The sequence below is a fragment of the Amycolatopsis sp. NPDC051061 genome (genome assembly GCF_040682935.1).
Taxonomy (GTDB): Bacteria; Actinomycetota; Actinomycetes; order Mycobacteriales; family Pseudonocardiaceae; genus Amycolatopsis.
Map to the genome: position 1 here is coordinate 57,672 of NZ_JBFBBZ010000035.1, position 47,607 is coordinate 105,278.

General features: G+C 70.3%; 41 protein-coding genes and 3 pseudogenes (1 of these 44 cut by a window edge). 11 read left to right on the forward strand and 33 right to left on the reverse strand.

All coding sequences use genetic code 11. The annotated features are described in order from the left end of the window. From AB0N03_RS36505 to AB0N03_RS36515, 3 genes are all read right to left on the reverse strand, one after another. On the reverse strand, positions 1–516 hold the beginning of the coding sequence (locus tag AB0N03_RS36505; RefSeq protein WP_364381778.1) for a hypothetical protein. Its footprint begins 2,247 nt before the window's first position; the window shows 516 of its 2,763 coding nt (coding positions 1–516); its start codon is at positions 514–516; its stop codon lies off the left edge, out of view. A 167-nt stretch (positions 517–683) separates the two neighbouring features. Further along, complete coding sequence (locus AB0N03_RS36510; RefSeq protein WP_364381781.1) at positions 684–1,031, reverse strand: SsgA family sporulation/cell division regulator; 348 nt, start codon at positions 1,029–1,031, stop codon at positions 684–686. A 286-nt stretch (positions 1,032–1,317) separates the two neighbouring features. After that, on the reverse strand, positions 1,318–3,954 hold the full coding sequence (locus AB0N03_RS36515; RefSeq protein ID WP_364381784.1) for a LuxR C-terminal-related transcriptional regulator: 2,637 nt from the start codon (positions 3,952–3,954) through the stop codon (positions 1,318–1,320). 253 nt (positions 3,955–4,207) lie between these two features. On the opposite strand from AB0N03_RS36515, the gene AB0N03_RS36520 reads away from it, so the two are divergent. Continuing rightward, on the forward strand, positions 4,208–4,366 hold the full coding sequence (locus AB0N03_RS36520; protein ID WP_364381786.1) for a hypothetical protein: 159 nt from the start codon (positions 4,208–4,210) through the stop codon (positions 4,364–4,366). Here AB0N03_RS36520 and AB0N03_RS36525 read toward each other — a convergent pair. Both AB0N03_RS36525 and AB0N03_RS36530 read right to left on the reverse strand, forming a co-directional pair. Beyond that, positions 4,339–4,959, reverse strand: coding sequence for a LuxR C-terminal-related transcriptional regulator (locus AB0N03_RS36525; protein WP_364381789.1), 621 nt, complete (start codon positions 4,957–4,959; stop codon positions 4,339–4,341). The genes AB0N03_RS36520 and AB0N03_RS36525 overlap by 28 nt on opposite strands. A 75-nt stretch (positions 4,960–5,034) precedes the next feature. Continuing rightward, positions 5,035–5,667: a LuxR C-terminal-related transcriptional regulator gene (locus AB0N03_RS36530; protein ID WP_364381792.1), complete on the reverse strand. Its 633-nt coding sequence runs from the start codon at positions 5,665–5,667 to the stop codon at positions 5,035–5,037. Between the two features lie 199 nt (positions 5,668–5,866). On the opposite strand from AB0N03_RS36530, the pseudogene AB0N03_RS36535 reads away from it, so the two are divergent. Continuing rightward, positions 5,867–6,893, forward strand: a pseudogene (locus AB0N03_RS36535) (cation transporter); the annotation flags it as partial. 729 nt (positions 6,894–7,622) lie between these two features. Here the strand turns inward: AB0N03_RS36535 and AB0N03_RS36540 are convergent. The 19 genes and pseudogenes from AB0N03_RS36540 to AB0N03_RS36630 all read right to left on the reverse strand — a co-directional run. Continuing rightward, positions 7,623–8,078 (reverse strand): annotated as a pseudogene (locus tag AB0N03_RS36540) (peroxiredoxin); the annotation flags it as partial. Between the two features lie 32 nt (positions 8,079–8,110). Further along, positions 8,111–8,494: a thioredoxin family protein gene (locus AB0N03_RS36545; protein ID WP_364381794.1), complete on the reverse strand. Its 384-nt coding sequence runs from the start codon at positions 8,492–8,494 to the stop codon at positions 8,111–8,113. A 54-nt stretch (positions 8,495–8,548) separates the two neighbouring features. Next, complete coding sequence (locus tag AB0N03_RS36550) at positions 8,549–9,109, reverse strand: ATP/GTP-binding protein (RefSeq protein WP_364381878.1); 561 nt, start codon at positions 9,107–9,109, stop codon at positions 8,549–8,551. Positions 9,110–9,185: 76 nt separating this feature from the next. Next, positions 9,186–9,629, reverse strand: a complete 444-nt coding sequence (locus tag AB0N03_RS36555) for a roadblock/LC7 domain-containing protein (RefSeq protein ID WP_364381797.1) — start codon at positions 9,627–9,629, stop codon at positions 9,186–9,188. Positions 9,630–9,655: 26 nt separating this feature from the next. Next, positions 9,656–11,485, reverse strand: a complete 1,830-nt coding sequence (locus AB0N03_RS36560) for an ATP-binding protein (RefSeq protein WP_364381800.1) — start codon at positions 11,483–11,485, stop codon at positions 9,656–9,658. A gap of 22 nt (positions 11,486–11,507) precedes the next feature. Beyond that, positions 11,508–12,191: a DUF742 domain-containing protein gene (locus AB0N03_RS36565; RefSeq protein ID WP_364381803.1), complete on the reverse strand. Its 684-nt coding sequence runs from the start codon at positions 12,189–12,191 to the stop codon at positions 11,508–11,510. Continuing rightward, complete coding sequence (locus AB0N03_RS36570) at positions 12,191–12,607, reverse strand: hypothetical protein (protein WP_364381806.1); 417 nt, start codon at positions 12,605–12,607, stop codon at positions 12,191–12,193. Before AB0N03_RS36570 ends, AB0N03_RS36565 begins: the two co-directional genes overlap by 1 nt. 33 nt (positions 12,608–12,640) lie before the next feature. Then, positions 12,641–13,927 (reverse strand): FAD/NAD(P)-binding oxidoreductase, encoded by a 1,287-nt coding sequence (locus tag AB0N03_RS36575; RefSeq protein ID WP_364381809.1) that lies wholly within the window; start codon positions 13,925–13,927, stop codon positions 12,641–12,643. After that, entirely contained in the window at positions 13,920–14,771 is an 852-nt protein-coding gene (locus AB0N03_RS36580) for a ferredoxin (protein WP_364381812.1), read from the reverse strand. Before AB0N03_RS36580 ends, AB0N03_RS36575 begins: the two co-directional genes overlap by 8 nt. After that, positions 14,768–15,550, reverse strand: a complete 783-nt coding sequence (locus AB0N03_RS36585) for a DUF4142 domain-containing protein (protein ID WP_364381815.1) — start codon at positions 15,548–15,550, stop codon at positions 14,768–14,770. The genes AB0N03_RS36580 and AB0N03_RS36585 overlap by 4 nt, the downstream gene beginning before the upstream one ends. A gap of 374 nt (positions 15,551–15,924) precedes the next feature. After that, positions 15,925–17,352 (reverse strand): ATP/GTP-binding protein, encoded by a 1,428-nt coding sequence (locus tag AB0N03_RS36590; protein ID WP_364381818.1) that lies wholly within the window; start codon positions 17,350–17,352, stop codon positions 15,925–15,927. Further along, complete coding sequence (locus AB0N03_RS36595; protein WP_364381820.1) at positions 17,349–18,824, reverse strand: SCO6880 family protein; 1,476 nt, start codon at positions 18,822–18,824, stop codon at positions 17,349–17,351. The genes AB0N03_RS36590 and AB0N03_RS36595 overlap by 4 nt, the downstream gene beginning before the upstream one ends. After that, positions 18,824–19,954 (reverse strand): hypothetical protein, encoded by a 1,131-nt coding sequence (locus tag AB0N03_RS36600; protein WP_364381822.1) that lies wholly within the window; start codon positions 19,952–19,954, stop codon positions 18,824–18,826. The genes AB0N03_RS36595 and AB0N03_RS36600 overlap by 1 nt, the downstream gene beginning before the upstream one ends. Before the next feature lie 7 nt (positions 19,955–19,961). Then, positions 19,962–20,264: a hypothetical protein gene (locus AB0N03_RS36605; RefSeq protein ID WP_364381823.1), complete on the reverse strand. Its 303-nt coding sequence runs from the start codon at positions 20,262–20,264 to the stop codon at positions 19,962–19,964. Further along, complete coding sequence (locus AB0N03_RS36610) at positions 20,264–21,040, reverse strand: hypothetical protein (protein ID WP_364381825.1); 777 nt, start codon at positions 21,038–21,040, stop codon at positions 20,264–20,266. Before AB0N03_RS36610 ends, AB0N03_RS36605 begins: the two co-directional genes overlap by 1 nt. Continuing rightward, positions 21,033–22,145: an NlpC/P60 family protein gene (locus AB0N03_RS36615; protein ID WP_364381827.1), complete on the reverse strand. Its 1,113-nt coding sequence runs from the start codon at positions 22,143–22,145 to the stop codon at positions 21,033–21,035. The genes AB0N03_RS36610 and AB0N03_RS36615 overlap by 8 nt, the downstream gene beginning before the upstream one ends. Continuing rightward, on the reverse strand, positions 22,145–22,765 hold the full coding sequence (locus AB0N03_RS36620) for a hypothetical protein (protein WP_364381829.1): 621 nt from the start codon (positions 22,763–22,765) through the stop codon (positions 22,145–22,147). Before AB0N03_RS36620 ends, AB0N03_RS36615 begins: the two co-directional genes overlap by 1 nt. Positions 22,766–22,971: 206 nt before the next feature. Continuing rightward, positions 22,972–23,520, reverse strand: coding sequence for a hypothetical protein (locus tag AB0N03_RS36625; protein ID WP_364381831.1), 549 nt, complete (start codon positions 23,518–23,520; stop codon positions 22,972–22,974). Positions 23,521–23,644: 124 nt separating this feature from the next. Beyond that, on the reverse strand, positions 23,645–24,877 hold the full coding sequence (locus AB0N03_RS36630; protein WP_364381832.1) for a helix-turn-helix transcriptional regulator: 1,233 nt from the start codon (positions 24,875–24,877) through the stop codon (positions 23,645–23,647). 596 nt (positions 24,878–25,473) lie between these two features. On the opposite strand from AB0N03_RS36630, the gene AB0N03_RS36635 reads away from it, so the two are divergent. Further along, complete coding sequence (locus AB0N03_RS36635; RefSeq protein WP_364381834.1) at positions 25,474–28,590, forward strand: BTAD domain-containing putative transcriptional regulator; 3,117 nt, start codon at positions 25,474–25,476, stop codon at positions 28,588–28,590. After that, positions 28,587–32,231, forward strand: coding sequence for a BTAD domain-containing putative transcriptional regulator (locus AB0N03_RS36640; protein ID WP_364381836.1), 3,645 nt, complete (start codon positions 28,587–28,589; stop codon positions 32,229–32,231). Before AB0N03_RS36635 ends, AB0N03_RS36640 begins: the two co-directional genes overlap by 4 nt. A 63-nt stretch (positions 32,232–32,294) precedes the next feature. On the opposite strand, the gene AB0N03_RS36645 is transcribed toward AB0N03_RS36640, so the two are convergent. The 3 genes from AB0N03_RS36645 to AB0N03_RS36655 all read right to left on the reverse strand — a co-directional run bounded on the left by AB0N03_RS36645 (position 32,295) and on the right by AB0N03_RS36655 (position 35,015). Further along, entirely contained in the window at positions 32,295–32,909 is a 615-nt protein-coding gene (locus AB0N03_RS36645; RefSeq protein WP_364381838.1) for a response regulator transcription factor, read from the reverse strand. 116 nt (positions 32,910–33,025) lie between these two features. Next, entirely contained in the window at positions 33,026–34,096 is a 1,071-nt protein-coding gene (locus AB0N03_RS36650) for a zinc-binding dehydrogenase (RefSeq protein WP_364381840.1), read from the reverse strand. Positions 34,097–34,211: 115 nt separating this feature from the next. Further along, positions 34,212–35,015 (reverse strand): acetoacetate decarboxylase family protein, encoded by an 804-nt coding sequence (locus tag AB0N03_RS36655; RefSeq protein WP_364381842.1) that lies wholly within the window; start codon positions 35,013–35,015, stop codon positions 34,212–34,214. 287 nt (positions 35,016–35,302) lie between these two features. Here AB0N03_RS36655 and AB0N03_RS36660 point away from each other — a divergent pair, with 287 nt between their 5' ends. Continuing rightward, positions 35,303–35,560, forward strand: coding sequence for a hypothetical protein (locus AB0N03_RS36660; RefSeq protein WP_364381844.1), 258 nt, complete (start codon positions 35,303–35,305; stop codon positions 35,558–35,560). A 171-nt stretch (positions 35,561–35,731) separates the two neighbouring features. On the opposite strand, the gene AB0N03_RS36665 is transcribed toward AB0N03_RS36660, so the two are convergent. Further along, positions 35,732–36,160, reverse strand: a complete 429-nt coding sequence (locus tag AB0N03_RS36665; protein WP_364381846.1) for a hypothetical protein — start codon at positions 36,158–36,160, stop codon at positions 35,732–35,734. A gap of 40 nt (positions 36,161–36,200) precedes the next feature. On the opposite strand from AB0N03_RS36665, the gene AB0N03_RS36670 reads away from it, so the two are divergent. Further along, positions 36,201–36,608: a hypothetical protein gene (locus tag AB0N03_RS36670; protein ID WP_364381849.1), complete on the forward strand. Its 408-nt coding sequence runs from the start codon at positions 36,201–36,203 to the stop codon at positions 36,606–36,608. 198 nt (positions 36,609–36,806) lie between these two features. On the opposite strand, the gene AB0N03_RS36675 is transcribed toward AB0N03_RS36670, so the two are convergent. Beyond that, a complete protein-coding gene (locus AB0N03_RS36675) occupies positions 36,807–37,877 on the reverse strand; it encodes a zinc-binding dehydrogenase (RefSeq protein ID WP_364381852.1) in 1,071 nt (356 codons plus the stop codon). A 302-nt stretch (positions 37,878–38,179) separates the two neighbouring features. Between AB0N03_RS36675 and AB0N03_RS36680 the strand changes: the two genes are divergently transcribed. Together AB0N03_RS36680 and AB0N03_RS36685 are read left to right on the forward strand one after the other, a co-directional pair. After that, on the forward strand, positions 38,180–38,677 hold the full coding sequence (locus AB0N03_RS36680; RefSeq protein WP_364381855.1) for an SsgA family sporulation/cell division regulator: 498 nt from the start codon (positions 38,180–38,182) through the stop codon (positions 38,675–38,677). Between the two features lie 310 nt (positions 38,678–38,987). Next, positions 38,988–39,473, forward strand: a complete 486-nt coding sequence (locus AB0N03_RS36685) for a hypothetical protein (protein WP_364381858.1) — start codon at positions 38,988–38,990, stop codon at positions 39,471–39,473. Here AB0N03_RS36685 and AB0N03_RS36690 read toward each other — a convergent pair. Beyond that, entirely contained in the window at positions 39,442–39,999 is a 558-nt protein-coding gene (locus tag AB0N03_RS36690) for a DUF6879 family protein (protein ID WP_364381861.1), read from the reverse strand. The two genes, AB0N03_RS36685 and AB0N03_RS36690, sit on opposite strands and share 32 nt — an antisense overlap. A gap of 265 nt (positions 40,000–40,264) precedes the next feature. Between AB0N03_RS36690 and AB0N03_RS36695 the strand changes: the two genes are divergently transcribed. Beyond that, the gene (locus tag AB0N03_RS36695; protein ID WP_364381864.1) at positions 40,265–40,939 is read left to right on the forward strand and encodes a GntR family transcriptional regulator; all 675 of its coding nucleotides are present in this window, start codon (positions 40,265–40,267) and stop codon (positions 40,937–40,939) included. 18 nt (positions 40,940–40,957) lie between these two features. On the opposite strand, the gene AB0N03_RS36700 is transcribed toward AB0N03_RS36695, so the two are convergent. Beyond that, positions 40,958–43,864: a BTAD domain-containing putative transcriptional regulator gene (locus tag AB0N03_RS36700; RefSeq protein ID WP_364381867.1), complete on the reverse strand. Its 2,907-nt coding sequence runs from the start codon at positions 43,862–43,864 to the stop codon at positions 40,958–40,960. Positions 43,865–44,007: 143 nt separating this feature from the next. Next, positions 44,008–45,087 (reverse strand): hypothetical protein, encoded by a 1,080-nt coding sequence (locus AB0N03_RS36705; protein WP_364381869.1) that lies wholly within the window; start codon positions 45,085–45,087, stop codon positions 44,008–44,010. Positions 45,088–45,164: 77 nt separating this feature from the next. Between AB0N03_RS36705 and AB0N03_RS36710 the strand changes: the two genes are divergently transcribed. Both AB0N03_RS36710 and AB0N03_RS36715 read left to right on the forward strand, forming a co-directional pair. After that, positions 45,165–46,079, forward strand: coding sequence for a hypothetical protein (locus tag AB0N03_RS36710; RefSeq protein ID WP_364381872.1), 915 nt, complete (start codon positions 45,165–45,167; stop codon positions 46,077–46,079). Then, on the forward strand, positions 46,076–47,005 hold the full coding sequence (locus AB0N03_RS36715) for a glycoside hydrolase family 16 protein (protein WP_364381875.1): 930 nt from the start codon (positions 46,076–46,078) through the stop codon (positions 47,003–47,005). The genes AB0N03_RS36710 and AB0N03_RS36715 overlap by 4 nt, the downstream gene beginning before the upstream one ends. Positions 47,006–47,103: 98 nt before the next feature. Here the strand turns inward: AB0N03_RS36715 and AB0N03_RS36720 are convergent. Beyond that, positions 47,104–47,607 (reverse strand): annotated as a pseudogene (locus AB0N03_RS36720) (hypothetical protein); the annotation flags it as partial.

The window sequence follows — 47,607 nt, forward strand, 5'->3', positions numbered from 1 at the left end:
CTCGGCAGTCGTGGACCGACCCAGCCGGTGGACGCTCGAGTTGGCGGGCTCTTCCCAGTCCGGGACCGGGAATCGACGGCCCTGCCAGATGGGCGCCTGGCCCGGCGCACACACCATCCACCCCTTGCTCGCGTGCGGGGGCAAGAAAAGCAGGCCGGTCGAGCCGGCTAGCAGCACGCCGTCGGGGTAACGCACCGGACGGCCGAGCCGGTCGGCGAGCCACTGCGCGGCCGGGAGGGTGATCTCACCGGCCTCCGTGACCGGCAGCAGTTGGACCGCTCGCTCGTCCTCGGCGACGGCGGCCGCGATGGCCTCCCACCCGGTCAGCGATCCGTCGGCGGCCGGGAAGTCCACCACGACGAGGACGCAGTCCGGGGCGCCGCGCAACGACGACGCCAGCAGGCCAGCTGGCTCCGTCATCCCGCCGGGCCCGTGCACGACCACCGCTTCCCCGACCCGGCGGCAGGAAACGCCCGCCTTGCGCCGGCTGAACCGCGGTACCTTGGGCAGGGACATGGTTTTCGCCTTCCGATGACAACGAAGGACCCGCCAGGGGGTGCGGACCCGTCTCCGGCGGGGCACCGCCCTCCGGACTTGTACTGTGCCGTGCCGGCGGGCCTTCCGGACCACCGAGTGTTGGTGCGCGGCGGTTCCGGCGGACATCCCTCACGAACTGCCGCCGGCTACGGGTTTCCCCCGAGCACCTGCGCGATCACCGCGTCGATGTCCATCCGCTCCGCCTCTCTCCCGCAAGGCACCAGATCGGCGCTGCAGTCCAAAAACTCGCCCAGCTGCCGGCGGTCGGCGCTGAAGTCCGCGTGTACCGAAGGGGATTCCAGGTGGAGCAGAACGAGATCAGGGTCCAGCACCGACGGGCGGATGCGGACATCACCTTCGCCAGCAGGAGCGGCCATGCCTTCGAACAGAAGTTCCCGCGAGAGCGCCCAATCGCTCCAGACACCGATGAGGTGGCCGAAGGAAAGCGTGACGGCGAACGGATCGGTGGTGTCGTAGCGGAGGTCGACGTCCACCGGGACCGGCCGACCGCCGGGGAAGAGCAGCGTGAAGACGATCGTGTGCCGATGAACGGCGTGAACGTACCCGGGGTCACCGCCCGCGCTCTCTCGCGAGAACTGATCCATGCTGCCAGTTTCGGCACCCGGACTTCATTCCGCCTCAATTCGCGAACCCGGTGGCTCCGGCGCCGGTTCGCGTGACCGGGCAAAGCGGGACAACGGTGCTGAGCGAACGCAGCACTGGAAAGCGCTTCCACCCGATTTTGCCGTCGGCGCACCGTGCATTGACGCGGCCGGGCGATCAGCCGTGCGCACCGACCACGTCACGCCGGCGGCCCAGGCCCGACGTGGCCAGGCCGTACCTGGTCCGGCAGCCGGCCTTCACGAAGAGCCGGGAGAGGTGCTTCTCGACCGTCTTCTCGCTCATCCGGATGCTCCGCGCGATCTGCCGGTTGGTCTGTCCCGTCCGGATCAGCTCGAGGATCTCGAGCTCGGTGCCGGACAGCGGCTCGGCCGCCTGCAGCTCAGCGGGCACCCGGACGCCGGGAGGAACGGCTTCCCGGGCCTTGCCCGCCGGGCGGGTGGCACCGCGCGGGCGGCTGAACTCCGCTGCCTCGTGCAGCCGGCTCCGGGGTGACTCGGAGGACCGGGCAGCCGACTCGCCGAGCAGGACCAGCTCGTGGCCGCCACGCCTGCGGACCAGCCGCTCGGCGGAGTGGAGCTGCGACTCGTCGCGGCCGGCCAGTCCACGCACCAGGGCGAGCACGCCGAACGAGCGCGGGCAGCTCCGGAGTTCGTGGTACTCCTCGGCCACGGCGACCACGGTGCGGCACCGCTCGGTGTCCCCGATCCGGCCGGCGAGCCAGGCCAAGCGGCACAACAGCCGCGAAGCACCGATTTCGTCACGCGAGAACGGGTGGGCGCCGAAGGCCCGTCGGCCGGCTTCGAACGCCTCCTCGGGCTCCCCCGCGTGGTGGCGCAGACCGGCTTCGACCCAAGCTCGCAGGTGCGGGGCATGCCCTGTGCCGGGCACCTTGGCCAGCCAGGCAGCCGCGCGGACCCCTTCCCCCTGCCAGCCGCACATCTCGGCCGCGAGCAGGCGAGCGTGCTCCCGGACGAATTCGTCCACGCCGTCGTGGACTTCGAGTTCTTCCACCGCACCGAGCGCCTCGTTCCAGCGTCCCTCGGCGTAGCCGGTCCGAGCCCGGTGGTAGGCCGACAGCGGTCCGGCCGCGGGAACCCGGTAGTCGCTGCCCAACACGGCTTCGAACACCGGAACGAGGTCTCGCACGGCGCACGCGTCGGCGAGCGAGGCTTCCGGACGTCGATGACGCCAAGTGCGCGGCCCCGGCCCGGGCGCGACCGGACGGCTGTGCTGCCACACCGGGGCGAAGTGAGCACTGACGTCGTGCGGTGCGACCGGGTCGCCGGCGAACCAGCGCCCGGCCAGGTCCACCACGGCGCGGGCCGGCGCACTTCGGCCGAGTCGTTCGCGGACGTCTGCCGGCACGGGGTGGCCGAGGTGGACGGCCGCGAGTACGGCTCCGGCGGCGAGTTCCGCCGTCGCTTCGTCGTCCACGTCGCGCGCGGCCTCGGCGACGAAGTCCGCCATGGTGCGGTAATCCCCGACGCGAACGAGGTGGCGGAGGACTTCGGCCTGCCGCATGGCGCGTCCGCTTCCCGGACCGGCGTGCCACCACGCCGCATACACGTGGCGTGTCCGCCCGGCGGAATCGGCGGCGAAGAGGCCGTCGGCGTCGCGGAGCACCTCGGCGTAGTCCGGGTGCCGGGGCAGCTCCCGTCCCGCCGACACCACGTGCCTGGCCAGGGTATCCAGCGGAACCCCCGCCACACCGGCGCTTCCGCGCAGGCGCTCGGCGATCTCGCCGTGCAACCGGGCGCGACCCCCCATCTCCTCGGCCACCGCCGTACCGGCGCCGGGCACGCGGCACCGGATCGTCCCGGAAGCGTCGCACTCGAGGACACCGTCGCAGATCAGTGCGTCGACCGCGCGGCCGGCGTCTCGCGCGTCGCCTTCACCGCCGGCCGCGAAAGGGAGGTCGTCGACGAGCAGGCCGTCCGGTGCGGATGCGAGGAGCACCAGCCGCTTGCCGAGATTCCCGAACCGGGCGAGCCCCGTCAGCACCGGGTGCCCTGCCGGGAGCGCCACCGGCGCCTCCGGACCGCGCAGGTGGAAGACCTCCCCGGTCGCATCGAGCCGGCCACGCTCACGCAGATCGGTGACGGTCGCGACCACCGCGCCAGGGTTTCCCCACCACGGGCCGAGCGCGTCCCGGATGGCTTGTTCGGCGGCGGGCGTCAGCGGCCCCTTCGCAGTCCGCCGAAGCAGCTCCGACGTTGGCTCCGCGGGAAGCGGTTCGAGTTCGATTGTCCGGGGGAAGGCCCGGCCGAGGTGGTCCGCGGTGCCCGCCAGGGGCACGCGGCACGCGGCGATGACGGTGTGCCCGGCCCGGTACATCGGCGCGGCGGCCACCACGGGTTCGGTGAGCCGGTCGAGGTCGTCGAGGAGGACCGTCACGGAAGCGGTCGTGCTCAGGCGGGTGAACAACGTGCTCATCGCGTGCAACAGGCAAAACCGCGTCCACGGGTCGGCGTAGCCCGCTTCCGTGCACAAGCGGCTCACATCGTCGAGGGAATCCGGGAGCCGGGAATCGGTGTCGAAATCTTCGTACTGCTCGCGCACCGCCCGGAGCACCGCGCGGAAACCGAACAGATCCCACGCCGGTCCGTCCGCGGGGAACGGCACGGAGAGCACCGGCACCATCCGATCCGCCAGCACGCGACGTGTTTCGCGCAGCAGCGCGGTTTTTCCGCTGCCGGCCAGGCCCCGGACCACGGTCGGGCCGGCCACCCCCGCCTCGACGAGGGCGTCGAGCTCCACGCGCCGCCCCACAAGCCCACCACGCCGACGCGCCATCTGCCGTTCCTCCGATCCCAGCCCTTCCCGGTCCTCGCATCCGGGTCGCCCGCTTCCTGCCACGGACTCCACCGATATCACCAGAGGCGACTCAACGAATCCTCTATCCGCACTCGGCGCGAGTAAGCAATTGCGGCCGGGAATCACTTCGGGTAGCGGCACGACATCATGCGAAAGGGCATCATCGCTGGACGGAAATACCGAAAACAACGGGATCATCCGTGCCGGGCCGGGCAACCAATACCATGGCGGCGTGAACCCCGAGGCGAACGACGATGGCCATGGCGGCGCCGGTGCGCCCGGTCCCCCGGAACCCACGCCGATCTACGACGAGCTGGCCGCGGCCGTCACCGCGACCGGGACACCCCCGGCCGGACGCGACTCTCAGATGACGCCGGCCTGCACGGCGTAGGCGACCGCGTGCGGGCGGTTGCGCAGGTTGAGCCGGCTGGTCATCTCGTAGATGACGTTCTTGACCGTTCGCTCTGAATAGCACAACCGGCTGGAGATTTCGGCGGTGTCCAGCCCCTCCGCCATCAGCTTGAGCACGTCGACTTCGCGCGCGGTCAAACCGGCCGCGCCCAGGCCGCGCGGGGTGAGGACGTCGTGCTGCAACCGCCGGATGCTGTCGAGCAGGCCACCCAGGAGATCCGGCGGGAGCAGGCCGCGGCCCGACGCGGCGGCGACCACGGCTTCGACCAGCCCGTCCCCGGAGGTCCGGCTGCGCGGGAGCACCACCACGACCCCGCACTCGACGGCACTGACCACGTCGCTGTCGCGGAGTTCGTCGATCAGGAGCACCTTGGGCACCCCTGCCCACCGGGCAGTCCGGAGTTCAGCGATGACCTGCGGCGTCATGCGCTCCGCCTGCACCACCAGGACGTCCCGCTCCGTCAGCTCGTCGGTGCCGACGACCTCGACCTGCCGGCAGTTCCGCAGAAAGCTGACCAACCCGACTTCGGTGATCGAGTCGACGGCACGCACACCCACCCGAACCGGATCCATTTCCGTCCTCCACAATCGACGGCAGTCCCAGTGGACCGCCGGTTTACCACGTTGGTTCCTCGGCACGACCGGGGTTCAGATCACTCCGGCCCGCATCGCGTACGCCACCGCATGGGACCGCGAGTTGAGCTGCAGCCGGTCCATCAGCCCGTAGAGGACGTTCTTGACCGTCCCCACGGAGCAGGCGAGCCGAACGGCGATCTCGTCGGTCTGGTAACCCTCCGCGATCAGCTGCAGGACGTCGCGCTCACGCGTCTCGATACCGGACAGCGTCAACCCCGCCGGGGCCAGCACCTGGGACCGCAGCCGGCTGATCTGGTCCAAGAGGATGCCCTGCAACCGGTACGGCATGAGCGCCGCACCGCGGCTGACCGCCACCACCGCCGAAGCCAGGGTTCCTTCTTTGAGCTCCTGCCGGGACAGCAACGCCGCCACCCCGCATTCAACCGCCAGCAGGAGGTCTTCGGACTTGAACCGGTCCGCCACGAGCACGGCACGGGGGCCGCCCCGGGACTCACCGGCCCCGGAACGCCGGAGCAGGGCGAACGTGCTCGTTCCCACCACCCCGTCCACGGCCACGACCAAGACGTCCGGCCGGCAGCCCGGCTCGTCCGGCACGACGTGGAGCTGCTCATGGCCGGTCAGCATGGCCTTGACGCCGGCTTCACCGATCTCGTCCGCCGCGTGCACCAGCACTTTGACGTCCACGTGACCCGCTCCCTCCGCGCCGCCTCGAACCCAGCACCGAGGCTCGCAGGGCCTACTTCACAAACCCTCTATCGTCGACGAGCATCTCCTGTGAGCCGAGCCCGCCGGGCGGTTCCAGCAGGCTGGACCGTGACGTGGTGAAGACGCCCGGTTCGCCATCCGGCAGAGCCGGCGTGTCCGGTCGCTGATGGGTGGGCACATGACTGCTGAAGCGCGATTCTCGACAGGCATCGAACTGGCGATCACGGGCATGACGTGCGCGTCTTGCGCCGCGCGGATCGAACGCAAGCTCAACAAGCTCGAGGGCGTCACCGCGATGGTCAACTACGCGACAGCGAAGGCGAGCGTGACCTACGCGGCCGATGTCGTACCCCAGCAGCTCATCGCCGAGATCGAAGCAGCGGACTACCGCGCGGCGATCCCCGGATCCGAGACGTCGTCTCCCGATGCGAATGCGGACGCGGACAGGTCGCTGCGGCACCGGCTGGCCGTTTCGGCTGCGCTGACGGCACCGGTCGTGCTCATGGCCATAGTCCCCCCGCTGCAGTTCACGTATTGGCAGTGGATCTCGCTAACACTGACGGCACCGGTGCTGGTCTGGGGCGCGGTACCGATCCACCGGGCAACGTGGACGAACTTGCGCCGCGGCTCCGTCACCATGGACACGCTGATCTCGGTTGCCACATTCGCCGCCTTCGACTGGTCACTATACTCGCCACTTTTCGGATTCGCGGGGTTACCTGGAGTCACACACCCTTTCGAACTGGCCCCTGAGGTTTGCCAGCGACAGCAACATCCATCTCGAGGTATGCGCGGGAGTGCCTACCTTTATTCTCGCCGGGCGCTACCTCGAAGGTCGCGCGAAACGCCGCGCGAACGAGGCCTTGCGCGCGCGACGGGCGCTGGGAGCGAAGGACCTCTCGGTACTGAGCGACGATGGCGAGAGACGGATCCCGGTCGACCATCTCCGTGTGGGCGATCGTTTCGTCGTGCGGCCCGGCGAGAAGATCGCCACCGACGGCATCGTCGACAAGGGCGATTCCGCGGTCGACGTCAGCATGCTCACCGGAGAGAGCCTGCCCATGGAAGTCCGGCCCGGTGACACGGTGTTCGGCGCGACGATCAATGTCAGTGGCCACCTGGTGGTGCGAGCCACCCACGTGGGCGCCGACACACGACTGGCGCGGACAACGGCACTCGTCGAAGCCGCGCAGAACCGGAAGGCGGCAGACCTGACTCTCGCCCGCGACGATCTGTTCGCCGTGGCTGACGCGATCCAGCTCTCCCGGCGCACGTTGAAGACGATCAAGAGCAACATGGTGTGGGCGTTCGCCTACAACGGCGCAGCGATTCCGCTCGCCGTGATCGGCTTGCTGAACTCGATGATCGCCGGTATCGCCATGGTGTTCAGCTCGGCATTCGTAGTCGGCAACAGTCTGCTGCTGCGAACTTTTCGCGCCCGTTGACCGGTTCCGAAATCTTCGCGAGAAGCTTTCCGATCCGCATGCACTCGGGGGGTCACCCAGACGTTGGACGGGAAGGCGCGCGCCACCGCAGGGACGACCAGCGCGGAACAGATGGCAACACGGAAAAACGCCATTGCGCAACGGCCGAACAGCAACTCGACTTCCGCGCACCAGACCAGTGACGTTCGAATCCGGATTTACCCACGGCGATCGGCGCGGCCATTCGTCCGGCGACGTCGCTCGAAGAACGACTGCTCGCTCCGACCACGCGTGCGGCAGCCGTTCCCGGGTCCGGTTCGTCTGGCGTGGAAGAATCGGATGCCGCATCCCAGTGATGCGGCCGCCAAGGTCGCCCTTTCGACTGCCGGCGGCTTCCACCTGGTCGGCTGATACCCCGTTACCTTCTCAGGACTCGTCCGAAACGGTGATCCAGTTGCCGGGCGCGGCCGGGATCATCACGTCGGACAGATCTCGGGTGTGCGGGCCCAGCATGTTCGCGACCTGGTGCTTCCATTCGCCTTGGTCGCGGGCCACGTCTTCCCGCTGGACCTGCGCGAACCGGATGATCCCCTCCGTGTCGATCAGGAAAGTCCCCCGCCGGGCGACGCCGACGGCGTCGTCGAACGTTCCGTAGGTGGCCGCCACCTCACCGTGCGGCCAGAAGTCGGACAGCAGCGGGAAGGGGTAGCCCTGCACCTCGGCCCACGCCTTGAGGCAGAACGGGGAGTCCACCGAAACCCCGATCACCTGGACGTCGTACTTGTGGTACAGCTCCACCTCGTCGCGTAGCTGGCACAGCTCGCCTCGGCAGATCGGTGTGAAGGCGCGCGGGTAGTACACGAGCAGGACGTTCTTGTCGCCCGCGAAGGACGACAGCGTGACCGGCTCCAACTGGTTGCTGTCGAGCGTGAAATCCGGAGCTCGAGAGCCGATTTTGACACTCACTTGCGTTTCCTTCCCAGAGTCAAGTCCCGCCCCTACTCCGCCGCGCCGGCGGGGGCCATCGACTTGCGGATCGCGTCCACGTCGACCTCGCGCGCCTGCCGGATCACGTCGTTGAGGGCGTTTTCGCTGAGCGAGCCCTCGTGCGTGAAGATCAAGGCACCCCCGCGCATCACCGCGATCGTCGGAATCGACTTCACGTTGAACGCCGCACCGAGCTCCGGCTGCGAGTCGGTGTCGAGCGAAGCGAACACGACGTCGTCGTGGCATTCCGCCGTCTGGTGGAAGACGGTGGTGAACGCCTTGCAGGGGCTGCACCACTCCGCGGAGAGGTGGATCACGATCACGCCGTCGGACTTCGTGATCTCGTTGAACTTGTCGACGTCGAGGTCGACGATTTCGCGTTGTTCGTCACCCATCACCCATCATCCATCCTGTGCGGTAAAACTGGACTGCGTTGGCCTGACCACTGGCTAGGTCATCGACGGTTCGGCGACCTGCTCGACGCGCTTCATGACGTGCTCGATGAGCCCCAGCAGCGTCTCCTTCACCTCCTCCCGCTCCCGTGCGTCACACCGGAAGATCGGGATCGCCGGATCGACCGCCATCGCCCGCCGGACGTGTTCGAGTGGGTGGTGGAGGATGCCGTCGAAGGTGTTCACCCCGATGACGTAGGGGATGTTGCGGTTCTCGAAGAAGTCGACCGACGAGAACGAGTCGGACAGCCGTCGCGTGTCGGCCAGGACGACGGCGCCGATCGAACCGCGGACCAGGCTGTCCCACATGAACCAGAAGCGCTCCTGCCCCGGCGTGCCGAACAGGTACAGCAGGAGCTCGTCGTCGAGCGCGACCCGGCCGAAGTCCATCGCGACCGTCGTGGACCCCTTGTAGGGGAGGCGGTCGGTGTCGTCCAGCTTGCCGCTGGCGACGGTCATCCTGGCTTCGGTGGTCAGTGGCTTGATGTCCGAAACTGCACCGACGAACGTCGTCTTCCCGACGCCGAAGCCGCCGGCAACGACGATCTTCGAGGTCATCACGGACTTCTTCGAAGAGCCACCGGCCGCGGCGGGCTTGTGCTTTTCCATCTGCATCCCTTTCCGAGGCGGGAAACTAGTTCGCCGACGTCCCGGCCGAAGCCGTGATGGTTTCCGCTTCCTGACGCCGCAGCTCCGGAGTCAGCATGTGACCGAACCGGTCGACCAGCAGCGCCATCTCGTAGGCGATCTGCCCGATGTCGAAGCCGGGGTCGGCGAGGATCGACAGGCACGAACCGTCGCTGATCGCCATGAGCAGCATCGTTCCCGCGTCCATCTCGACGATGGTCTCGTTCACATTGCCGGCCTCGAAGCAGCGCGCCGCGCCTTCGGTCAGGCTCACCAGCCCGCACGCGACGGCCGCCAGCTGGTCGGCGCGATCTTGCGGCAGCGTGCTGGACGACGCGATGAGCAAGCCGTCGGAGGACACCGCGACGCCGTGCGCCACGCCGGGCACCCGCTCCACGAAGTCGTTGATGAGCCACGCGTACTCGGTGAGGGAATCGTCTTTCTCAGCCATCAGAACACATCTCCACTTCGCTTTTGTTATCGATCGATCTCGAGGATGGTCCAGCCACCGGAATGCTTCGCTCCGCGGAGCCTGGCTTCTTGCTCCTTGGCCTTTTGCACACCTTGCTGGTAACTGGACAGTCGCCGCTGCGTGTGTTTCGCATCCCGCTCGATGGGCTTCGGGGGTTGCGCGGCGTGCGCCTCCGGCCCATTTCCGGAGTCATCGACGAACAGGTGCGCGCCCTTATGGCGCAGCGGCAGCCCTTCCTCCGTGTAGGTGTAGTCCTGCTGCTGGGACCGCTCGGCTATCTGCCACGCCTGGTCGACGTTCGACTGCCACTCGTCTGCCATGCCACCACCGGCTTCCAGGGAAAGTCGAGCGTCGATCGGGGCCGGGTTCCGCTCCTGCTTCCGGTTCCGGCTCTTCGCCTGGAACCACCGGGATGCGATTCGGGAGCCGGCTGGTTGCGTGGTGCCCACGTTCTTGTTGGGCACCCGGGTCGGCAGTTCGCCGGGAACGTCGGAGTGCGCCTGTGCGACCAGCTCGGCGGGGTCCAGCCCGCTGCCCTGCCGACGGGGTGCGTGCGCCTTCGTCCGGCTGTGCCACGCCGACGGCCGTCGCACGGACGCGCCATCGGGTCCCGGTGCGTCCTGGCGACGTACCGTGACGGTCATCGGCACTGCCGAGTCGCCCCGCCCGGCGCGGTTGGTGGTGGCGACCTTGGCCTCGAAGGGCTGGCCCCGGCTCGGATCACCCGGTAGCGCGGCGCGGACCGTGTCCTCGTTCAACAGCACCGAACTCGGCACCGAAACGAGGGCCGAAACCCCGTCGACACCATCGCCGCCGAACAGCTCGACCCGGAAGCCGTGCCGGCCGGCCAGCCGCCCGACCACGAGCAGGCCGAGCCGGCGGGAACGGGCGATTTCGGCGGAGCCCAGCTTGCGCAGCTGCTCGTTGGCCTTGCCGATGTCGGAGTCCGTCATGCCGATACCGTTGTCGATGACCCCGATCGACAGTCCCTGGTGCCGGGCCAGCTCCGCCTTCACGGTGACCTGCTTGTCCGGCGGAGAGAACGCGGTGGCGTTGTCCAGCAGTTCGGCGACGATGCGGATGAGGTCCCCGGCCGCGATGTTCGACACCCGCACCGACGGTGTGCTGAGCAACCGCACCCGCTGGTAGCTGTCGATTTCCGAGATCGACGCGCGCAGCAGGTCGTCGATCGACACCGGGTCCTTCGTCTTGCGGACCAGTTCTGTGCCCGAGAGGACGAGGATGTTCTCGTTGTTCCGGCGCATGCGCATGACGAGGTGGTCGAGCTGGTAGAACCGGTTCAGGTCGGACGGTGACCGGTTGGCTTGCTCGAGCCCTTCGATGATCTGCAGCTGCCGCAGCAGCAACGTCTGGGTCCGGCGGAACATGTTCACGAACACTTCCGAATAACCGGACCGGATCTCCTCGTGGTCCAGGGCCAGCCGGACCGCGTTGCTGCACACCTGCTCGATGTCGCCGATCAGGGCGGCCAGCTTCTCGTCCTGCAAGGGATTCAGCCTCAGTCTGACGCCCTCCACTTGCTTCCTGGCGACGACTTCGTTCACGAGGTTCGGCAACCGTTGCTGGGCCAGCAGCTCGAGCTCCCGGTGCACGGTCTCCAGCGACCGGCGCACCCGCTGCGCCTCCCGGAAGGCCGACCACGCGGCCCCGATCGCCGTGACCGCCACGGCCAGAGCGGCGAGGTGGAGCCACGGCGACGGCCGCATCAGGCCGACGGCGCTCAAAGCCGCTGACGTGACCAGAAGAGCGCAGAGGACGATGAACCTCGTCTGCAACGACGTTCCGCCGCGCTCTCGTACCGCATCGGTGCTCATCGTTCCTCCGTCAAGATCCGGGTCAGGAAAGTCGCGACAGTCCCCGGTGGACCCGCCGGAGAAGCTCGATCGACGGCAGGCCGCCCACCGTGGGCAGTGCGGTGCTGTGCACCCGCAGGAATCCCCGGTCGATACCGTCACTGATGATCATCGTCGTCAGGCCGATCGGCGCCTCGATGGCGACTGCGATCTCCGCCACCGACTGCGGCATCGAACAGGTCCGGTAGACCATGCGCTGGTCCGTGCTCAGCGATTTGAGCGGCAGTGTCGCGTAGGGCTGGACTGTCTCGATGATGGTTTCCAGGCCGAGGTCGTCTCTCATGCCAGCGGCCGGGCCGATCCCGAGGTACGGCCGGATCAGGGCGGAGGGGTGATCGACTTCCAGCAAGAAGTCCGCCCCCGAGACCTGCTCGTACTCCCCGGGCGGGAAGATCCGGCACACCTCCTTGGATTCGGCGTCGCCCTCCGGTTCCTCCGGCAGCTTGATCGGCACCACCGCGGTCATCACTTCCACGACGATCGGCCTCCGGCCGTTGACCACGGTCTCTTCCGCAGGACTGCGCTCTCGGAAGTCGTGGTCGGCCCACTCCCCGTAATCGCTCCAGCCGCCGAATCGGACCGGGTCTGCTCCCGCCAAAGATCTTCCGGACCCGTTTCCGGAATGCCGTGCCGCGGTGACAGCGGCTCCTGTCCGGTCGTCACTCATCAGCGACCCCCTGCCGACTGGCCGGGCGTCCGCGGTGCCGACGGGTGGTCCGTGGAGCTCTCCGGCACGTCCGCGTTCGGCGTACTCGTCGGAGCCGGCGCTGGCTGCGCTGTCGTGGACGGCGGTGCAGGGGACGGCCCCATGTCCATGGTGCCCATGCTCTCCGGTTGCTGACCGGACGCCTCCGGCCCCGACCACGCGGTGGCGATCTCCGTTTCCGGCACCGGGGCCTGGATCGTCCGCGGCTGCTCACGATAGGGCAGCGGGACGACGATCGAGCGGTAGTCGGCCGCATCGACGGTGAGGATGGTGAGCCCGGTCGTCTGTGAGGTGAAGTTCGGTGACTGCTGGATGGCGTAAGCGGCCGCGGCGACCACGGCCACGACGGAGAAGATCGCCAAGACGTTCGATCGCATGCAGTCCTCCTTTCGCGTTCATCGGCGTTCGAGTCAGACCCGGAGGAACTCGGGGCGAGGGTCCGGCCTCGGTTTGCCGGCCACCCCGGGGGCGGCGTCAGGAGCTCGTCCGGCCGGCGCCTGCGCACCAGGATGGGCCAATGGCGTTTTGTCCACGAAGGTCTTGGCGTGGTTAAGGACCGCCGTCGAGTTGTCGAACCCGATGACCCCGACCAGCTCGCCGTCCCGGTAGTAGCCGGTCAAGGAGTGCCCGCCCGGGGTGGTGGGATCGATCGGCTCGCGCTCCTTCCCGACCGCCGGCATGCCCGCGGCTTGGATGCGCAGTCCGTGCTGCTCGGACCAGAACCGGGGCACCGGCATGAACGGCGTGGCCGAACCACGACCGGTGAGCAGGCTCTCGGCCGCCGCCCGCCCCATCTCAATCGCATTCGTCCAGTGCTCGACGCGGCGCGGTTCGGTGCCGAAGCGCAGGTTAGGCCAGCTGGCGACGTCCCCGGCCGCGACGACGTCGTCCAGCCCGGCCACGTGGCAGGTGGGTTCACACACGACCCCGTTGTCCAGCTTCGCACCCGAATCACGCAGCCACGAGACCGCCGGCACCGAACCCGCCGCGGCGACCACGAACGCCGCGTCGAGCTGCCTTCCGTTGGACAGCCGCAGGTGGACCTGCGACCCGCTGGTGGCCCACTTCTCGACCCGGGTGCCGAGCTGCAGCTGGACGCGGTGCTTGCGGTGCAGCTCGGTCAGCCGCTGCGCGTGCCCGGCGTCGAGCAGGTTGCTCATCAGCAGCTTCGAATTCCCGATGAGGACGACGTTCTGCCCGAGGGACCGGATGCTGGAGGCCGCCTCGCAGCCGATGAAGCCGGTGCCGATCACCGCGATCGGATCCCGGGCGCTGGAAAGCGCTTGCTTCAGGCGCTTGCTGTCGGCGATCGTGCGAAGCACAGCGACCCGCGAGCCGGCTCGCATGGCGCCGGGGAGCCTGCGGGCTTCGACGCCACTGGCGATGACCAGCCCGTCGTATTCGAGTTCTTCACCACCGGGCAGGTGCACGACGCGCCGCTTGGGGTCCAGTTGCGACGCCGTGGTGTTCAGCCGCCACAACGCTTCGAGGTCGTGCGTCGGCGCGGTGACGATTTCCTTGAGACCGAGCTCACCTGTCAGGAACTGCTTCGTCAACGCCGGCCGGTAGACCGGCATGGTCGACTCCGAGCCGATGATGATGATCTCCCCGTCGAACCCCAGCTCCCGCAGCCGCTCGGCGGCGCACATACCGGCCAGTCCGGCACCGACGATGACTATTCGCGGCAGCTCAACCATGGTGGTTGGTCCCTTCAAGTTGGATCGCTCGCATCGGGCACGCCCGGGCCGCGGAGATGACATCGAGATTCCGCGTCAGCTCGGGTTGCTTCCGGTAGGCGAGCCGTCCGTCTTCGCGCAGCTGGAACACATCCGGCGCTTCCGCCTGGCAGAAGCCGTAGCGGTGACACCGTTGGTTGTCGACGCTGATTTTCAAGGGCGCCGTCTTGACGACTTGCTTCTCCGCGACGGCGGCGGCCTTGTCCCCGACGAGGCCGAGCTTCACCAGCAGCGAAACCGGCAGGAAGCGGACCGTGGCCAGCGCGATCGTCGGGGCGAGAACCGTGATCCCGGCCAGCCACACCACTTGGAAGTTGCCGTTCGACCACGCGCCCCACCAAGAGTGCACGACGCCCAGAGCCACCGCCACGTACGCCGTCTGGTGGAAGCGCAACCAGTTGCGGTAGCGGATGAACCGGTGCATTCCTGCCGTGATGGCAATGGCGACCAGCAGTTCGAAGGAGAGGATGCCGAGACCGTGCCGGACGTAGCCGTTGAGGAACGGGATGACCACCTGGGTGCCGACGATGACCTGCTCGTCGAGGAACAGCATGCCGAAGCCATGCACCGACGCCGTCGCGATGGCGAACGAGGCCAGCATCACGTGCCCCGTGCGCAGTGCCTGGTGCCCGGTCACGCGCTGGATCCACCCGGTCGCGGTGAGAATTCCCCAGCACAGTGTCAAGCACATGCTCAGGTAGGCGAGGCGAGCCGCGAGCGCGACCACGGAACGGACCCCGACGTCGTTGCCCGTGTACCCGGCGGCCAGCGCCGTCTCCGGCAGGCTCGAAAGTGTTCCGGTCATTCGATTGCCACTCCATTCCCAGCCGTTTCCGCGGTCTGCCGGGAGGCGACCCTGACCACCGCCAGCGTCCCGAAGGCCGCGACGAGCGCCAAGCCGATCCCCATCACGATTTCCGCGATCGTCGGCGTCGGCTGGTACGGCGCGTCGGTTCCGGCGTGCACGGCGACCGAATCGGAGTTCGCCAATCCGGTGCTCTCCAGCAGAGCCATGTGCCGGGCGACATACTCGGTGGCCACCTCGGCGAGCGAGCGGACCACGTCGTTCTGGGTGGTCGCCCGGACCGTCGCGACCTTCATGTAGACCGAGCCGTGCGCGGCCCGGGTGAGGGTGACGTAGAGCCGGTCCCGCTCGTCCCCGCTCGCCGCCTCGATTTGCCGCCGCCAGCTCTGCTGCTGGGGCGTCGCGGCTTCGGGGAGCTGGACGTTGAGCCGGGACGCGGCCTGCTGGTTCACCATGTTCAGCGTGTGGTGCTCCCGGGACAGCTGCGCCGCCACCGCCCGGACGCGCGGGTTCTTGCTCTCCTTCGCCACCAGTTCACTGGTGGGCGCCTCCCAGAACCCTGCCTGGGCCACCGCTACCAGCACCGCGACGTCGGCGGGATACAGCGGGCCGTAGGGCGCGTCCATGTTCGTGCTCTTCTGGTTCTCACGGCCGGGAACCTGTCCGTTGTAGCCGGACGTCACCGAGATACCGCAGGAAGAAAGCGCGCCCAGCAACGAGATCACCGCGAGCACGCGGGCGAACCGAGCCGGCCCGGCGCCGGTGCGCGAGGTCAACACGGCCGTACCAGGGCAAAATACCGGGCGTTTCCGCCGACGACCCGATCTCGCGCACGTTCCGGGCCGGTTCCCGCACAGAGCACGCCGGTACTGTGACAGAAGTTCATGGCTCCGCACTCCTTTCCGGTGTGCAGTGAGGCAAGTCGTACAAGCCACGGACTTGACAGGTCCAATTACGCACCTTCGACCGGCCAGGTGGAAGTGCGCTCGAGCACGGTTGGCGAGTTCGTCCAACCTGTGTGCCCACAAGGGCACGAGGCCCGCGCGGTTGTTCGGCTGACTCCGAGGCGAGTTTTGACAGGTACTGTCCGCGAACCGCTCACCGGTCGCGGTCAAGCCGATCCGGTACCCGAGGCAGCCTCACGCCTCGCAGATCACTGCCGCCCGGTGAGCGCGGCGTCGGTCTCGGTGAGCCGGACCTCGGTGGGCGAGCGGACGTGCTGCACCAGCAGCGGGGCTTCCGAGCCGATCTTCGCCAGGAACGTGCCGCGCCCCAGCCCCATGATGGTGTCCTCGGTGCCCGCCGGGAGATCGTAGAGCTCGACACAGGCGAGCGCGTCACTGCGCAGTGACTGGCCGAAGATGAACACGGTTTCGGCCTCCTGCAGCAAGGACCGGGCGGCCGAACCGGCCGGCAGGTCCGACACGTGGTGGAACCCGGCCAGCGTCGCGAGTCCCAGGCCGCGCGCGAGCTTGGTGTTGCGCTGGAACACCCGGCCGAGTGCGCCCTGCGCGAGGTGCCAACCCTCCTCGACGATGTTGACCGTCTGCATCAGCTGCTGCGACCGCTGCGCGAGCATGTTGGTCTGCCACGTGTTGATCACGGTCATCACGATCCGCAGAGCGGGGCCTTCCGCAGGCAGGCTCGAGATGTCGAAGTGGACGAGCCCACTGGGGTGGTCGAGCTGGACGTCGGCGGAGGTTTCTTCGTCGACCAGGCCGGCGAGGTCCTCTTCGATCATCCGCTCCAGCGCGAACGCCGGGTCGAAGCCCCACTCCCGCAGCTCCCCTGCCGGAACGCCGATGCTTTCCGCGGCTTCGCCGGCCGGCTGGACCAGGTGGTGGACAACGTCGCCGATGACTGGGACCCGGCCCCGCTCGTGGGCGTCCCGTGTGGCGGCAAGCAGGGCGATCCGCAGCGCTTTCCCCTCGCGTTCGGTGACCCCGCGCCCGAGAGCCTCGGCGAGCACGGCGCGGAGGAGCATCATCTGGCCGGTCGGCCGCCCCGCGGCCCCGCTCCGCCGCCGCGGCTCGCCCAGCGCGATCACCGGGTCGAGCACGTTGAGCCTGCTGCCGGTGCCGTCGACGGTGAACCGGATCGACGGCGCTCCGACCGCGCGCGCGAGCGGGGTGTATTCGCCCTCGCCGGCCTGGGTCTTCTTGTCGAGCACGACGACGCGACGGTCGGCGAGCAGGAGCTGGCGAAGAGTGCCCCAGGTCTTCAGCAGCGAGCTCTTGCCCTTGCCGACGTCGCCGACCACAGCGACGTTCGGCGCCGATACCAGCTTGTCCGCATAGGCGATGAAGGGGTCGTGGCACACCAGCTGGCCGGAAAGCCGGTCGGTGCCCAGGATCAGTCCGCGGTGGGTCGTCGGCGGCGAGGACAACGCCAGGTTCAACGCCTCGGCCTGCCGCGTCGTCGACCTTGCCCCGGTCTCCCGCGGCTCGTACCACCCGGCCCGGTCCAGCCACCGGACGCGCCGCGAGTCGCCGCGGCCCTTGCCCGGCGGCCGCGGATCGGCCGCCGGGGCCGCCGTCCGGCGCGAAAGCTCCTCCGAACCAGCCTGAGCCCGGACCGTCATCGGCCCACCGCCATTCCCCGCCCCAGCGGATAGGTGGCGATCGCCGCGGCGTCGTGCCAGGTGTCCTGCCACTCCAGCCGCCCGATCGCGCAGTTCGCGGCCGCGTTCGCCACCCGGGTGGAGACCCGGGCCAGTTCCGCGGCGTCAGCGGCGGTGACCGAAAGGGACATCGTCCAGTTGACCCCGTGATGGCCGCTCCCGGGCGTCAAGTCGTCGAGCCGGCGCCGGGACGCCGACAGCAGCATCTCGTCCGTGCCGTCGCCGACCTGTCCCTTGGCCACCGCGTTGTGCCGGCTCGCGCCGTCCACCGCGACGTCGCGGACCGCTCGGGCCCGGGCGATCCGGGCCGGGACGAACTCCATCCGCACGCTCAGCGTGCGGATCACCGCGGGGTTGACCTCCACCAGCAGCGGCGCGAGCCAGTGCGGCCCGAGCGGCACCGCGGCGACCGCCTCCGGCGGAACCACCGCCACCCGGTGCAGCCACTTGTCGTTGACCGCGACGTGGCCCCGCTCCGCCTGGTAGTCCTGCCAGCAGTTGCTCCAGCGGACGCCCTCGTGCTGGTCCACCGGGTGGCCGGGGTCCTGCATCGACCGCAGGACAGCGCAGGTCCGCTGCTCGCCGAGCACCCGCGGCCGGACCAGGTCCGCCCGGCTCACCAGGTCGGCCAGCCGGGCCAGTTCTTCCCTCACCAGCCCGGCCCAGCCCGTCTCGCCGTAGCCGTAGCGACGCGCGGCAGCCGCGAACTCGCCGGTCAGCGGGAACCGCGCGACCAGGTAGTTCCGGTGCTGTTCGGCGGTGTGCGCGGTCAAGTCGATGAGGTCCTCGTACGAGCGGACGAGGGATTCGATGCCCGGCCGGCCGGCGACCCGGGCGGCGACGAACGCGCGGTGCCGGGCGGGGTCGTGCGGCAGGATGCGGTTGATCTGCTGGAGGCCCCGGATGAATGAGCCGTCCCGGGCCAGCTGGGACAGCATCACACCGTACCGCGCCGACGCCGCCTCGAACTCGGCGATGGGCCGCAGGCGCTGCGGCTGTCCTTCGACCTCCATGACCACCGACAGGTACGGCGCCTCGCCGGGATTGGCGTGGTGGAGCACGAACATGTCGGCGTGCGGGGTGCCGGCGAGGTCCAACGGCGCGGCCCGGCCTACCGGCGGGGGCAGCATCGGGGCGGCGGCGCCTTCGGAATCGGCGCGGTAGGCCGTCACTCCCCGCCACCGGCGCAGGACGAACCGCCAGTTGCGAACCCAGCCGGCCGCCGGTGAGCGCTGCCCGTTCCACGGGTACAGCACGGCCACGCCGAGCGCGAAGACGCCGAGTCCGGCGATGGTTCCAGCGATCCCGCCGATGCCCAGCCACAGCCAGAGGGCGATCAGCACGGTCACCCCGAGCGCGCCGCCGGTCCGGCCGTCGATCTTGCCCAGCAGCCCCCGGCCGGCGATCTCACCACCGAGTATCGACGTGCGCATCAGACCATCCCCTTCGCCGGCGGGGCGATCGCCCCGGTCTGCCCGGCTTCGTCCAGGTGAGTATGCCGGGCCGGTCCCGGTGGTTCCTCCGGCCGGCCACGGTCGCGCTGCGGGGTCTTCCGCTCCTGCTGCCCACGTTCGTAGGCCTCCTCGATCGTGCGAGCCGGCCCGGCCAGCCCAGGTCCCGTCCCGGGGAACGGCGACGCGAGGAAGGTGATCCGGTCCGGCGACGCGACTACCGAACCACGGATCCCGACCGGTGCGTGTCCCGCGGTCTCGGCGCGGGACGCGCTTTCCCGCCCCCCTCCGCGGAAACTGCGCACGAGCAGAAGCGGTCCGGCGCTCGAGACGAGCAACGCGACCGCCAGCAGGCACAGCTGGATCAGCCCGGTGACGCCGGTCGGTTCCCCACCGGCCGCGCCGAAGGCGCCAAAAGCGGCGGCCAGCAGCAAGAAGAGCGCCGGCTTGGCGAACACCATGCCCAGCCACAACGTGGGCAGCCGCAGCGCCTTCAGCCGCCACCGCGGGTGTACGAGCATGCCCCAGCTGACGCCGGCGATGATCCCGGCGACCGGCAACCCGATCTTTTCCACGGCGAGGACGAGGAATATGCCCAGCGCCCCGGCCACGATCAGGAGGGACACGAGCAGTCCGACGAACGTACCCCCGGGCAGCTTGTCGGCCGTCATCCCGGCGATGGTGTCCACCCGGGAGCTGGTGTCCCCGATGGTGGCCGCCCCCCAGCCGGCGATGCCCTGGGTGACCGCGTTCGCCGCGTCGAGCACCAGCACCCCGATCGCCGGGGAGAAGGTGATCAGGAAGACCGCCGCGGGCAAGTACTTGAACAGCGACTCCCGCAAGTCGTCCCGGCCACCGCGGCGCATGCTGTGCACGACCGCGAAGACGGCCGAAAACGCCATGATCACCAAGCCGATGCCGGCTGCCGCGGCGTACTGCGCCAGGAAGCCGGGCGATGCCGGGTCGACGCTCGTTTCGGCGCCGAGACCGGTGAGCACCTGCTTGACGAGGTCGAACGCCGAAGCGTGCACCGAGTTGGCCAGCTCGTCGAGCGGAGTCGACGGGTCGGTGACGAAGTCTGCCGCGTGTAAGTGGTCGCCGATGCCGGGCACGGGTACCTCAGAACACAGCCAGCACGGCGCCGAAGATCAAGCCGAGGCTGGTCAGCACGCCGAGGCCGACCACCGATCGCTTGAGCGACGCCGAATGGTCCGCGACCGACGTGTGGTAGCCGTGCCGCTTCGCCGACTGCAGCTCCAGGGTCGCCCGGATCGTGCCGAAGGCGAACACGACAAAAGCCAGCCCCCAGACACCGCCCAGGAGCTTCTTCCACGCTGAGTTGAATTCGACGCCGAAGACGTCGAAGTTGGGGACGACCCCGTCGAACGGGTTCGGCGACTGGGCGAGGAAGTGGACGATCATCAGCTCACGGCCTTTCCGTAGTCACGGACATCGAGGGGCACGATCCGGCGCGGCGTGGCGCGGGACCGGGCGGCGGTGGGCTCGGACCGCCCCAGGTCTTCCAGCGCCCGCACGGTCGCCGTCGCGAGCGGCTGCCAGTGCGCGTGATCGTCGGTGGGAACGGTGTCCCAGGGCAGTTTGACGCGCACGACCTGCACCATCCGTGCCGAGAAGTGCCGCACGATCTGGCGGGCGAGCTTCCTGTCGCGCCCGGTCTGGATGGCCACGACGACCGCCGCCGAGGCCAGCTCCGCCCGGCCTTCGGTGGTCAACCGGTCCAGGAGCCACCAGGCCGCGCGCACCGCCTGGATGTCGTCCGGCACCGGGACGACCAGCTGATCGGCCGTCGCGGTCTGCCGCCGCCAGTCAGCGCCGCTCAGGTCGGAGGGCATGTCCGCGATCACCAGGCCGGCCGGCCGGCCGTGCTCGGTCCCGTTCCACAGCTGCACATCAGCGTGCGTGGTCCGGAGCACGCTGTGCAACATGCGCGCCACCAGGCTCTTGCCGGCCCGAGGCTGCAGGTTGACGACGGCGACCAGACCGGACAGTACGGGCTTCGCGGCGACCTCGGGTTCGGCCGGTGCAGGCGGCTCCGGCTTGCTTTCGGCCTTCGGCTTTCGCGCCGGTGCACGCCGCTCGGCCCGAGGCGGTTCCGGATCCGCCTGCTCGGTCAGGATGATCGGCTTGCTGAGGTCGATGGGCTGCTCGACCTCGTAGCCCGGCGGGTTTTCATGCATGCTGATCGGGCCTTTCTCCTGGGATTGGCCGGACGGCTTCCGAGCGGAAGTCACCGCCGGTGCGGACCGCGGAGACCCGCACTACATCGCCGCTCTGCGGCGCCTCGACCATGTAGGGGGAACCGCCGACGACGCCGAGGAACATCGCGACATGGTGCACGGCGGACCCGTAGAACAGCAGGTCGCCGGGCAGCGCCGCCGGCCACGGCAACACCGTTCCCCCGCCCGACAACTGGGCCTGGGACGTACGGGGCAGCGAAACGCCGACCTGCCCGTAGGCGTAGACCATGAGGCCGCTGCAGTCGAAACCCACTTTCGCGAAGTCGCCGTGCGCGTCGGCCACCCCACCGTCCCGGATACCCCGCGAAGGTCCCATTGTCGTGCCACCACCCCAGGCGTACGGAGTCCCGAGCCACGACAGCGCGGCGGCGAGCGCGCGGGCCGCTTCGGGGGTCGGCGCCCGGACGGAGCCGGTGATCCCCGCGGAGGGCGGCAACTCGACCTCGGCCCCGTTCGTGCGGATCGGGGTCGGCCCGCCTTGACCCGTCGCGCAGCTCATCGCCGCCGTGCCGTCGTAGAGGACGTCGGCCAGCGACTCGGCCAGCGGCCGCCACGGCGCGTACTTCGCCGCGCCGGCGCCACTGGCCTGCACGACCTGCCCGATGTCGGCGTTCGACCGCGGGTCCGAGTCGTAACCCGGCACCCGGGCCGACAGCACGGTGAAGAACCCCTTGGCCGCCATGCCGGGATCCGTCCGGTCGTAGCCGACGTAAGCGTTCCCCGGCCCCGGAGCGATCTGCTGGAAGGCGCCGGTCGCCCGGCCGACGACGACCGTCGCGTCGAAAGTAGACTCCTGGCGGGCCACCTGCAGGGCGATGACGGCTCCGCGTTTGGTGACGGCCATCCCCTTGGCGGTGGCGACGACGCGCTTCGCCACGTCGAGCTGGGGCAAGGTGAGGGCCGGCGGCCCGGCTTCGCCGGCGGCGACCGAGGGCACGGCCAGGCCGGTGCAGTTCAGCGCCTCCGCGCGATCGGGGCGCGGCAGCAGCAGAAGCAGGCCCAGCACGGCTGCCATCGCTACGACGAGCAGGGTGCGAAAGCGCATCAGCCCGCCTCCACCTGTTCGTCGACCAGCCAGCGCCCGTCCGGTTGCCGGACGACCCGCCGCACCGACTGCACCGGTCTGTCTTCGAACGCGGTGCCCGACGCCGAGTCGACGCGGCGCGCCGAAATGATCAGGTACGCGACTTCCGCGCTGTGCGGGGCTTCCGGGCTCTCCGTGGCGGTGATCCGGTCGCAGGCACTGATCAGCTGCTGCTCTCGCGCCGATCGGTAGGTGTTCTCATCGTCGCCGTCCCGGCGATCCGCGCGCGCCGCGGCGGCCGTCTGGAATCGCGCGGCACGATCGAGGTTCGCGTTCATCGGCTCGCGCCAGTCGACCGCGCACCACTGGCGCAGCCATTCGACGCCCACCGCCTGAGCGGTGGCGAAGACCGCGGGATCGCCTGGCGCCGGCGGCGTCGCCGGTGAAAGTGGCGGGACGACCGTCACACCGGATTGCGCGGGTGACCGTGGCGCCACGGTCGTCACGGGCACCCGCGTCGTGGTTCCGGCCGGTCGCTGCTGCGCGGAGGATCCGGCCGGGGCGCCGGAGGCGGCCGGTCTGGCGGTACACCCGGCACAGCCGACGGCAGCGAGCAGCACCAGAGGCAGAACCAGCCGCATCGCTTTCACCTCCGAAACACAGCAGTGGACTTTCGCAGTCTGCGGTGCGCCGGGGCCGGCTGCCCAGCGCTGCTCGCGATCCGTGTCCGAAGAGCGAACGGCTGGGGTGCGCCGGGGCAGAAAGCCACCGGCCGGCGGCGGACTTCGCCCGTGACCCGGGCCGGTGAATCGTGAGGGGCGCCGCCGCCCTTCGTCCATTCCGATTCTCAGCATTCCCGGGCGCGCCGCAACCGCTGGCCCGGGTGCCAGAATTCCCCCAGCGCACTGGTGATCTTGACCTCTTTCAGCTGCGCGGGAGCGCCCGGCCAGATCTGCAGCAACGCCTCCGCCTTTCCCGGCGACCGGAAATCGGAGTCGTTCGCTGTCGTGCCGACTCCCCGCACGTGGTAACGAATGCGGTAGTCCCCGGGGCCGGCGGGCAACGGGGTGAGTTCGCAGACCAACGCGCGCGACCAGTCCAGCACCGCCGGATTGCCGGTCGCGGACGGATAGCCGAATTCGACCACGTCTTCGAAGCAGTCGACCACGTCGACCGGTTCCTCGCGGTGCATCTCCACTGTGACACCGGCCACGCTCGCACAGGAGGGGAGCTGCAGTTTCAGCTTGCCCGCCGACGCGGTGACCATGCCCGACCAGGTGGACACCCGATGATTGATCAGCGAGGTGTCCTCGCAGATGTAGAAATACGGGTACTCGGCATCGAGCTCATACTCCGCGCGCCCCGGGCAGGCCGGTGCGCTCTCGCTGGCAGACATGAACATCGTTTTTACCCGAGCGCCACCTTCGCGCCCGCGCCCGTTCACGCGCGGGAGACTTCCGTCATCGCCTTCTGCCCGAACAGCACACCGCACTGGGAAAAGGACGGCCGCGGTCAAGCGGTCACCGCCGTCGCGGCGCACCGCCTTTCAGCTCACGACGGCCGGAGATCTGCAGCTTCCGGTAGACGTTGGACAGGTGGAATTCGATCGTCCGCACCGCGAGGTACAGGTTTTCAGCGATTTGCTTGTTGCTGTAACCGGCGCGCGCGAGCTCGGCGATCTTCGCTTCCTGGGCGGTCAACGCCCCGGGTGGGGTGGGCTGCGATATTTCGTCTCCGGCGGTTTCGATCTTCGCCGCGAGCCGTTTGTTGCCGATCTGCCGCGCCCACCGCCCGGCTCGCTCGAGTTCACGTTTCGCCGCCACGCTGTCGCCGGTCCGCGTGAGCCGAAGTCCCAGCTCGTACGCGGCCGTGGCCAGTACTACGCGGGATTGACCCACCTCCAGCAGGTCGATCGCGTCGGCGAGCAACGCCTCGGCGGCACCGGTGTCGCCGGTGACCGCCCGGACGTACAGCGCCCAGCCGACGTAGATCGGGGAGCCCCACGCCAGCGCGGCCACCTGCTCCTGCGCCGCCAGGCTCGCGGCGCGGTCGGTGCGGCCGACGGCCCCCGCGGCCAGCGCAGCCATCCCCCGCCGGTGAAACACGGCGAAGTGGGCCGACACCTCGGTGGCGGGGAGGCGCAGACAAGCCGCGAAGTTCTCGGCCGACTCGTCGAACCGGCCGGCCTCGAGGTGCACCGCCCCGCGGGCGGCGAGCAGCAAAGAGCGGGTGAACGCCGGCTCCCCGTCGAAATCCGCTCCGGCGAGGACCGCCTCGGCGCCCGCCACTTCGCCGGCCGCGGTGAGCACATCGGCGAGGAAAGGCGTCGCGAGAGCGCGCGCGAACGGGGGCGCTTCCTCGGCGTTCAGCGGCTCCAGCGCCTTCCGCGCTCCACTCAGGTCACCGACAAGCCTCGCGTGCTGCGCCCGCAGCACCACCACCAGTTCGGCGGCGTGACCGCGACCGACGTTCTCGAGCCTGCGCAGCCGGGCATCCGCCGAGATCAGTTCGCCGGCGCACAGCAGGACGCTCACCGCTCGCCACATACATCGCGGGTGCGCCGAGCAGGGGCCGGCGTCGAGCGCGAGTTCGGCGTTCCGGACGGCGGCCGGCCGATCGCGGCCGTACCTCAGCAAGGCGAGCGCTTCCGCCGCCGGGCAGTCACCCTCGTGCGCTTCCGGGACACCCGGCCAAGGGATGACGAGCTCAGGAAGTGCGCAGTCGCCTCCCCGCTTCGAACGGTCCCCGTCCACACCCACCCCTCGAGCGTTCCGCCCCCAGGCGCTGTTCACATCATGCCACCGCACGGGCGCCAGGCCCCGGCTGAACCTCACCGCAGTGCCGTCGTTCCGGTGGTTGACACCGATATAACAACTACGCTGCGTAGTTGAACTTCAAATCAAGGCCCCAGAAGCGGGACATTGAGAATCTGTTGAGACGCATCGAGCAAAGTCTTGAGGAAACCGGTGGATCCGGCTCCATGAACACCCTTCGGATCGGACACCACCGGACGGAACCTCTCCCCTGAACCCCGCACCCATCGCCAATGCCTAAAGTAATCGATTGCTCACCCTCGGCGACCAACGGTCCCAGTTCGGCAGTTCTCCGCGCTGCACAGGGCTGGACGACACCGCTGAACCCTCGCAAAGGACGCAGGAATCCTCAGGTCAGCGGCCCATCCTGGGGGGAAACCACAGTATCCCTCTTCAGATGCGTCCTACGCGGTGTAGTCGACCGATCATGGAATCAGACCAGCACTAGCCGCTTTGAGTGAACCACTTACCCCCTATCGCACACCAGATCCTATGGGTGACCACGTTCGGCAACTTCCAGGAGTACCTCGGAGGCGATGATGCGGGTGCAGCTCGAACTCTTCGGGCCGGTCCGCGCCTGGCGTGACGGCGACGAAATGGCCCTCGGCTCGGCGCAACGCAGGGCGTTGCTCGCCGTCCTGGCCCTGAAAGCGAACCAGGTCGTCACCCGTTCGGAGCTGATTGACGCCATTTGGGGGGAAAACGCACCCGCAAGCGCCAACGGCAGCATCTATACCTACGTGTCTTCGCTCCGCTCGGCGCTCGACCCGGATCGCACGCACGGCGGCGGCGCCGAGGTGCTGACCTCCACCGGCCCCGGCTACTGCCTCCGGGTCGACGCGGAAGCGATCGACGCCGTCCGGTTCGAGAGCCTCCGCGACCGGGCCCGGCTGTGCCAGCGCTCGAACGACTTCCCGGGCGCGCTCGCGGCACTGGAGAGTGCCTTGCGCCTTGCCAAGGACGAGCCGCTGGCCGGTCTACCCGGTCCCTACGCCGCCACCCAGCGCGAGCGCCTGCAGGAACTGCGGCTCGAGCTGGTCGAGCGGCGGGCCAGGATCATGCTCGACCTGGGCGAACACCAGCAGGTGCTGACCGAGCTGCGCCCGTTCGCCTCCCCGCACCCGATGCGGGAAGGGCTGCAGAGCATCCACCTGGTCGCGCTCTACCGGTGCGGGCACCGCGACGAAGCGCTGCGGCTGTTCGAGCGGCTTCGAGCCGACACGATCGACGAGCTCGGCACCGAGCCGGGCACCGAACTCACCCTGCGCTACGAGCAGGTGCGGGGCGACGATCCGGCGCTGTGGCGCGACTTGGCCGACGCGTCGCGCGCGCCGGCCACCGTGACGCAGCCTCCGGAGGCCGCCCGCGCGGAGTCGTTCGCCGGCAGGGACTGCGAATTGCGGACCCTCCGGTCGGCGCTCGGCCGGCTCACCGCCGCCGGCGGCGGCACCTCCGTCTGGCTGGACGGCGAACCCGGCATCGGCAAGTCGGCGCTGGTCTCCGTCGCGCTGGCCACCGCGACGGGGTGCACGGTCGCCGCGGCCAGCGCGGATGTGCTGGGCCGGGACGTTCCGCTGCAGGTCCTGCTCGACTGCCTGAAGGTCACGACGAGCTCACCCGACCCGCGCCGGAAGGCGGTGGCCCGGCGGATCCGCGAGCTGCGGCTCGACGACAGCCGGTGCCTCGCCACGGCGATGGACCTGGTCACCGACCTCGTCGGGACGATGTGCCGCGAGCGTCCGCTCGTACTGGTGCTCGACGACATTCAGTGGGCCGACACCGCCAGTCTCGACGTCTGGCGGCGGCTGGCGGACGAGTGCGCCGGGTTGCCGCTGGTGCTCCTCGCGGTGGGCCGGCCGGTGCCCGGCCGGCACCGGCTCGACGATCTGCGCCGCGAGCTCGCGACGCGCGGAACGCGGGTCCACGTCCTCGGCCCGCTGACCGACGACGAAGCCGGCCGGCTCGTCGGCGGCCTGCGCAGCGCCGACCCCGGACCCGAGCTGCTCGAGCTCACCCGGACGGCCGCCGGGAACCCCTTGTTCATCCGCGAGATCATCCGGGGGCTGGCCGGGAGCGAGGCGCCGGAGCCCGCGGTCCCCGAAGCCCGCCCCGCCATCCCTCCGGCGGCGCTCGACGCCGTGAGCCGCCGGCTGGGTTTCCTGTCCGCGGCGGCCACCGAAGCGCTCCGCTGGGCCGCCCTGCTGGACCGGTGGTTCGCCCGTGAGGACCTCGCCGTGGCGCTGGGCCGGCCGGCCGGCGAGCTCGACGACGTCCTGGCCGAAGTCGTGGCCGTCGGCCTGGTCGTCCGGGCCCAGGGGAAACTCACCTTCCGGCACCCCGTCGTCCGGGAGGCGCTTTACGCCCGCACTCCCGCGCCGTTCCGCCTCGCGCTCCACCGGCAGCTCGCCGAGGCCCTGGCCGACGCCGGCGCTCCCGTGGAACGCGTCGCCTTCCAACTGCTCGCCGCTCCCCTGCCGGTGGACAAGTGGCAGTGCGAGTGGCTGACGAGTGAGGTCTACCGCCTGGCGGCCCGCTCGCCGCTGTCGGCAACACGGCTGCTGCAGCGGATCAACGTCGCCAACAACGTCCCCGCCGCCCTGCGCGACAGCATCGCGGTCGCCACGGCGCGGATCACGCTCTGGCTCGAGCGCGACCTGGCCATCGGCACCAACCTGCTCGCCGCCCAGTCGCAGGATCCGGCCGTGGTCGCCGAGCTGCGCTGGCTGCTCGCCTACTCGCGCCTCGTGCGCGGCAACGTCGACCAGGCAATGGCACGGACCCGGGACGCCCTGCGCGACCCCGCCACCCCGGAGGACTGGCGCAGTGTGCACACCGCCCTGCTGGCGCGGGCGCGGGTCGGCTGGTGGCCGATCTGCACGTCCGGTCCCGAGGAGGTGCGGCCGGCCGTGCCCATCCAGCGGAGGTCGTCCGGCACCGACCCGGCCGACAACTTCTGGCGGGGCCATTGGGACACCACGCTGGCGCAGCTGACCGAACACCTGCAGGGCGGCCCCGCCCTCGCCCGGCACCCTCTCGGCCGTCCCACCGCGATGCGGCGGCTCAGCGGCGTCGCCGCGGTCATCGCCGCCCACCGCGGCCGGCCGGACGACGCACGGGCCCATCTGATGTCCGTCTGGGCGCTGGCCCCCGCCGGCGAGTTCGGCACGGACGGCACGGAGTTCATGCTCGCCGCCAACGCTTTGCTCGCCGAGCTCCGGGGAGAGCACGCGTTCGCCTTCAGCCTGCTCTCCGGCATGGTGGAGCTCGATGACCCGGTGGTCTGCCCGTGGATGCCCGACCTCGTCCGGCTGGCCGTGGACCGGCACGAGCACGATCACGCCAAACTGGCGACGCTGCTCTGCGAACGCGCCCCGGACCAAGAGGTCGCCGCTCTCCGGTGCCGGGCGTTGCTCGACGACGCACCAATCGCCGCCCTCACAGCCGCGGCCCGGGCGCGCGAAGCGGGCAACCGGTTCGCCGAAGCACAGGCGATGGAGGACGCCGCCAAGCTCTTCGCCGACGCCGACCGGCCGGTCAAGGCCGCGGCGGCCCTGCACGTCGCGCTGAACGCCTACCACGAGCTGGGCGCCGTGCTGGACGCCGAACGAGCCGGGCAACGGATCCGGCAGCCGCGTACCGGGGTGCGCCGATGAACGAACGCCGGTTGCGGGTCGACGTGCTGGGCTCCCTGCACGCCCGGCTCGGCGACGACGAGCTCGTGCTCGGCCCGGCGCGGCAACGAGCGGTCTTCGCCGCACTGGCGACCCGGGCCGGCAGCACACCGATCACCCGGGGCGAACTGATCCAGGCCGTCTGGGGCGAAAGCTCACCGGCGAGCGCGGACGGCAGCATCCACACCTACATTTCCGGGCTGCGGCGCGTTCTGGAGCCGGACCGGACCCGGTGGTCGACCGACGGGCTCCTGCTGTCGGACGCGGCGGGTTACCGTCTGCGCCTGGCCGGCGAAGACCTCGATCTGCGGGTGTTCGCGCAGCTGCGGGAACAGGCTCGGACGCGCTGGCGCGACGGCGACGCCGCCGGGACCGTCGAAGCACTGGACCGCGCGCTGGCCCTGTGGCGCGGAGAGGCGTTGACCGGCGTTCCCGGTCCCTACGCCGAAGCGCTGCGGGAGAACCTGGCCGGGAAGCGGGTGCTCGCCCTGGAACTCCGCGCGGAAGCGCTGCTGAGCCAGGGGCGGCACGAAGACCTCGTCCCCGAACTGACCGTGCTCGTGCGCGAGCACCCCCTGCGCGAACCGCTGTGGGGACTGCTGATGACCGCGCTGCACCGCAGCGGGCGCACCACCGAGGCCCTCGACACTTTCCGCGGCGCCCGCGAGGTCCTGCGCAGCGAACTGGGCGTCGTCCCCGGCCTCGAGCTCACCCGTGTCCACGAGCAGATCCTGACCAACGATCCGGCCCTCACTCCGCCCGTCCCCGAGGTCGGCGAAGGCCTCTTGCGGGTGTTTCCCGGGCCGGTCGCCCACGCCGTCGCCGGCCAAGCGGGCCGACAGGCGGCCTGCCGCGGCCGCGAGCCCGAGGTCGCCCGGCTGCGGCAGCTGACCGACGACGTCCTGGGCGGTGCCGGGCGGACGGTCTGGATCGAGGGCGAACCCGGCATCGGGAAGTCGGCGCTGCTCTTCGCCGCGCTGGCCGACATCGCCGACCGGGGCTGCCACGTCGCCTGGGCCGGGGCCGGCGAGCTGGGGCAGCCGTTCCCGCTCCAGGTGATCACCGAGTGCCTCGACCTTGCCGCCGACGAGCCGACGCCGGCGACCACCGATGCCGACCCGGTGGCCGCGACCGCGGACCGGATCCTGACCTACGTCGACCAGCTCTGCGCCGCCGCGCCGCTGGTGATGGTGGTGGACGATCTCCAGTGGGCCGACGAGGCCAGCGTGCTCATCTGGAACCGGCTGTCGGCGGCCGCCCGCCAGCTGCCCCTGCTGCTGATCGCGACGTCCCGGCCGGCCCACCGCCGGGAGGACCTCGCGCAGGTGCGCCGCGCGGCGGAGCTGCGCGACCTGGAACTGATCACGCTGGGTGCCCTGCTTCCCGCCGACGCCGAAGCCCTGATCGAAGATGTCGTCGGGGCACCTCCGGACGAGCAGCTGCGGGCACTGGTCGAGAAGGCCGCCGGCAACCCCCTTTACCTCCGCGAAGTGACGACGGCGCTGGTGCGCGAGAAGTCCGTCGAGATCGTCGGCGGCGTCGCGAAAGTACGCGACGACACGGACCTGGCCGCGCCCGAGTCGCTGCTCGGCGCCGTGACCCGCACGCTGACACAGCTAGACGAGTTCACCCGGGAAGCCGTGCGCCGGGCCGCGGTCCTCGGTATGGAGTTCGGCTTGGCGCAGGTGGCGACGATGATGGGAACGGTGCCGTCGGCGTTGCTCGGCGCGTTCGGCGAAGTGCTGGAGCTGGGCATCGTCGTGGACGCCGGGACCCACCTGGCGTTCCGCCACCCGCTGCTCCGGTGGGCCCTGTACAACGAAATCCCCGGAAGCGTGCGGGCGGCGTGGCACCGCCGGGCCGCCGAAGCGCTGGCGGACACGGGTACCGGGGTCGAGCACGTGGCCCAGCAGCTCGTCGCCGTCCCCGCGGACGTGGACGACTGGGTCATCGGCTGGCTGGCCGATCACCACGCATCCCTGGCGACCCGGGCGCCCTCGATCGCCGCCGCGCTGCTGCGACGGGTCCTGGACGAGTGCGACGTGGCCGACCCGCGCCGGGAAGCGCTGCTGGCCGCGAACGTCCTCGTGTTGTTCCGACTCGGGCAGGAGCCGCTCGAGCCGGCGAAACAAGCCATGGCACTCAGCCGGGACCCCGCGCGGACCGCCGAGATGAGGCACATCGCCGCGGCGATCACGCACCGCGCCGGCGACACCGAGGCGGCTGTCGCTCTGTTGCAGGGCAACGATTCGCCGGAGACCCCGCCCCTGTGGCGCGAACGGCGGCGCTCGCTCCTGGCCAACTTCAGCCGCGGCAGCCTCGACGACCTCCCCGCGGCCACGCGGAACGCCCGGCGCGCTCACCGCGCCGCGCTGGCGGCCGGTGAGCCGTACCCGATTGCCCACGCCCTCCAGACCTTGTGGCTGATCAAGTCGATCGAGCGGGACCACCCCGGGGCGCTGCGGTATATCGATCGCGCCATTGAAGCCGTCGAGGGTCACACGGATCAGGCCGGGCTGTACTTCGACCTGCTCGACAACCGCATGTTCACCCTGCAGAACCTCGACCGCGTCGCGGAGGTGCCGGCGGCGCTGCGCACCGCCTGGCGCGCGGCCGCGGCGTATTCGCAGCCCCATGGGCTGCAGGTTTCCTCCGCCGTCCACGACTACTGGATCGGCGACTGGGACGACGTGCTGGTGCAACTGGACAGCGTCACCGAAGACGGCCCGGCGATCACGTTCCACGGGCTCCGCGAACCCGGACCGGCCGCGTTGCTGCTGCACGGCCTCGCCGCGCTGGTCCACGGCCGGCGGGCCGAGGCTGAACAGGCGGCCGCGCACCTGCACGCCGCCGAGGAACACCTCGCCGTCACCGACGCCGAACGGGAAAACTGCGACTTCCTCCTCGTCGCCCGCGCCTTGCGGGCCGAGCAGCACGGCAAGCCGAAACAGGCCATCGACGTGCTTTCGCCGATTCTGGATCCGGCCTACTCCCCGATGATGCTCCGCCACCAGTGGCTGCCCTGGCTGAGCCGGCTGGCGCGCGAACACGGCCGGGCCGACATCGCGGCCGCGGCGTCGGCCGTCTGTTGCGAAGAAGCGGGCAAGGAGGTCCTGCCGGCGCGGGCGACGACCGCCGCGCAGTGGTGTGAGGCGCTCGTCTCGGGGGAGCCGGAACTGCTGCAGCAGGCGATCGAGCACTACGGCAAAGTGGGCCGACGGACGGAACTGGCGTCGGCGCTCGGCGACGTCGCCGTTCTCCTCGCCGAAGCGGACCGCCGGGCCGAGGCGCAGGCGGCGGTGGACGACGCCGTCGACCGGCTGAACGAGCTCGGTGCGGACTGGGACGTGCGGCGCCTCACGCTCCGGATGCGGGCGTTCGGTGTCGAACCCCGCAGATCCGGAGGACGGCGCGCGGCGAGCGGCCGGTCCGCACTGTCACCGGCGGAGCTCGAGATCGCCGGCCTGGTCGGCCGGGGCTGTTCCAACCCGGAGATCGCGGCGGCGCTGGCCATTCCCCGCCGCACGGTGCAAGCGCACGTCACCCGGGTGCTGGGCAAGCTCGGCCTGGTGTCCCGCGACGGACTCGCGGCGCTCACCGCGGACCGGCCGGCCGGCCGGTAACCGCCTCTTTTCCCGCCCGGGTCCGACCTGGCCGGCGCCGGACCTCCCGGCCCCCGGACTCGATCAGATCACGCCCGCGCGCATGGCGTAAGCGACCGCGTGCGGCCGGTTCCGCAGGTTCAGGCGGTTGGTCAGCCCGTAGACGGTGTTCTTCACGGTCCGCTCGGAATAGCACAGCTTGTCCGCGATTTCGGCGGTGTCGCACCCCTCCGCCATCAACCGCAGCACGTCCACTTCGCGCGAGGTCAGCCCGGCGGCGCCCGGACCGGAGGAAGCCGGTGCCTTGCGCTGCAGCTGCCGCACGCTGTCGAGCAGGTTTCCCAGCACGTCGGTGGCGAGCCGGTCGCGGCCGGAGATCACGGCCTCGGCGAGCCGGTCACCCGAGGTCCGCGAGCGGGGCAGCACGGCCACCACCCGGCATTCGACGGCCGCCAGGATGTCGTTCTCCCGCAGCTCGCCGACCAGCAGCACCTTGGGCACACCAGGCGGCACGCCGTCGCCCCGCAGCTCGGCGACCACCTGCGGAGTCACCCGGTCGAGGTAGGCGACCAGCATGTCCTGCCCGGTCAGCTCCCCCGGCTCGACCACGGCCAGCTCGGCCCGGCTCTGCAGGAAGCTCGTGAGCCCGGCGCGCATGATCGGGTCGGTCGTCCATACCGCAACGCGGACCGGTTCCATCGTGGCCTCCTACCCTCGCACTCTGTGCAAAAGCATCAGGCAGCGGACTTCACGATCTCTCAACGCCCCGGTCGGGTGGCACTGACCAGCGGCAAGGCGCCTCAGGCGGCACCCGGTCAGGGGCGCAGGACGATCCGGATGGGATTTCCTTCGTGCTCGCGCAGCCGTCGCACGCCTTCGGCGACGTCTTCCAGGGGGAGGACGGCGCTGAGGGAGCCGGAGACGTCCAGCCGGCCGCGGCTGACCAGTTCGACACACTCTTCGAGGTGTCGCACGCGGTAGCCGGTGTGACCGATGACCGTGTGCCGGTACCGGACGAAGTGGATTCCCTGCCCGACCGACACCGGGTCGGGGCTGATCCCGACCAGGACCAGGCGACCTCGGTGGCCCAGCGCCCGGTCGGCCTGGGTGCCCACGCAGTCGAACGCCGCCCGTAGGCCGCGGCCCCCGGTGATGTCCGCGATCCGGCCGGGTGTGGCCTCGTCCGCCGGGTCCAGCACGTAGTCCGCGCCCAGCGCCAGCGCGCGCTCCCTGGCCGCGGGCAGCGGGTCCACCGCGACGATCGGCGAGGCCCCGCAGATCCGGGCGAGCTGCACCAGGTGCGTGCCCAGGCCGCCCAGTCCCCAGATCCCGACGGACTCCCCGACCCGCAGTCCCGCGGTGTCGATGGCACCGTAGGGCGTGGACACCGCGTCGGCCAGCACCGCGGCGTGCTCGAGCGACACCGAGTCCGGTACGGCCACCAGCGTGGTCGCGTCGGTCCGGACGTACTCCGCCCAGGCACCGTCGTAGTGGAACGCCATGACTTCGAGTGACTCGCAGGAGCTGGTGCCGCCGCCGCCCTGACACTCGTGGCAGCGCCCACAGGCGCGGCCCGCGCCCAGCACCACGCGGTCTCCCGGACGCCAGTGGCTCACCTCCGCACCGACGGCGGCCACGGTACCGGACGCCTCGTGCCCGGGCGTGATCACCGGCAGCCGCGCGGGGATGTGCCCGTCGAGCTGGCTCAGATCGGACTGGCAGATCCCGCAGGCGGCGACGCGGACCACCACCTCGCCCGCGCCCGGCCGCGGAACCGGGACGGTGCGGACGGCCAGGGTGCCGGTGGCGGTGTCGAAACGTGCTGCGCGCATCGTGGCCGGGAGGTCGTCCGTGGAGTCCACAAGGGAGCTCGTCGGAGCGGTCATCGCGAAACCTTCCTTGGTCTGGAGTGGACGGTGCCCATCTGTCCGGAGTGCACGGAGAAGCGCTCCTCACGGCGGTGGGAGCGTCAGTCCCCACCGCCCGGCGCGACCGAAAAGGTCAGCTCGCGCGCATCGGGTGCGTGCGCACCAGGTAGGTCGGGGAAACGAGACCCACCGGCAGGGGCAGCTTTCCGACCCGCATGTCGACCCGGCGGAAGTGCCCTTCCAGCGGCGGTCCGGAGACGATCGTGTCGAGCGGGTCGGTGAAGGTACCGCCGACGGTCAGCGCCACCTCGGCCGCGCGCATTTCCCGGGGTTCGTCCGTCGTCTTGAAGGTGACGAGGCGGGGCACGGACAGCCCGAGGGTGCCGAGCACGTTGCGGAACGGCTGGTTGAAGATCGGCGGCAGCGAGGACCGCGGCCCGCGCAGGGTGCCGTGCAGGCTCAGCAGCTCCACACCGCGGCGGCGCACCGTGGCCCGCACGCTGTCGCCGTTCTCCTCCCAGCCGATCTCCGCGATCTTCTTCGGGAAGCCCAGTGTCTCGCGCCCGCCGATCATGGCGGTGTCCTCGTCGACCACGATCCACGGGCAGTGCGCGGCGCGGAACGGCCCGTGCTTGACGTTGAGGAAGATCGCCGCCTCACGGTACACGCTGTTGAAATTCGTCCAGGGATAGTCGGCGACGAACAGCAACGCGGTCGAGTCCTCGGCCATGCGCACACCGGCCGGCAGCAAAGCGTCGCACCGGGCCCGGTCCACCGGCACCGTCACGGAAAGGAACTTCGCGTCCCGGTACTTGATGGTCTTGGAGTTCTGCCTGCGTCGGATGTCGGCCATTCCCTCCGCGAGCGTGAAGCTCGGCCGCGCGTCCTTCGGCGCGACGCCCTCCTCGGACATCTGCACCAGCTGCTCCTTAGCCATTGTTCCTCCTGTTCGACCTCTGTCGCTGCAACAACTACCGTCCGCGGCACGCGACGGAGATCACTGCGCGGCGTCCGCACGCGCAATGGGGGAAATCCTTCACAGGGCTTGGCGGTTGGTCAGCCGGTGACGGCGGCTCTCTTCGCGGTGCCGTCACCGGCGATGCCCCTTGAGGCGCAAGAGCTGTCCGGAAGCCCCCGGTTCGGCGCCGGAAGGCGCGTCGAAGCCAACCATGGATGTGCCGGCCCCGCCGCCGAGGCGGGGCCCGGGCCGGGAAGGAGCACGTCATGGACACCGGCACCTTGACCGATCGTGAACGCGCAATCTTGCACGCGGTGGCCGCCGGCCGCGCCGAACTGCTCGTCAGCTGTGCGCCAGACCTGCGGATTGACGGTGGGTGGTGTGATCACACCGCCGTCACCCGGCTGGTGCTGGACGGCTGGATCCGGCCGGTGCGCCCGGCGGCCGCCGGGGAGCTGGTTCCCGCCCAGCTGACCGACGCCGCGGCCGGCGCCCTCGGCGGCCGGTGCCGGCGATCTGCCTGAGAGCGCGGAAGTGCGCTCGAGGGGACTTACCGCATCGCCTGCAGTGAAGGTTTCCCTCGGCCCAGCTCGCCCCACCGCGGGATGGGCGGTGCTCCCCCCGCTGCTTCGCCGGCGCGAGGTCGGAAGCCGGTGGCTCCTCCAGGATCGTGGCACGGATGGCGCCCGGCTAGACTAGGCGAGCACCGCCTTGAGCGTCAGGGCGAGCCCGGCGCTGGAGATCACGGACCAGGTGCCCTCGAGGATGAGCACACCCCACTGGTGCCCGGCAGCAGCAGCGCCGCGCCGATCTGCACGCTCCGACCGGCCGCGGTACCCGGCTGCCGCGACCGCGCCCGGCTGTGCGTGACCCGCGAGTTCGTCGGGGAACTCCCGGAACGGAACATGCAGCCGCTGTACCGGCGCGCCGGGGTGCGTCGCGTTGTAGGCGTTGACGAGCTCCTGGTATTCGGCGGAGACCGGGCTGTGGGGCTCGCTCTCGTGCAGCCAGGACAGCCGCCGGCACAGCGCTCGGTAGATACCGGTCGACGATGTCGGGTTTCCCCGCCCGATAGTGTTGCAGGGCCTGCTCGGACCGAGTCCGCAGCCGGGACTCGTGAACATCGCCACCCTCGGTGCGCGGGCGCGCCGGGTACCGCAGTGAGTGGCCCTGAAAAGCCCGTTCGGTGCGGATCATCGAGGGGAGCAGCAGGGCGTCGACGACCGCTTCCGGTCCGCTGCCGGCATCACCGCGCCGGTACCGGGCGAGCGCCCGGGCCAGACCGGTCATTTCCGGCGCCGTGAAGCTGGTCATCTCCGGTGTTCCCCCGACCTCCCGCATCCGTTCGTCGATCTCGGCCCGCGAGGGCAGGAAGTCGGGGAGGCCGGAATAGATGGCGGCGAAGACGTCCCACATGCCGTACCACCAGAACACGATCTGGGCTTCGCGCTGGGTGACGTCGGGCACGAGCAGGTGCCCCGCGGGCAGGCGCTGGCGACGGATGCGCTCGAGAGCCTCGTCGCGGGCGGCGGGTCGATCGGGACCCCGTCGAGCAGCAAGAACCGGGTGTAGGATTGCATGAAGTGCAGCTGTGTCGGCTGATCGCCCTGGGCGGCCTGGAAGCTTTCCTGGTGCAGCTTGCGCGCGTGGCGGCGGAAGGCCGGGGCGACGGCTGTGTCGTCGGTCATGGCAGCGGATCTCCAAGGTGAGCAAGGAAAAGGGGACGGCGACCCGCGACTCACCGGGGCCGAGCTCGTCCACGACCTCCGGTTACGGCCGCAGCAGCACGCGGAGCAGATTGCCGTCGTACTCCCGCATCCGCTGCAGTCCCTCGGCGACCCGTGCGAGCGGCAGCACCGCGCTGATCGACGTGGACACGTCGAGGCGGCCGCGCTCGACGAGCTCGACCAGGTCTTCGAGGTGCTTGACCCGGTAGCCCGTGTGCGCGATGACGGTCTGGTTGTTGCGCGTGAGGGCGAACTCCGGCCCGGGTTCGGACATGTCCAGCGAAGTGCCCACCAGGACTAGCCGGCCCCGTTCGCCGAGCACGGCGCGTGCCTGGTTGAACGACCGCGCTCGGCCTGCGAAGTCGAACGCCACGTCGAGCCCCCGCCCCTTGGTGATCGCCTTGATGTAGGACTCCAGGCGAGCGTTGGCGGGGTCCAGGGCGATGTCCGCCCCGCGTTCCAGCGCCAGTTCACGAGCCGCCGGGCGGGTGTCGAGGGCGATGATCGGGGACGCGCCGCACACGCGCGCCAGCTGGACGAGGTGCGTGCCCAAGCCGCCCAGTCCCCACACCCCGACGGCTTCCGCGGGGCGCAGCCGCGCGGTGTCGATGGCGCCGTAGGGCGTCGAGACCGCTCCCGAAAGGACGGTGGCCTGCTCCAGCGGGATGGAGCCCGGCACGGCGACCAGCGACGTCGCGGTCGTGACCGCGTATTCCGCCCAGGTGCCGTCGTAGTGGATCGCCATCATGCGGAGATCGGTGCACCCGTTGGCCCCGGCGCCCACCCGGCAGGCGGCGCACTCCCCGCACGGCCGGCCGGCGGCCATGACCACGCGGTCGCCCGGCGCCCACCGCTCCACTCGGCTCCCGACGGCCGCGATCACCCCCGCGGCTTCGTGTCCCGGCGTGTAGACCGGCAGCCGGGGCCGGACGACTCCGTCGATCCGGTGCACGTCCGACTTGCAGATACCGCAGGCCGCCACCTTCACCACGACCTCGTCGATGTCGGGCACCGGCGTCGGCACCTCGTCGAGGGTCAGCGTGCCGGCCCCCGCGTCGAACCGGACCGCCCGCATGGTGGCCGGCAGCCGCCCCACGTCATCCTTCATCGCCATGGCGATTTCACCCGCGGACAACGGCCCGGCCGGGGGGACATCCGCCGGCTCACTGGAGACCGGCGCCGACTGAAGAGTCTCTCCACTGAATTCCCCCAGACAAGGACGCAGCGACACCCGTGGAACAATATACGCGGCCGGTGAACGCGGCGACGTCGAACTGTCCGAGCAGCCAAACTGCCTGCCCAAAGGTACCCGGCACGCACACACCGTGTTCGTCACCGTGCAGTCCGGGAATGACGCGAAATCACCATGCGGCCGCCGTAGAGCAAAAACCAAGTCTGCTCGTCGATGGTCGGATCATGGACCACGAACCGCGCTGCCGCACCGCCAGCGGCACACCACCGGTGGGTGAGACCCACAGCCACCTGGTCGTCTTCCAGCATCAGCTGGCCAACGGCCGGTACCTGCCGACCGACGTCGTCCTGCAGTACGTGTCCGCCGACCCGTACGCGGTCGGGGCGCACTTCAACGCCGGGACACCGAGCGAAGTCGTGTGGCTGTTCGATCGCGAGCACTTGGCAGAAGGCATGTTCACCCCGGTCGGTGAAGGCGACATCAAGGTGCGCCCGTTCCCGGACGAGCCTGTGTCCGTCCTGATCGAGCTCAGCTCGCCGACCGGCCGCGCGGTTTTCTCCGTCGACATCGCGGACCTGGCTCGCTTCCTGTACTGCACGTACGAGATCTTCCTGCCGGGGGACGAGTTCAGCTGGGTCGACTTCGAGCACGAGCTGTCCCGGCTGGATCCGGGTGAGGACAACCCGTCCAGCACGACTTGGCGGCCCGCCGCGGAACCGTGATCCGCCGACGCCCGGCTTCCGGTCGGCCGGACGCGACCGAAGAGGCACCAAACCGCGAAGTTCGTGCAGCGGCGGCGACACCCGTGGCGCCGTCGTCGTAGCGTGAGACATGACCGCGGACTCTCCTATCTCGTCCGGACGCCTTCGCCGCTGCCCGGTCAACGGCTGCGCCTGGCGCGGCCCGTGCCCCGACCACGATCAGGACCACGAGATCGAGATCGACGTCAAACTGAGCAGGATGATGCGAGGCCGGCCGTTCGGCGCCGGCCGGAAGCAGCGGCGTTCCGCCGCGAACTACGCTCCGCCCACCATGACCGGCTCCGCCATCGTCGTGACCACCGTCGCCGACCGCGAAACCCAGCTGGTGCACCGAATCCGGCGTCCGCGGATGTTCGGGCCCCGGCCATCGGCGGCGGCGAGCGCCCTCCACGACGGCTCGGTCGCGGCAGCACTCGGGCACGCGGACATCGCCGAGCCGGTGTCGCCGGGCTTCGGTCTCACCGGGCACGACGAGGCGCCGCCGTCGCGGTTCCGCCAGCGCCGGGGGATCCGCACCCGCTCCCGGCTGCCGGGCCAGGACGCAACCTGGCCCCTCGGCTCCGCCGGGGAAACCGCCCGTGACCCGGGCGCCACGCCCGCCGGCGCGAGCCGGACCGAACGAGCCGTTCCACCCTCCCCTGCCTTGCTCGCGAAGAGGTTCCGGCCTGCCGCACCCTCGGTGAGCGCCGCTCGCGGCCGACGGGCGAGCCTGGCATCGCCCTCGGTCAGCCCTGCACCCGGGCCTCGTACTCGATGAAGGGGATCGACGCCGCCAGCGCGTGGTCCCGATGAGCGCGGAACCGCGCGACGTCGGCGTTGGCCAGTGCCTCGCGACCGATCAGCCGGCCGCTCCCCGGCGCGTGGTGGAGCTTGATGATGACCTCGTCGTCGAGGAGGACGAAGTCATGGCCGGGCAGGCCGTCGGTGGCGGCCAGCGCGGTGTCGATGATGCGGATGTCCTCGCCTGCCTCGGTGAAGCGGCGGAAGTAGGCGAAGGCGAACCGGAGGTAACCGGACACCGGCGGAGTCACCACCTGAACGCGCTGGAGCACCCGGCCACCACTGAGCTGCTGCCGCTGCCGCACCAGCCGGGAGTCGCCCGCAGGAACGTCGCAGGCCCCCTCGGCCTTGAACCTCTCGAGCGCCTCGCGCTCGCTGCGGATGTCGTACGCCTGGAGCAGTTGCAGGCGGAAGCTCGTGCGCTTGAACGACATGAGATCGAGGTACTCCGTCGGCGAAGGCAATTCGTCGACGCCATCGTGCTCCTCTTCGGCGTGCTGCATGTGTTCCTCCTGGGTGCATCGGACGGGTTCCGTGACGAAACCGCGCCACCGCACCGATCATTTCGGCGGGCGACCGATCATCCGGCACATTCGGCGTCCTCCGTGCGGATCCGGAGCGTTTCGCCGCCAGCACTGCCCGAAGGGGCACGACCGCCGGCCCGAGGTTACGGCGACCAGTACCCGGTGAGGCACGCTGTCCGTGCACCTGTTCCGGTCCTCGACGGCTACGCGATGATCCGGACGACTTGAAGGGAAGTACGGATCCGTGGGCGCCACCGACGACGTCTTGAGCTACTTGGTCGAACTGACCGCCGGGAAGGCCCCGGGCACCCGGCTGCCCTCCGAGCGGGATCTCGCACGGAAACTGGGAATCTCCCGCAACGCGGTGCACGCGAACGTCCAGCACTTGGTCGTGGCCGGACGGCTGACCACCCAGCACGGCAGCGGGTTGTTCGTCGCCGAGCCGAAGGCAGTCATCCACCTCGGTGAGCCCGGCGGGGGCCGGGACGAACAGTCTGGCCGACGCCGGTTCGAGAGTCTGGTCCTGGACACCGGGGAAGGCGTAGCGGAAGCCGGGCTCGCCGCGGCGATCGGCGCCGCCACCGGCGCCCGGACCATCGAGTTCCGGCGGCTGCTCCTCGACGGCTCGGACCCGGTGGCCGCGGAGACCGTGGTACTCACGCCTCCGGCGCCTGCGGCCACGACCGGCGCTGCCTTCTTCGACCTACTCGACCGGGTTCCGGTGGCCGGCACCCGCACGATCTCGTGCGAGCTGGCCGCCGGCCGGATCTGCCGTCTGCTCGGAGTCCCGGTGGCCCAGCCACTGCTCGTCGTCGAACGCGTGCAAGACCTGCGTTCCGCCGAGGTGCGGGTGCACGTCCGCACGTGGTACCGCGCCGACCGGTTCGTGCTCCGGGGGCAGCTGACCACGGAGCACTGAACGGCGCCCACGGGCGGTTCAGCCGCCCGTGGGGCCCGGGGACTCGAGCTCGCGGAGGAAAGTACGCATTTCGTCGGCCTCTTCGCCGTCGAGACCGACGAAGATGTCCAGCGCGCGCTGGGCCCGTTCCCGGGCTTCCGGGAGCCGGGCCTCCCGCCGGTGCAGTTCGGCGAGGCCGAACAGCGCCAGTGCTTCGTGGTAGCGATCCCCGCGCTGTCCGCAAACGTCCAAAGCGGACTCGTAGTCGCGGATCGCGACAGCGACATCGCCGAGATCGCGGTGCGCGTGGGCGAGGTTGACCAGGATGTTGTCCTCGATAAGTTCCGACTTGCAGGCGCGGGCCGCCTCCAGACCGGAGAGTCCGAAGCGAAGAGCCTCAGCGGGCTTGCCGGATTCGACGTACAGCTCACACAATGCGTCGAACGCGCCCGCCCGGTAGTAGTCGCGGGTGCTGTCCATCTCCACGGTGAGCTCGGTGGCCTCTTTCGCGTGCGAGATCCCTTGTTCGAAGAGCTTCATGGCCTCTTTCGCGTGCGAGATCCCTTGTTCGAAGAGCTTCATCTCGCGCAACGTCGACGAGAGGTTTATGAGGATCTTGACCTGGGAGTAGTGATCATCCGTCGCCCTGGCGATCTCGAGCGCCTGTTTGAGCTGCTCGACGGCGACGTCGTTGCGCCCGATGCGGGAGTTCGCGACGCTGAATTCGTTGAGGATCCGCAACCGCGGCATCGGGTCGGCGAGCTGTTCGGCCGAGTGCATCGCGATTTCCAGCAGTTCGACCCACTCGCTGAGCCGGCCCGCCGAGTAGTAGTGGTGATACATCCCCCAGGCCAGCTGCCACGCCGCCTGGTGTTCACCTGTATCGTCGGCGTGCTTCGCGAGGGCGAGCAGGTTGGCCGCCTCGGCCTTCTGCCAGCCGGCGACGTCGTCCCGGCTCCCGAACTTCGCCACTTCGTGCTCGGTCTCGGCCAACCCGGTCGCGAAGAATTCGTGCTCGGTCTCGGCCAACCCGGTCGCGAAGAACCGAAAGTCCGGCATGATGCCGGAGTAGGCCGAGCGCAGGCTGTGGACGTACCAGAGCATCAGGCCGTGCAGCGCGGCCGCCCGGTTCGCGGCGGTCTCTTCCCGGTCCGCCAGCTCGGCGGCATAGTCCCGCAGCAGGTCGTGGAACCCGTACCGGTCCTCTTCCCGCCGCTCCAGCAGGTTCTGTTCGCACAGCACCGTCAGCAGCTCGGCGGTCTCGCCCACCCGCCGGTCGAGCAACGCAGCAGCGGCCTCGACCGCGATGTCCGGGCCCGGCACCACCCCGAGCAAGCGGAAGGCCCGGGCGGCCGCCGGCTTCAACGAGTGGTACGACCACGAGAACACCCCGCGCACCGACGACATCTCGTCATCGCCGGAGTCGAGCGCATCCAGCCGGCTCCGCTCGGCGATCAACGCCCCCACGAGCTCCTCCAGTCCGGCTTCCGGATCCGACGAGACCTTCTCCGCCGCGACGCGCAACGCCAGCGGCAGCGACCCGCACAGCCGGATCAGCTCGGCCGCCGCCGCTGGCTCCGCGTCGATCCGCCGCGGCCCCACCGTCACCCGGAGCAGGTCCAGCGCCTCCTCGTCGGGCAGCCCCTCCAGGGTCAGCCGCCGCGCGCCGTCCCGGACCACCAACCCGGTCAGGCGGTTCCGGCTGGTCACCAGGACCAGGCACCGCGACGGGCCCGGCAGTAGCAGCCGCACCTGATCCGCCGACGCCGCGTTGTCCAGCACAATCAGCATCCGCTTGTCCGACAGCAGCGTCCGATACAGCGCCGCTTGCACATCCGCGTCCTGCCGGCGTCCTCCCGTTCCCAGCGCTGACAACAGCTGCCCGAGCGCTTCCGCCGCCGACAGCGGCGCCCGGTGCGGGTCGAAGCCCCGCAGGTTCACGTATAGCTGCCCGTCCGGGTAGTCCGCCGCCACGTCGCGGGCGAACCGCACCGCCAACGACGTCTTGCCCACCCCGCCGACGCCGCCGACCGCCGAAATCACCAGTGCGCGGCCACCGCGGTCCAGCTCCGCACGCCATCGCGCCAGCTGCTTCAGCTCACCCGCCCGGCCCACGAAGTCGGGGACGTCGTGGGGCAGCTGCGCCGGCACCCCCGCGGCCGGGGACTCCGCCGGCAGGTCGAGCCCGGGGTCCGAGCGCAGGATCCGGAGCTGCAAGTCCGCCAAGGCGGGCCCCGGCTCCAAGCCCAGTTCGGCGGCGAACAGCCGGCGTGCCGCGCCGAACTCCGCCAGCGCGTCGGCCCGCCGTCCACCGCGGTGCAACGCCAGCATCAGCAGCCCCCGCAGCCGCTCCCGGAAGGGCTCCGCCGCGACCGCCTCGCCCAGCTCCCCGATCACCTCTCGATGCCGGCCCAGGTCGAGCAACCACTCCGCGCGCTCCTCCAGCAGTTCCAACCGCAACTCGCCGAGCCGCACGCGTTCGGTCTGGGCCAGCGGCCCCGGCAAGCCGAACAACGGCGTTCCCCGCCACAGCCGAAGGCATTCCTCGAGCACATCGACCGCGGCTGCGGTGTTCCCGGGCGACGCCAGCTCCCGGGCCCGCCGCATCCCCGTCTCCGCCGCCACCACGTCGACCGCGCTGGGCTCCAGCACCAGCCGGTACCCGGCACCGGACCGGACGAGCAAGTCTCCGCCGCCCGCACCGGCCAGCACCCGGCGCAGACCGTGGATGTAGGTGTGCACGCTGCCCTCCACCGACGGCGGCGCCGTATCACCCCACACCCCGTCGATCAGTTCCGCCCGCGACACCGATTGGTTCGGCCGCAACGCCAAGGCCGCCAACACCGCGCGCTGCCGCGGCGGCCCCACCGCCACGTCCTCGCCGGCCAACCGGATCCGCACCTCGCCCAACAGTTCGACCCGCAGCCCGAGATCAGCATCACCCACCCTGACCAACCTCCACCCAACCCACAGCACTGAGCCATCGGCTCAAGCCTTTCGGCCCCTACGGAACTTCCTGCGCCCTCTTCTGCCGGCCACGGCAGCGTTCTGGTCCGCTCCCTCGAACAGGCCGGCCACTCCACCGCTCATCAGGCCGAAGCGCCCTGGCTCGTCCACACCGGCTCCCGATCGTCAGCGGGTTCGAGAGCCGTCATCGCGCGGCCGAGCAGCACCGTGTCGAGGGTCGGCGGTACCTCGTCCGCGCTCCGCAGGTACGCCAGCAGTTCCTGGTCGGGCGCGAGGTGATGGGTCTTGAGGTAGTAGGTGACCGTGTCCGTCCAGACCCAGGCGCCGTCCGTGCGGAAGTTCATCGGCACAACCGAGCCCTGGTCCGGATCGACGATGTCGATCATCGTCCCGGTCGTGACCAGCAGCTCGGTACCTGTCTCGAGGTACTCGACCAGCCGGGCGCGCTCGGCTTCATCCGTGATCTTCTCGTGGTCGGGTGCGAACCGCGGCCCTTCGTCCGGGTCGACCTCGTCGAAGACCCGCGCCACGTTGACCTCCGCGTCGTCGTGCGGCGACCAGAGCAGCCGGCCCCGCAGCTGGGCCGCCCGCTGGTACCGGGACCGCGCACCGTGCACCGACACGACCTCGACCTGCGGGTCCCGTTCGCCCGCGGCGATCAAGGTTTCCTGGAACCGCGCACACAGCTCGGCCGGTTCGCCGACGTCCTCCGCGTCGTCGTCGACCTCGACGACGTAGACGCCCCGCGGTGCCGGGTAGGGCGCCCCGTCGACGGGTCGCCGCACCGCGCTCCACAGGCCGCGCACGCCGGGCTCGTCGATCACCTGCGCGTGCAGATCCTGCTCGGCCAGGGCAGAGAGCAACATCGCACCATCGGCGCCCTCGTCGGCTTCGCCGTCGTCCGTGGTGTCCCAATCCGGAGAGAAGGACCACGGCAGAACCGAGGATTCCGGAATCAGCTCCATCGCGTCCAGCACGGCGGGGTCCCGCCCCTCGGAATCCAGCAGCTCGGCCAGCGCGTCGAGGTCGTCCTCGTCCAGCGGCAGCACCGAGCGGCGCCCGGCGAAGGCCAGGAGCTGGGCGACATCGGCGCATCGGTCGTCCGCGAGTTCGCTCCGAGCCCGGCTCAACGCGTCATCGGGCAGCCAGCCGGCGACGCGGAGCAGGATCTCGTGCAATTCGGAGGTGAAGGCGTGGCTCATCCGATTCTCCCTGCGGTCGGCCTGTCGGCCTCATTGTGGCGACGCCCCCGGCATCGACCGCGGCTATCAGCTCGTAGGTGCCCGAAGGGACACTTTCCCTGGCTATCGGTCCCTGTGCGCACGTGCACGACGGACGATCAGGCCTTGATGTCGAAGCTCTCGACGTACCAGGCACCTTCGTGCCTCCGACCCGGAACGTGAGGCTGAACGAGCTCGTGTCGCCCGTCGCGCCGATGAGCTCGAGACTGCGCAGCGTCCGGCCGTCCACTGTGGCCGCGGTGTCGGGGACGGTGACCGTCTCGCCCTTCGCGGGCCCTCCGGTCACCTCGACTTCGGCCTGCGGCGGCAGCTTCACGCCGGGCTTCGCCCACGCTTCGTGCAACGACTCGGCACCTTTGGAGCACTTCGGGACTCCGGCAGAGGGTCTTGGCGTCCTGGCCGGCGGGCAGGACCGGAGCGCTGGAGAGGCAGGCCTCGGTGTAGCGCTCTTGCAGGATCTGGGTGACCCGCCGCTCGACGGCGGCTTCGTGGGTCTTCGCGCCGGCGGCGGGTTTCCCGGAGCCGTGCGGGTCGCGGCCGCGCTGCTCGTCGTGGCGGCCGCGCTGCTCGCCGAATTGGCGGCGGGTTCCGGCTTCCCCGGCGCCGCGACGCCGGCCGCGCCACCGCCGGTCAGGCCCAGCACCACCGCCGGCAACAGCGAAGTGGGGCGCTGCACCATCGATCGCCGGGCGCTCGTCGTGAAGCCGGTCGTCTTCGCGGTCATCGGAGGTCCTCCATTCATTCGATTTCTTCATACGCGGCTCGAGTACCCGGATCGGAGTCGACGCCGGAGAAAAAGAGGGCAACTTCCCTCACCGGCCGGGAATCGCTTCGAATTGCAGGACATTCACCGATTGCTTGACAGGACGAACGGCGGTGAGCAAAGTGCTTGCGATCCCGCGATGGGATCGGTGAAATTGCTGATATTCTGTTTTGGAGAAGGTTCGCCTTGAAACTTCCTGCCCGAAAACTCGCACTGCTCTTCGCCGCCGTCACCTCGACGGCCGTGATCACCTGGCCGGGCACTGCCGCCGCGGCCGCCGGTTGCGGCGTGCTGTTCGACGACTTCCACTACGCCTCCCCCACCGACGCCGCCTTCAGCGGGGCCGGCTGGTCCACGCGTACCAGTGCCGGCAGCCCTGGCGTGCCCGGCGCCCGGTGGCTGACCGGCAACGTCACCTTCCCGACGGTGAACGGCGACCGCGTCGCCCAACTCGCCGCCACCACCAACGGCACCGCCGCCGGCACCACGCAATCGGAGATGAACCAGACCCGGCTACGGTTCTTCGAAGGCACCTACGCCAGCCGGGTCCGCTTCACCGACGCGCCCACCAGCGGCACCGACGGCGACCACGTCAACGAAACGTACTTCACGATCTCGCCGCTGCGGCAGGACCGCGACCCGCTCTACAGCGAGCTGGACTTCTCCGAGTACCTGCCCAACGGCGGCTGGGGCGGCTCGACCGCGAACTACCAGACCAGCTGGAACACGTACTGGAACAACCCGACGTGGGACGGCCTGCGCACGTCCACCGCGCAGAACCGCAGCTTCAACGGCTGGCACGACATCGTCACGCAGGTCTCGGGCGGGCACGTGAAGTACTACCTCGACGGCAAGCTCACCGCCGATCACACGACCGACGCGAAGGGCAACCCCGTGTACCCGCGGACGCCGATGTCGATCAACTACAACATCTGGTTCATCGACACGGCCGGCCACAAGAGCGGCACCAGCGTCTACAACGAGCAGGTCGACTGGACCTACTACGCGGGCAACCAGGTGGTGTCGCCGGCTGACGCCACGGCCAAGGCCAAGCAGTACCGCGCCGCGGGGATGTCCCATGTGGACACGGTGACCAAGTGCGGTCCGGCGAAGTGAGTCCGGTGGACCGGTGGCGGTCTCGACGCGGGTGGGGAGCGGAAAGCCTTGCTTTCCGCTCCCCACCCGCTTTGCGCTTCGCCCTGAACCGCAGGTGCTCAGGCGCCCCGATCCGGCTGGTGTTTCGGCAGCCGGCCCAACGTCCGCAGCAGCTCCCCGGGATCCGAGGACTTCTTGAGTTCCTCGAGGATGGCCGCCTGGTCGTCACCGGCCACCGGCGGCGGAGCCGAGGGGCGGCCGAGCACGGCCGACCCGTCGCCGCCGGAGTGCCACGCTTCGGGCTCGCTGCCCAGAAAGCCAGCCGGAGTGCGCTCCTGCTCGTCCTGGCCCTGCTGCCCGCGGATCATCGCGCCCATGAACCCACCGGTGGCCGGGTGGTCACCGGCGAGCCGCGTGCTGCCGGCCGCGCCCGGCAGCACGGGTGGCGCTCCGGCGGACGCGGCGTCACCGCCGCTGCCGACCGCCTGGAACGCCGGAGTGGCCGGCAACGCTCCCGGGCTGGCCGGCGCCGCACCGCCGTGGGCCGCCACCGGCGGAAACGACACTGATCCGGCCGTAGTCACCGGCCCGACGTGACCGGCGACCGGGCCGTGCAACGCCGG

What these genes read in the sequence shown, in the direction of transcription:
- AB0N03_RS36515 (WP_364381784.1), bottom strand. Translation starts at nt 3,954, where the DNA reads ATGGCGCGTCGGCGTGGTGGGCTTGTGGGGCGGCGCGTGGAGCTCGAC.
- AB0N03_RS36525 (WP_364381789.1), bottom strand. Translation starts at nt 4,959, where the DNA reads ATGGATCCGGTTCGGGTGGGTGTGCGTGCCGTCGACTCGATCACCGAA.
- AB0N03_RS36545 (WP_364381794.1), bottom strand. Translation starts at nt 8,494, where the DNA reads ATGGGTGACGAACAACGCGAAATCGTCGACCTCGACGTCGACAAGTTC.
- AB0N03_RS36550 (WP_364381878.1), bottom strand. Translation starts at nt 9,109, where the DNA reads ATGACCTCGAAGATCGTCGTTGCCGGCGGCTTCGGCGTCGGGAAGACG.
- AB0N03_RS36555 (WP_364381797.1), bottom strand. Translation starts at nt 9,629, where the DNA reads ATGGCTGAGAAAGACGATTCCCTCACCGAGTACGCGTGGCTCATCAAC.
- AB0N03_RS36560 (WP_364381800.1), bottom strand. Translation starts at nt 11,485, where the DNA reads ATGAGCACCGATGCGGTACGAGAGCGCGGCGGAACGTCGTTGCAGACG.
- AB0N03_RS36565 (WP_364381803.1), bottom strand. Translation starts at nt 12,191, where the DNA reads ATGAGTGACGACCGGACAGGAGCCGCTGTCACCGCGGCACGGCATTCC.
- AB0N03_RS36570 (WP_364381806.1), bottom strand. Translation starts at nt 12,607, where the DNA reads ATGCGATCGAACGTCTTGGCGATCTTCTCCGTCGTGGCCGTGGTCGCC.
- AB0N03_RS36575 (WP_364381809.1), bottom strand. Translation starts at nt 13,927, where the DNA reads ATGGTTGAGCTGCCGCGAATAGTCATCGTCGGTGCCGGACTGGCCGGT.
- AB0N03_RS36580 (WP_364381812.1), bottom strand. Translation starts at nt 14,771, where the DNA reads ATGACCGGAACACTTTCGAGCCTGCCGGAGACGGCGCTGGCCGCCGGG.
- AB0N03_RS36590 (WP_364381818.1), bottom strand. Translation starts at nt 17,352, where the DNA reads ATGACGGTCCGGGCTCAGGCTGGTTCGGAGGAGCTTTCGCGCCGGACG.
- AB0N03_RS36595 (WP_364381820.1), bottom strand. Translation starts at nt 18,824, where the DNA reads ATGCGCACGTCGATACTCGGTGGTGAGATCGCCGGCCGGGGGCTGCTG.
- AB0N03_RS36605 (WP_364381823.1), bottom strand. Translation starts at nt 20,264, where the DNA reads ATGATCGTCCACTTCCTCGCCCAGTCGCCGAACCCGTTCGACGGGGTC.
- AB0N03_RS36610 (WP_364381825.1), bottom strand. Translation starts at nt 21,040, where the DNA reads ATGCATGAAAACCCGCCGGGCTACGAGGTCGAGCAGCCCATCGACCTC.
- AB0N03_RS36615 (WP_364381827.1), bottom strand. Translation starts at nt 22,145, where the DNA reads ATGCGCTTTCGCACCCTGCTCGTCGTAGCGATGGCAGCCGTGCTGGGC.
- AB0N03_RS36620 (WP_364381829.1), bottom strand. Translation starts at nt 22,765, where the DNA reads ATGCGGCTGGTTCTGCCTCTGGTGCTGCTCGCTGCCGTCGGCTGTGCC.
- AB0N03_RS36625 (WP_364381831.1), bottom strand. Translation starts at nt 23,520, where the DNA reads ATGTCTGCCAGCGAGAGCGCACCGGCCTGCCCGGGGCGCGCGGAGTAT.
- AB0N03_RS36635 (WP_364381834.1), top strand. Translation starts at nt 25,474, where the DNA reads ATGATGCGGGTGCAGCTCGAACTCTTCGGGCCGGTCCGCGCCTGGCGT.
- AB0N03_RS36640 (WP_364381836.1), top strand. Translation starts at nt 28,587, where the DNA reads ATGAACGAACGCCGGTTGCGGGTCGACGTGCTGGGCTCCCTGCACGCC.
- AB0N03_RS36645 (WP_364381838.1), bottom strand. Translation starts at nt 32,909, where the DNA reads ATGGAACCGGTCCGCGTTGCGGTATGGACGACCGACCCGATCATGCGC.
- AB0N03_RS36650 (WP_364381840.1), bottom strand. Translation starts at nt 34,096, where the DNA reads ATGACCGCTCCGACGAGCTCCCTTGTGGACTCCACGGACGACCTCCCG.
- AB0N03_RS36655 (WP_364381842.1), bottom strand. Translation starts at nt 35,015, where the DNA reads ATGGCTAAGGAGCAGCTGGTGCAGATGTCCGAGGAGGGCGTCGCGCCG.
- AB0N03_RS36660 (WP_364381844.1), top strand. Translation starts at nt 35,303, where the DNA reads ATGGACACCGGCACCTTGACCGATCGTGAACGCGCAATCTTGCACGCG.
- AB0N03_RS36665 (WP_364381846.1), bottom strand. Translation starts at nt 36,160, where the DNA reads ATGTTCACGAGTCCCGGCTGCGGACTCGGTCCGAGCAGGCCCTGCAAC.
- AB0N03_RS36675 (WP_364381852.1), bottom strand. Translation starts at nt 37,877, where the DNA reads ATGGCGATGAAGGATGACGTGGGGCGGCTGCCGGCCACCATGCGGGCG.
- AB0N03_RS36680 (WP_364381855.1), top strand. Translation starts at nt 38,180, where the DNA reads ATGGACCACGAACCGCGCTGCCGCACCGCCAGCGGCACACCACCGGTG.
- AB0N03_RS36685 (WP_364381858.1), top strand. Translation starts at nt 38,988, where the DNA reads ATGACCGGCTCCGCCATCGTCGTGACCACCGTCGCCGACCGCGAAACC.
- AB0N03_RS36690 (WP_364381861.1), bottom strand. Translation starts at nt 39,999, where the DNA reads ATGCAGCACGCCGAAGAGGAGCACGATGGCGTCGACGAATTGCCTTCG.
- AB0N03_RS36705 (WP_364381869.1), bottom strand. Translation starts at nt 45,087, where the DNA reads ATGAGCCACGCCTTCACCTCCGAATTGCACGAGATCCTGCTCCGCGTC.